The 57,671-nt window shown below is 40.7% G+C and carries 36 protein-coding genes and 1 tRNA gene (2 of these 37 cut by a window edge); 24 read left to right on the top strand and 13 right to left on the bottom strand.

Translation table 11 applies throughout. The features are described 5' to 3' along the window. The 4 genes from DBR40_RS22150 to DBR40_RS22135 all read right to left on the bottom strand — a co-directional run. Positions 1-43: transfer RNA gene (locus tag DBR40_RS22150), tRNA-Ser, on the bottom strand; it reaches 42 nt to the left of the window's first position. A gap of 171 nt (positions 44-214) precedes the next feature. After that, entirely contained in the window at positions 215-655 is a 441-nt protein-coding gene (locus tag DBR40_RS22145) for a DoxX family protein (RefSeq protein ID WP_233603958.1), read from the bottom strand. Between the two features lie 73 nt (positions 656-728). Continuing rightward, positions 729-1,544 carry a response regulator gene (locus tag DBR40_RS22140; protein WP_124561911.1) on the bottom strand — a complete coding sequence of 272 codons (816 nt, stop codon included), beginning with the start codon at positions 1,542-1,544 and terminating at the stop codon, positions 729-731. Next, on the bottom strand, positions 1,529-4,699 hold the full coding sequence (locus DBR40_RS22135) for a two-component regulator propeller domain-containing protein (RefSeq protein WP_158674113.1): 3,171 nt from the start codon (positions 4,697-4,699) through the stop codon (positions 1,529-1,531). Before DBR40_RS22135 ends, DBR40_RS22140 begins: the two co-directional genes overlap by 16 nt. Before the next feature lie 183 nt (positions 4,700-4,882). On the opposite strand from DBR40_RS22135, the gene DBR40_RS22130 reads away from it, so the two are divergent. The 11 genes from DBR40_RS22130 to DBR40_RS22080 all read left to right on the top strand — a co-directional run bounded on the left by DBR40_RS22130 (position 4,883) and on the right by DBR40_RS22080 (position 20,984). Beyond that, positions 4,883-5,995 carry a glycosyl hydrolase gene (locus DBR40_RS22130; protein ID WP_233603957.1) on the top strand — a complete coding sequence of 371 codons (1,113 nt, stop codon included), beginning with the start codon at positions 4,883-4,885 and terminating at the stop codon, positions 5,993-5,995. A 133-nt stretch (positions 5,996-6,128) separates the two neighbouring features. Beyond that, a complete protein-coding gene (locus tag DBR40_RS22125; RefSeq protein WP_124561909.1) occupies positions 6,129-9,332 on the top strand; it encodes a SusC/RagA family TonB-linked outer membrane protein in 3,204 nt (1,067 codons plus the stop codon). A 1-nt stretch (position 9,333) separates the two neighbouring features. After that, a complete protein-coding gene (locus tag DBR40_RS22120; protein WP_233603956.1) occupies positions 9,334-11,256 on the top strand; it encodes a RagB/SusD family nutrient uptake outer membrane protein in 1,923 nt (640 codons plus the stop codon). Between the two features lie 12 nt (positions 11,257-11,268). Next, a complete protein-coding gene (locus DBR40_RS22115; protein WP_124561908.1) occupies positions 11,269-11,970 on the top strand; it encodes a DUF3823 domain-containing protein in 702 nt (233 codons plus the stop codon). Between the two features lie 78 nt (positions 11,971-12,048). Then, on the top strand, positions 12,049-13,026 hold the full coding sequence (locus tag DBR40_RS22110; protein WP_233603955.1) for a glycoside hydrolase family 43 protein: 978 nt from the start codon (positions 12,049-12,051) through the stop codon (positions 13,024-13,026). Positions 13,027-13,137: 111 nt separating this feature from the next. After that, a complete protein-coding gene (locus DBR40_RS22105; RefSeq protein WP_199748412.1) occupies positions 13,138-14,163 on the top strand; it encodes a family 43 glycosylhydrolase in 1,026 nt (341 codons plus the stop codon). A gap of 20 nt (positions 14,164-14,183) precedes the next feature. After that, positions 14,184-15,263 carry a cellulase family glycosylhydrolase gene (locus DBR40_RS22100; RefSeq protein ID WP_124561907.1) on the top strand — a complete coding sequence of 360 codons (1,080 nt, stop codon included), beginning with the start codon at positions 14,184-14,186 and terminating at the stop codon, positions 15,261-15,263. 63 nt (positions 15,264-15,326) lie between these two features. Then, the gene (locus tag DBR40_RS22095; protein WP_124561906.1) at positions 15,327-17,174 is read left to right on the top strand and encodes a glycoside hydrolase family 2 protein; all 1,848 of its coding nucleotides are present in this window, start codon (positions 15,327-15,329) and stop codon (positions 17,172-17,174) included. A 308-nt stretch (positions 17,175-17,482) separates the two neighbouring features. Next, complete coding sequence (locus DBR40_RS22090; protein WP_158674112.1) at positions 17,483-18,949, top strand: WG repeat-containing protein; 1,467 nt, start codon at positions 17,483-17,485, stop codon at positions 18,947-18,949. Positions 18,950-18,974: 25 nt separating this feature from the next. Next, positions 18,975-20,291: a hypothetical protein gene (locus DBR40_RS22085; protein ID WP_124561904.1), complete on the top strand. Its 1,317-nt coding sequence runs from the start codon at positions 18,975-18,977 to the stop codon at positions 20,289-20,291. Positions 20,292-20,435: 144 nt separating this feature from the next. Further along, complete coding sequence (locus tag DBR40_RS22080) at positions 20,436-20,984, top strand: GNAT family N-acetyltransferase (protein ID WP_124561903.1); 549 nt, start codon at positions 20,436-20,438, stop codon at positions 20,982-20,984. 354 nt (positions 20,985-21,338) lie between these two features. Here DBR40_RS22080 and pepE read toward each other — a convergent pair whose 3' ends face one another. Then, positions 21,339-22,034, bottom strand: coding sequence for a dipeptidase PepE (gene pepE, locus DBR40_RS22075; protein ID WP_233603954.1), 696 nt, complete (start codon positions 22,032-22,034; stop codon positions 21,339-21,341). 301 nt (positions 22,035-22,335) lie between these two features. Here pepE and DBR40_RS22070 point away from each other — a divergent pair, with 301 nt between their 5' ends. The 8 genes from DBR40_RS22070 to DBR40_RS22035 all read left to right on the top strand — a co-directional run bounded on the left by DBR40_RS22070 (position 22,336) and on the right by DBR40_RS22035 (position 35,433). Next, on the top strand, positions 22,336-22,914 hold the full coding sequence (locus DBR40_RS22070) for an RNA polymerase sigma-70 factor (RefSeq protein WP_124561902.1): 579 nt from the start codon (positions 22,336-22,338) through the stop codon (positions 22,912-22,914). A gap of 101 nt (positions 22,915-23,015) precedes the next feature. Beyond that, entirely contained in the window at positions 23,016-24,185 is a 1,170-nt protein-coding gene (locus tag DBR40_RS22065) for a FecR family protein (RefSeq protein WP_124561901.1), read from the top strand. Positions 24,186-24,339: 154 nt separating this feature from the next. Further along, complete coding sequence (locus DBR40_RS22060) at positions 24,340-27,657, top strand: TonB-dependent receptor (protein ID WP_124561900.1); 3,318 nt, start codon at positions 24,340-24,342, stop codon at positions 27,655-27,657. Between the two features lie 23 nt (positions 27,658-27,680). Then, positions 27,681-29,324, top strand: coding sequence for a RagB/SusD family nutrient uptake outer membrane protein (locus DBR40_RS22055; RefSeq protein ID WP_124561899.1), 1,644 nt, complete (start codon positions 27,681-27,683; stop codon positions 29,322-29,324). A gap of 172 nt (positions 29,325-29,496) precedes the next feature. After that, positions 29,497-31,653 (top strand): alpha-N-acetylglucosaminidase, encoded by a 2,157-nt coding sequence (locus DBR40_RS22050; RefSeq protein WP_124561898.1) that lies wholly within the window; start codon positions 29,497-29,499, stop codon positions 31,651-31,653. A 288-nt stretch (positions 31,654-31,941) separates the two neighbouring features. Then, positions 31,942-33,120: a TlpA family protein disulfide reductase gene (locus DBR40_RS22045; protein ID WP_124561897.1), complete on the top strand. Its 1,179-nt coding sequence runs from the start codon at positions 31,942-31,944 to the stop codon at positions 33,118-33,120. A gap of 129 nt (positions 33,121-33,249) precedes the next feature. Then, on the top strand, positions 33,250-34,668 hold the full coding sequence (locus tag DBR40_RS22040; RefSeq protein WP_124561896.1) for a glycoside hydrolase family 28 protein: 1,419 nt from the start codon (positions 33,250-33,252) through the stop codon (positions 34,666-34,668). 354 nt (positions 34,669-35,022) lie between these two features. Then, a complete protein-coding gene (locus DBR40_RS22035) occupies positions 35,023-35,433 on the top strand; it encodes a cupin domain-containing protein (RefSeq protein WP_124561895.1) in 411 nt (136 codons plus the stop codon). A 59-nt stretch (positions 35,434-35,492) separates the two neighbouring features. Here the strand turns inward: DBR40_RS22035 and DBR40_RS22030 are convergent, their stop codons facing one another. The 3 genes from DBR40_RS22030 to DBR40_RS22020 form a co-directional block, all read right to left on the bottom strand. Continuing rightward, entirely contained in the window at positions 35,493-37,856 is a 2,364-nt protein-coding gene (locus tag DBR40_RS22030) for a mechanosensitive ion channel domain-containing protein (RefSeq protein ID WP_233603953.1), read from the bottom strand. Between the two features lie 100 nt (positions 37,857-37,956). Then, complete coding sequence (locus tag DBR40_RS22025; protein WP_124561894.1) at positions 37,957-40,776, bottom strand: carboxypeptidase regulatory-like domain-containing protein; 2,820 nt, start codon at positions 40,774-40,776, stop codon at positions 37,957-37,959. Between the two features lie 4 nt (positions 40,777-40,780). Beyond that, complete coding sequence (locus tag DBR40_RS22020) at positions 40,781-42,034, bottom strand: 6-bladed beta-propeller (RefSeq protein ID WP_124561893.1); 1,254 nt, start codon at positions 42,032-42,034, stop codon at positions 40,781-40,783. 466 nt (positions 42,035-42,500) lie between these two features. On the opposite strand from DBR40_RS22020, the gene DBR40_RS22015 reads away from it, so the two are divergent. Continuing rightward, positions 42,501-44,873, top strand: a complete 2,373-nt coding sequence (locus tag DBR40_RS22015) for a carboxypeptidase-like regulatory domain-containing protein (RefSeq protein ID WP_124561892.1) — start codon at positions 42,501-42,503, stop codon at positions 44,871-44,873. 83 nt (positions 44,874-44,956) lie between these two features. Here DBR40_RS22015 and DBR40_RS22010 read toward each other — a convergent pair whose 3' ends face one another. From DBR40_RS22010 to DBR40_RS21995, 4 genes are all read right to left on the bottom strand, one after another. Next, positions 44,957-46,039 carry a PepSY-associated TM helix domain-containing protein gene (locus tag DBR40_RS22010; protein WP_124561891.1) on the bottom strand — a complete coding sequence of 361 codons (1,083 nt, stop codon included), beginning with the start codon at positions 46,037-46,039 and terminating at the stop codon, positions 44,957-44,959. Continuing rightward, positions 46,020-48,701, bottom strand: a complete 2,682-nt coding sequence (locus DBR40_RS22005) for a TonB-dependent receptor (RefSeq protein WP_124561890.1) — start codon at positions 48,699-48,701, stop codon at positions 46,020-46,022. Before DBR40_RS22005 ends, DBR40_RS22010 begins: the two co-directional genes overlap by 20 nt. A gap of 72 nt (positions 48,702-48,773) precedes the next feature. Next, positions 48,774-49,694: a FecR family protein gene (locus DBR40_RS22000; protein WP_158674110.1), complete on the bottom strand. Its 921-nt coding sequence runs from the start codon at positions 49,692-49,694 to the stop codon at positions 48,774-48,776. A gap of 67 nt (positions 49,695-49,761) precedes the next feature. Continuing rightward, entirely contained in the window at positions 49,762-50,262 is a 501-nt protein-coding gene (locus DBR40_RS21995; RefSeq protein ID WP_158674109.1) for a sigma-70 family RNA polymerase sigma factor, read from the bottom strand. Positions 50,263-50,436: 174 nt separating this feature from the next. On the opposite strand from DBR40_RS21995, the gene DBR40_RS21990 reads away from it, so the two are divergent. Continuing rightward, positions 50,437-51,810, top strand: coding sequence for a YeiH family protein (locus DBR40_RS21990; RefSeq protein ID WP_124561887.1), 1,374 nt, complete (start codon positions 50,437-50,439; stop codon positions 51,808-51,810). A gap of 139 nt (positions 51,811-51,949) precedes the next feature. Here the strand turns inward: DBR40_RS21990 and DBR40_RS21985 are convergent, their stop codons facing one another. Further along, positions 51,950-52,189: a hypothetical protein gene (locus DBR40_RS21985; protein WP_124561886.1), complete on the bottom strand. Its 240-nt coding sequence runs from the start codon at positions 52,187-52,189 to the stop codon at positions 51,950-51,952. 292 nt (positions 52,190-52,481) lie between these two features. On the opposite strand from DBR40_RS21985, the gene DBR40_RS21980 reads away from it, so the two are divergent. The 3 genes from DBR40_RS21980 to DBR40_RS21970 all read left to right on the top strand — a co-directional run. Continuing rightward, positions 52,482-54,086 (top strand): tetratricopeptide repeat protein, encoded by a 1,605-nt coding sequence (locus DBR40_RS21980; protein WP_124561885.1) that lies wholly within the window; start codon positions 52,482-52,484, stop codon positions 54,084-54,086. Positions 54,087-54,347: 261 nt separating this feature from the next. Continuing rightward, entirely contained in the window at positions 54,348-57,122 is a 2,775-nt protein-coding gene (locus DBR40_RS21975) for a TonB-dependent receptor (RefSeq protein ID WP_124561884.1), read from the top strand. Positions 57,123-57,145: 23 nt separating this feature from the next. Continuing rightward, positions 57,146-57,671, top strand: the 5' portion of a protein-coding gene (locus tag DBR40_RS21970; RefSeq protein ID WP_124561883.1) for a right-handed parallel beta-helix repeat-containing protein. The gene runs 734 nt beyond the window's last position; 526 of the gene's 1,260 nt are visible here — the first part of the coding sequence; the start codon lies at positions 57,146-57,148; its stop codon lies off the right edge, out of view.

Below are 57,671 nucleotides of genomic sequence, written 5' to 3'. Positions count from 1 at the left end.
CAGTTTTCAAGACTGCCGCATTCGACCACTCTGCCAGCTCTCCGCTGCAAAAGTACGAAGTTGAAGCAAATCTGCAAACCTTTTATAATTTATTATTGATATTAATTTTTTATGTTCTGCTAATCATTTAGTTAGCTGCGATATTTTTTTAAAAAAAATGATTTAGAGGGCTAAAATGAGCTGTTTCGAGCAGGTTTTAACCGTAATTTTTATTTTAAATTGCCTTACTTGGGTAGGTTTTCTGCCTGTCGACAGATAAAATTCCATTTCCTTCGATCATAAAACAGACTAATCCGAAGAGTACGGCCGATGAAAACCAAAATTCGGAATAGGGTTTAAAAATACCTGCCGAAATGTTGATGAAGAATACCGCGCCGATAAGGATGGGTAAATTTAAGAGACAGAACAAGCGGGTGTAGGTACCTAAAGCAATGGCCATACCGCCGATGATGTGCATGAGAATAATTAAGTGCGCCAGTAAGCTGATGCTGATGGCTGTACCTAAAAAGGCACCGCGCATGAGGTTGCTAAAGGCCTGCATGTTGATGTAAAAATCAACACCTTTCCAAATTAAAACCAATCCGAGTAAAATTCTAAAGTAGTCTAACCATTTTGGGTGGTGGTGGTCACCCCAGTTTTGGATTTTCTTAAGCATGTTCATAACTTCTATATTTTGGTTAGAACAATTTACGTAAAAACTACCACAAAACAAATTGATAATGACTGGATTAAGATTTCTTTTTCTCGGCCAGTTTACTGTTCAGATAGTCGGTTGGCGACATGCCAAACTGTTTAGAAAAATTGCGGCCAAAGTGCGATTGTGAACTGTAGCCCACCATTTCAGAAATCTCGTATACTTTTAAATTTCCTTCATTTAAAAACTCTGCTGCCCTTTTTAAACGTGCCAGGTTAATCAGTTCGTTGGGGCTCAGGTTCGAAATCGATTTAATTTTACGGTATAAGGTTGGCCGGCTCATGTTCATTTTCTCGGCCAGGTGTTCCACATCCAAATCCTGGTTGTGGATGTTTTTATTGATGGTATCCTGTAGCTTCTCTAAAAACAGTTCATCGGCTTTCGAATAGGCAATGCTTTTAATGTGCAATAAGGGTGAGCTCGAGAAATATTCTTTGATTTTGTTCCTGTTTTTAATCAGGCTCGAAATCTGTACCTGTAAAAATTCGGGCGAGAACGGTTTTTCTACATAAGCATCGGCCCCAAGTTCTAAACCTTCAATTTTAGATTGCAGCGTGTTTTTGGCGGTAAGCAAAATCACGGGGATATGGCTAAACTCGAGGGTAGATTTAATTTTGGCGCAAAGTTCGAAACCATCCATTTCGGGCATCATTACATCGCTGATAATGAGCTGTACAATTTCGTTTTGTAAAATTGCTAAAGCTTCAACACCGTTGCGGGCCTGTAGTACCTGATATTTTTCTTCCAGGTCATCAGAAATGAAATCGAGGATATCTTCATTGTCATCGACCAGCAAAACCACCGATTTTTCTATTTCCTTTATAGCTGGCGCCGTTACAGTTTCTTCCATTTTCCGTTCAGGTTAAATTCAATGAGTTGATGGATGGGGAGCGCCAATACAAATATATTAAATTCGTTATGATTAAAATCAAAATACAGTTCGCCACTATGCAGCTGGGCCAGCGATTTGGAGATTGAAAGCCCGATACCTGTACCCGCTTTTATTTCGGTTTCTTTGGCCCTGAAAAATGGCTCAAATATTTTATCCTTAAGCTCTACCGGAACACGATTGCCATCGTTTTTTACCAGCACCCTAAACTTATCTTCGCCATCTGGCTGTTCTAAAACCAGTTCTACAGTAGTTTTTCCATATTTAATGGCATTATCGAGCAGGTTGCTGATGATTTTATAAAAAGCCTCTACATCGATATAGGCATGAAGCGGCATATCGGGCAGGTTGATGCTGTAGTTGATATTTTCTTGTTCTGCTGCGTGCTGAAATTGCAGGAACACATCTTTCAAAATCTCCTGGATATCGGCCTTTACAAAGTTGAGCGAGAAATCGCTGGTTTCGGTTTTTCTGAAATCGAGCAGCTGGTTGGTTAATTTAAGCAGCCTGTCGGTATTCCGCCCCATTATTTTAAGGTTCTTTTCGATTGTGGGCACCACATGCGCCTGTTTAATCAGTTTCTCCATCGGGCCAATAATCAGCGTAAGTGGCGTACGGATTTCGTGGGCTACATTAGTGAAAAATTCGATCTTGGCCTGGTACACTTCCTTTTGTTTTTCGTGTTCAAAAACTTCCATGCGGCGGCTGTTTTTGAGTGCAATTTTAAGGTGGTAACGGCGAACCAGATAAAAAATAATGGCCGCTGTACTAATCAGGTAAATAAAGTAAGCCAGCGGGCTCAGGTAAAAAGGTGGTTTTATCCTGATCAACAACTTGACATTTTTGTTGCTCCATTTGTTGCTACCCTCTACCATGGCTTTTACCTCGAAAGTATATTTGCCTGGCGCCAGTTTGGTAAAGTAAACCTTCCTGTTTGTTTTTAAATATTCCCAGTCTTTATAAAGCCCCGTCATTTTATAGGCATACTCGGTCATGGCTGGCGAGAGGTAGCTTAAAGCAGCAAAATCGATACTGAAAGATGACTGATCATAATTTAAATCGATGGTATCGGTATACACAATTGATTTGTTTAATACCGAATCGGCACCTTTTACGCCAATTTCGGTGCTGTTTACCTGAAAGCCTGTTAAAAAAACAGGCGTTTCGTAAGAATTAGGTTTAAAATTGGTTGGATTGAAGCTAACCAGTCCTTTTACGCTTCCAAAGTAAAGCCGGCCATCGGTATCCTGATAGGCCGAATTATAGTTAAACTGATCGGTAAGCAATCCGTTCGCCTTGGTATAGGTTTTACTCAAGCCTGTAGCCGGATCGAAGTGGATAAGCCCCCGTGTACTGCTGATCCAGAATTGATGGCTCGTATCTTCAGCAATGCGGAAAAGGTAATTACTCGGGAAACCGTTTTTGCTGCCATATCGTTTAAACAGTTGCGTTTTGGCATCAAACTTACAAACCCCTCCACCATCGGTAGTTATCCAGATGTTTTTATGGCTATCTTCGAAAACACTGTTTACGGTATTGTGGCTTAAACTGCCTGGATCGGTTGGTTTGTTGCGGTAATTTTTAAAACCCGGTTTTGATAAATTAAAGCAATATACGCCATCATTAAAACTGCCAGCCCAGATATTGCCTGCATAATCTTCGATAACCGAATCATAAAAAATAAAAGGTAAATCGGGTATGGGCTCAAAATCGTCTTTTTTGCGGTTGTAACGGTAAATGCCATTAATGGTGGCAACAATAATTTCGCCGGCACGGGTTCTGCAAAAAGTAACAATAAAATTGGTACGCAGCGCATTACCCACACCGGCCTGGTAATGTTTAATTACCTTTTCGCTTTTCAGGTCAAAGAGGTCCAGCCCATGCTCAAAAGTGCCAACCCAAAGTTTATCGCCATCTACCAGCAAGCCGTGGATATTGGAATAAGCAATGCTGCCTTTTTTTCCATCGGGAAGAAAATGCTTAAAGGTACCGGTTTGACTATCTAGTTTGTTTAAACCTGCATCTTCTGTTCCGATCCAGAAATTGCCGGCCCTATCTTTTGTAATTTCCCTTACATCACTTCCGCTGATAGCATTGCGGCCTTCCTGTGGAAAATACTTGGTAAAGAATGAGGTATGGCTCGAATAATAGTTGAGTCCACCAAAATAAGAGCCTGTCCATACGCCGCCCTCTCGATCGGCACAAATGGTGTAAATGGCATTATCACTTAGGGAATAATCATTGTTATACTGCTTGGTAATATGGGTAATCAGGCCGGTTTCATCGTTGTACACATAAATGCCCGATTCGGTACCGATCCAGAATTCGTGGCCGGCCACCTGCTTAATGTCGCGCACAAATATGGGCGTTTTATCGCTGTTCAGTCTCAGCAGATCTTTAGATTGCAGCGTAACCGGGTTAAACAGTTTGATACCCTGGTTGGTGGTGCCGATCAACAGCTCGCCTTTGGTGGTTTCGGCAATTTTGGCCACCCAGCCATATTCGGGCTTTTTATCTTTACCGTTAATGTTAAAACTTTGAAAATTGTTGAGTTGCGGGTTGTACTTTTCAACCGTACCACGACCGGTGCTGATCCAAATGCTGCCGTTTTTAAGTACAGCTACAGATGAGGCATCGAAAGGGGCATTGGTGGTAAAAGCGGTGGTGGTTTTATTTTTTTTGTTGTAAAGATAGATTTTGAAGGATGAGAGCACCCATAAATTTCCTTTGTTATCGCTGCCAAGGTCGATAATACGCATGCCTTTAGTAGCCTTAATGGAGCTAAAACTTTCTTTTAACGGATTGTACTGATAAACGCCATCGTTTGTCCCTACCCACAGGGTTTTATCGTCATGGTGCAATGCATAAATGAGATCGTTACCCAAACTGCCGGGCTGGTCGGCATCGTGCCGGTAGGTTTTAAAGCTATAGCCATCAAAACGGTTGAGGCCATCTTTTGTGCCAAACCACATAAATCCGTTTGCATCCTGTACGCTGCAAAATGCCGTGTTATTCGATAATCCGTTTTCTACCTGGTACCGTCTGAAATAGTAGGGCTGGGCCAGCAGTATATTGGCTGTAAATAGAAACAGAAAAAGGATGAAAAGTTTTTTCAAGTGAATTTTGGTCAGCAAGATCAAATATATTAAAGATATGCCTTGGTTTTTCAATTTGAGCAGATAAGTAGAAAGATTGAGACGTATCTGTTTTGTGCAGTGGGGCAAATGCTATTATTTGCAGTCTGCTAACCAAATCATTCCAGATTGAAAAATATTAAAGCTTTAAGCAGCTGTTTAAAAATGAATAAAAAATTCACAGGTCTATCAGGTGGCTGGGGACACCCACCTCTAGCGAGTGCTAATGGACGGTGTCTCCACCGCCTATTTGATATTTCGCAGAAATTTAAACAGTTTCTAAGTTTAGCTATCCTGCTCATTTTATCGCTTTCAGCCGCCGCACAACAGCTGCGCATTGCACCATCACCGCTATACCGCGATCCGGTTTATGATGGTGCTGCCGATCCGGTTATGGTGTATAACCATGCCGAAAAAAGCTGGTGGATACTTTATACCCAGCGCAGGGCCAATGCCCAAACCAGCGATGTGGCCTATTGTTACGGCACGAATATCGGCGTAGCCACAAGTATCGATAACGGGAAAACCTTTGTATATAAAGGTGCACTCGACCTGGATTTCGAACCGGGCGTAAATACCTTTTGGGCACCAGATGTAATTTATGAAAAAGGTGTGTACCACATGTACCTGGCTTATATTGAGGGGGTACGCAACCATTGGGGCGGTACCGCAAAAATAGCGCACTACACCAGTAAAAATCTGTGGAAATGGAAATACAAAGGCTTTATCTCCCTTAATTCTGACCATGTTATCGACCCTACTTTGTTAAAGATGCCTGATGGTAAGTGGCACATGTGGTATAAAGATAGTTCGAAAGGCAGCATTACCATGACTGCCGAAAGCAATGATTTACAACACTGGACTGCACAAACCGAGCCCGCTATTGGCGGGGCACCACACGAAGGCGCCAAAGCTTTCTTTTTTAAAAACTGGTACTGGATGATTACCGACGAGTGGCATGGACAGCGCGTTTACCGCTCAAAAGATGGCAAAAGCTGGGAAAAACAAGGATTGGTGCTTGATGTGCCTGGCCACAGGCTGGAGGATACCCCCACAGGTGCGCATGCCGATGTACAGGTAATCGGTAATAAGGCTTATATCTTTTATTTTACCCACCCCGGAAGAAAAGTACATTTCGAGGGCACGCTTGATGCTGATGGCGCATTTTCTTACTCGAACAAGCGTACATCGATACATGTAGCCGAACTCGAATTTAAAGATGGTACACTGGTTTGCGACCGCGATAAACCATTTGATTTCTATTTACCAGCTTACTAAATCGATAAAACGAGACAAATTGCAGAAAGATTGATACAAAGTGCTAGCCCACCCCGTGCATAAAAAGCCAACCTTTGAATAGGTAAACGGCGTACAAGCCTTTATCACAAACTAACCAAATTACTAAACCTTTATGAAAAGAAGTCTACTCTCTTCTGGCAGCATAGTCTGCCGCGATTGGTACTTGCTTCAAAAGTTGTTTTTGAAACGCAAAGTCCATGCAGTTATTTTCGCCTCATTTGCCCTGATTTTACTTTCATTGCAGCTCCGGGCACAGGAGACAGCTACCGTTACCGGTACCGTAACCGACGAGAAGGGCGAAACCGTTGTTGGCGCAAGTATAAAAATTAAGGGTACCAATACAGGCGCTACTACCGATGGCGATGGTAAGTATAAAATTCAGGTGGCGGATAAAAATGCAACACTGATTTTTATTTATGTGGGCTATGTTAACCAGGAAGTTGCCCTTGCCGGACGTTCGCAGGTTAACGTTAAACTGAAGCCTTCCAACAACGATCTTTCGGAAGTGATTGTGGTAGGTTACAACACGCAGAAGAAAGAAGCCATTACCGGTGCCATTTCCTCCATCAGCAGTAAAGATTTGGAAAAAGTACATGGCGGTTCTACCGTAAGCACAGGGCTTGCAGGTAAATTACCAGGAGTATCGTTCCGTATGCCGGATGGAAGACCGGGGGCATCGGCCAATATTCAGATCCGTAATATGGGTAACCCTTTGTATGTAATTGACGGGATTCAGCAGGATGCGGGCCAGTTCAATAACATTTCACCAAACGATATCGAATCGATCAGTGTATTAAAAGATGCATCGGCAGCTATTTATGGTAGCCGCGCAGCTAACGGGGTAATTTTAGTAACCACCAAAAGAGGTAAAAACGATACCCGCAATACTTTTAGTGTTGATGCCTACACCGGCTGGCAAAACTGGGTACGCTTTCCTGAAACCACAGATGCTTACCAGTGGATGCTGGGTAAAGCAACTGCCGAAATGAACCAAAACGGTTCAACTACAATTACCCAGGCCGAGCTCGATAAATGGAAAGCAGGTACTGAATATGGTTACCAAAGCCAGAATTGGAAAGATATTATTATTGCACCCAATGCACCACAAACTTCGGTTAATTTAAGTGCATCGGGTGGTACCGATAGGGTAAATTATTATTTCTCGGCTACCCGCTTAGATCAGAAAGGGGTGTACGGAACTGCGCGTGAATTCGAATTTAACCGTACCAATATCCAAAGTAATATTGAAGCTAAAATTACCAACCGCTTTAAAGTAGGGATGTTAATTAATGGTCGTATCGAAAGCCGCGATCAGCCTGGTGTACCCGGTGGCGATGATTACTGGGCAGCACGTTTTGCCCTATTGCGTAACCGCCCAACCGAGCAGGCTTATGCCAATGGTAACCCGAATTATCCGAATGATATTGGCCACAACACCGAGCAGTTTGCTGTACAAAGTAAAGCTTTAACCGGCTACTGGAAATCAGACTGGCGCGTATTGCAAACCAATTTATCGGCCACCTATGATACCCCGATAAAAGGACTGGAAATAAAAGGTTTATATTCTTACTACATTGCCGATAATATCATCAACGGACATGAGTACACCTATAATGTGTACACTTACCACCCTGAAAGTGGTGTTTACGAAGAAAAAGTAGGTAGTTCGAATCCTTACCGCGAGCGTAGGAATGAAAAAGTTTATACCAATACCTACCAGATTCAGGCCAATTATAACCGCACTTTTGGCAAGCATACCGTAGGAGGCGTGTTGGTAGCTGAGCGTTTAGATCGTTTCAGAACCTACACCTTCCAGCATGCGGTACCACAAACCAATGTTTTACCGGTATTGCAGTTTGCCGATATGGACGGACAGGATTTTGTAGACCTACAGGAAGAGCAGGCCCGGGTTGGTTACGTAGCCAGATTAAACTACAATTACGATAATAAATATTACCTGGAGCTATCTGGACGTAGAGATGCTTCCTGGAGGTTTGCACCAGACAGGCGCGTGGGGTATTTCCCTTCTGCATCAATCGGATGGAGAATTACGCAGGAAAAATTTATTAAATCCTTTTTGGGCGAAAGCAAGATCCTGAACGATTTGAAACTACGCGCTTCTTATGGTCAGCTTGGGGATGATGATACAGGTATTGATCCTTTTGCCTGGATTCCTGGTTATAGATATAATCAGGGTACTGTTATCCTCGATGGTAAAAACATCACTACCTCAAGATATAAGGGGCCTGTAATTAATAACATTAGCTGGTTTAAAAGCAAAATCACTGATATTGGGATAGATTTTCTGATGTTTAACAGCAAGCTATCCGGAACTGCAGATTATTTCTACAGAAAACGTACTGGTTTGCCAGATATAAAAAATGACGTTATAGTTCCTATCGAACTGGGTTATCCTCAAAATGCAGAAAATCTGAACAGTGATGCACAGTTTGGAGGTGAGTTCTCTCTAAATTACAGAGATAAAATCGGTGAATTTAATTATAATGTTGGCGGAAATTTTTCTATCAGCAGAAAAAAAATGGTGGATATATATAAGCCACGTTTTGGTAATTCATGGGAAAATTACAGAAGTAACAATACCAACAGATATACTGATATATTTTGGGGCTACGAAGTAACAGGGCAATTCCAAAGTATTGATGAGATCAATAACTATAAAGTGAATATTGACGGAAAAGGAAACCGTTCTTTATTGCCGGGCGATTTAATTTACAAAGATCAGAATGGTGATGGCATTATCGATGGACTTGATGAAAGGCCAATCGGTTATACTACTGCCGGACAACCCAATATTGGTTTTGGTTTCACCCTGGGTGGTTCTTACAAAAACTTCGATTTTACAGCAGATTTCTCGGGTGGCGCCATGTACTCTTGGAACCAGAACTGGGAGCAGCGCTGGGCTTTCCAGAACGGAGGAGCATTATTGCAGAACTTTGCTGATGACAGCTGGCACCGTACTGATCCTTTTAACCTGAACAGCCCTTGGGTAGCAGGTAAATATCCGGCACTTCGCTTCAACGATCGCGACCACAGCAACAATAACCGTAACTCAACTTTCTGGCTGCACAATGTACGCTACTTAAGGGCGCGTACACTGGAGCTGGGTTATACGCTTCCAAAAAGATGGGCCGAAAAAATCAAGATCCAGAATGCTCGGGTATATGTAAACGGATATAACCTTTTCTCTATCGATAACCTAAAAGATTATGGTGTAGACCCTGAAATTGCTGATGATAATGGATTGCAATACCCACAAAACAAGTTTTTTAACATCGGTATTAAATTAACGTTGTAACATGAAAAAGACCAGTCAGATGAAAAAATATATATACGCATTTGTGGCCATAGCCTGTTTAAGCTTTGGGCAGTCATGCAAAAAAGATTCAGAATTTTTAGATAAACAACCTACCAGTACCTTGTCGGTTGAAGCGATATGGAAAGACCCTAATCTGGTGCTTACAGTACTTGGCGATTTGTACGATCGTTATCCGGATTTTCAACGCATCGAATCGTGGTGGCTCTTTGCCGATTTCGACGAAGGCTTTGCCTCGGCTGGTGGCGATTATTTCCGTCACCAGAATTTAGAATATGGCTACGATGCCTGGAGATATTGGGATATAGAGGTTTATAAACTAATTAATAATCTGAACTTATTTATTAAGAGTGGTCAGGAAGCGGCAGCTTTGAAACCAGCAGACCGCGACCGTTTCCTTGCCGAAGCACGATTTATCAGGGCAGGGGTATACTTCGAAATGGTGAAACGTATGGGCGGGGTACCACTGATTACTGTTCCCCTGGAATACGATTATAGCGGCAACCCCGGCTATCTGCAATATCCAAGGGCAAAAGAAGCCGAAATTTATGATTTCGTAATTGCCGAACTGGAAGCCGTTAAAACGATACTACCTGATGATGCGACCGAAAAAAGCAGAGCTACCAAAGCTGCCGCCCTGGCTATGGAAACCAGAGCAGCACTCTATGCTGGCTCTATAGCCAAATACAGCAATTCGCAGTTAAGCTTGCCAGGTGGCGAAGTGGGTATTTCTTCAACCTTAGCCAATGGTTATTTTACCAAAGCATTAAATGCAGCCAAGCAAATTATCGATGGCGGTAAGTATTCGCTTTACCAAAAGAACCCGAACCTGTCTGATAATTTCGCGGCACTGTTTACCGATAAAGGCAGCAATCCTGAAGTAATATTTGCAAAAGATTTTAAATTGAAAACCAACAAAGTACACGGTTTTACGATCGATAACCAACCCCGCTCTTCAGCAGAAGAAGCTCAGGGCGGCAGATTAAATCCATCATTAAACCTGGTTCAGTCTTTCGAAAAGCTGGATAACAGCTATGCTTCACTGGCTTCGGTTGATGCAGGCGGAAATCCGGTTTACTATACCAATATCACTGATATTTTTGCAGGTCGCGATGCGCGTTTGGCAGGTACGGTAATCCTTCCCGGAACGCAGTTTAAAGGTAAAACAGTTGATATCTGGGCAGGTTACCAGTTAGCCAACGGAACCATCATTACCGGTGATAATTTCGGACAGATGAAGGATAAAGTTTTGCCTGATAACCCGGCATCGGTGCAGGTAGTGGGAAAAGACGGGCCTGTAGATGGTTTGGAATTCAGTGCACAATCAGGCTTTTATGTGCGTAAATATTTAGATCCGGCAACAGGTTCAGGGCAGATTGGTACCCGTAGCGATGTATGGTGGATCCGTTACCGTTATGCCGAAGTATTGTTAAATGCAGCAGAAGCCGCTTTTGAATTGGGGGATTTAGGTGCAGCAGCGGGTTATATTAAACCAGTAAGAGACCGTGCCGGATTAACCACCGCTTTAACCCCGGCGCAGATTACTTTTGATAGAATTGTGCACGAGCGTAAAGTAGAATTTGCTTTTGAAGGACAACAGCTTTGGGATATGAAACGCTGGAGACTGGCCGATAAAGTGTGGAACGGCAACAACATGTCGGCCGCCGATTTTACCAACGCCACCAATATTGGTAGTGTAACGCGTACCAGCACCCAGGTTTTTGGTTTATGGCCTTATAAATATTACAACCCGGGCAATGCCAACCACTTAAAGTATGTTTTTAAAGTAATTAAACCCAGCCGCGTTACAGCAGCACATCGTTTCCGCATTGGTAACTATTATTCTTCAATAGCGCAGGATGTATTAAACGGTAATCCAAAAATTATCAGAAACCCTAATCAATAATCAGATACAGATATGAAAAATAGATTTTATTTCATAGCAGGGGCAATTATAGCCGTATTATTCTCCGCTTGTAAAAAAGATAATTACGATGCACCTCAGGCCGATTTTACAGGCAGGATTGTGTACAAAGGAGAGCCCATTAATGTACAATATGGTCAGGTAAATTTCGAACTCTGGCAGTCGGGCTTTGGTAACTATTCAGCACTTAATGTAAATGTAAACCAGGAGGGAGGCTATTCGGCCAAACTATTTGATGGTAATTATAAACTTGTTTTTTCGGCAAACCAGGGACCTTTTTTATGGAAAAAGAATACTGCGGGCAAGCAAGATACCATTGCGGTGAACATTAGTGGCAGCAAAACCATGGATATTGAAGTAACGCCTTATTACATGATCCGTGGCGCAACCTTAACCGCTGCTTCGGGCAAGGTAAATGGTTTCTGCAAGCTCGAAAAAATTATTACCGATGCCAATGCAAAAGATGTAGAAAGCGTATCGCTTTACATCAATAAAACACAGTTTGTAGATGGTGGTAATAATATTGCCGTGCAGGAGCTTAGAGGTGCAGCCATTGCTGATTTGAATAACCTGAATACAAGTGTAACCATACCTGCAATTGTACCTGCACAAAACTATGTTTTTGCAAGAATTGGGGTAAAAATTGCAGGGGTAGACGATTTGATTTTCACACCGGTAGCTAAAATTACCTATTAATAACCATCAGCAGGCATATGGAACTAAAACCCTATGCCTGCCTTTATTCATTGTCTTAGTTAAACTAATTTAACCATTTTGAAATACCGCTCCATACTTTTTATGTTGTGCCTGTTTGTATGGGCTCAGCTGGCCCATGCCCAGCAAAAGCCGCTGGACGGGAAGCATATTTACCTGGCCGATCCCACTATCTTTTTCGATAATGGCACTTATTACCTGTACGGTACCAGTGGCGAAGAAGGTTTTTTGGTATACCAGTCAACCGATCTTAAAAACTGGACAGGCCCTGCGGGGAACAAAAATGGCTATGCCCTGAAAAAAGGCGATGCCTTTGGCACTAAAGGTTTTTGGGCGCCACAGGTTTTTAAGCGGAGCAATACCTATTACATGGCTTATACTGCCGATGAGCAGATCGCCATCGCACAAAGCAACAGCCCTTTGGGGCCTTTTAAACAAGCAATGTTAAAGGAAATTTCGGGTAACGGAAAACAGATCGATCCATTTTTGTTTACCGATAGTGATGGCAAAAATTACCTCTATCATGTTCGGTTAGACCGGGGTAACCGCATATTTGTAGCTGAAATGAAAGCCGATTTTTCGGATATTATTCCAGGTACACTTAAAGCATGTATATCGGGAACTGAAAACTGGGAGAATACGGCTAAAACAGACTGGCCGGTTACCGAAGGACCAACCGTGCTGAAAAAGAACAATCTCTATTACCTGTTTTACTCGGCAAATGATTTTAGGAATCCCGATTATGCAGTTGGTTATGCCACTTCAAAATCGCCGTTTGGCCCATGGACCAAATACAATGGAAACCCCATCATCAGCAAAGCGAATATTAAACAGAACGGTACCGGACATGGCGATTTTCTGGTCGATGCCAAAGGTAATTTACAGTATGTATTCCACATTCATTATGCTGATCAAAAAGTATCGCCACGGGCAACAGTTATTGTAGCCGCAAAATTTGTGAAAGGGAAAGATGGAAATGCGGCAATGCAGATCGATCCGAAAACTTTCAGGTGGTTAACGCTACAAGCCGGGCAGTAAAATGATCGGTTTTGTAGAAAAATTGAAACAATAAGGGGCATCCGGAAAAAAGAAAATCGCTTTTTTAGCGTCTGGGAATTTAACCGGAAAATGCCTAACCAAATATAGGGTATGATTAAAAAATATTACTTAGTTTTTGCAGGTCTGTTACTGGCATTAGCCACTCAGGCACAAAATTTTTCCAATCCATTATTGCCTTCCGGGGCCGACCCATATAATTTTTATAAGGACGGCTATTATTACTATACCCATACCTCGGGCAACCGTATTGATTTATGGAAAAGCAAAAGCATTGAAGGTTTAAAAGATGCTGAACGGAAAAACATTTGGAAAGCACCTGCCGGAACCCCGTACAGCAAAGAAATATGGGCACCCGAAGTGATGTTTTTAAGAGGGAAATGGTACGCCTATTTTGCTGCCGATGATGGCAAAAACGATAATCACCGCATGTACGTGCTCGAAAATGCTTCGGCCGATCCCATGCAGGGCGAATGGGTTTTTAAAGGAAAAATAGCCGATGCTACTGATAAATGGGCAATAGATGGCGATGTAATCGACTTTAAGGGCCAGCTGTATATGATTTGGTCGGGTTGGGAAGGCGATACCAACGGCAAACAGGAAATCTTTATTGCCAAACTAAAAAATCCCTGGACAGTAGATGGACCAAGGGTTAAAATATCGTCACCAAAATTTAGCTGGGAAAAAAATGGTGATTTAGGCGGAGGCGAACATGTAGATGTGAACGAGGGACCACAATTTTTGCCACACGGCGATAAACTATTTATCATTTACTCAGCCAGTGGCTGCTGGACGGATTTTTACGCCTTAGGCATGCTTACCGCATCGGCCAAAAGGAATTTGCTCGATCCGGCTTCCTGGAAAAAAACAGAAAAGGCAGTATTTGAGCGATCGGTAGAAAATGGTGTATATGCTCCCGGGCACAACTCTTTTTTCAAATCGCCCGATGGTAAACAAGATTGGATCCTGTACCATGCTAATGATAAACCGGGGCAAGGCTGTGGAGGTTTCCGCTCACCTAGGGCACAACAGTTTAGCTGGAATGTAGATGGTACACCGAATTTCGGCACACCTTTAAAAACAGGTGTGCAGCTGGCAGCACCCTCAGTTAAAAAGTAAAATAATCAGATATAATCCCAATGAACTTAAAAAACTATCTTCTTCCTTTTGCCTTTGCGCTTTGTTTAAGCACAGGCTATGCGCAGAAAGACAAAAAAGCGGCCGAACCCGCAAAAGTGTGGTCGGTTGAGAAAGCCAATGCCTGGTACAAAGAGCACAAATGGCTTACCGGCGCAAATTATATACCGGCCAATGCCATTAACCAGCTCGAAATGTGGCAGGCCGATACCTTTTCGCCAGCGGTAATTGATAAAGAGCTGGGCTGGGCCGAAAGCATAGGCTTTAACACCCTGCGCGTATTTTTATACAGCAAGGCCTGGAGCCAGGATCCTGAGGGTTTTAAAAAGCGGATGGATCAGTTTTTAACCATTACGCAAAAGCATGGCATTCAACCTATGTTTGTGTTTTTCGACGATTGCTGGAACAAAACTTCCGCTATTGGTAAACAATCCGAGCCAAAAACAGGTGTTCACAATTCAGGCTGGCTGCAAGATCCAGGAGATCCGGCTTTTAAAGAAGAAGCCAATTTTCCTCTGCTTGAAAAGTATGTGAAAGATGTACTAACGCATTTCGCTCACGACAAACGCATTTTGCTATGGGATTTGTATAACGAACCCGGAAATAGTGGTAAACTCGAGGCAACCATTCCGTTGTTAACCAAAACGATTGGCTGGGCACGCGAGGTAAATCCCGATCAGCCGATCAGCATCGGGCTATGGAGCTGGGGTTTCGAAAAACTAAACGAAATACAGCTGGCCAATTCAGATATCGTTACTTACCATAACTACGAAGCACCAGACTGGCACCAGAGAACCATCGATTTGTTAAAAGCAAGCGGCAGGCCCTTAATCTGTACCGAATACATGGCTCGCCCGCGTAACAGCCGTTTTTCGAACATTCTGCCTATGCTTAAAGCAGAAAACGTTGGCGCTATTAACTGGGGTTTTGCAGCCGGTAAAACCAATACCAAATATGCCTGGGATACCCCACTGGCCGATGGTTCAGATCCGGTTGAGTGGTTTCACGAAATTTTTCAGCCAGATGGCACGCCTTACCGCCTGGATGAAGTAAACCTGATTAAAAAATTAAACAACAAATAAACAGATCATACAGGGCTGAGAATCCAAATTGTTATCTGTAATAAACACCAATTGAAACCAAAAATGAAAAAAACGTCTATTTTATTTACACTGTTGGGGCTTTCGCTCTCACTTTCTGCGCAGCAGGCCAGTAAACCATGGTCTGCTGTTAAGGGAAAAATATCGTCGCCCTGGGCCGATGAGGTTAATCCTGCTGCCGTGCTTCCGGAGTATCCGCGTCCGCAGTTTGAGCGTAGCGGAAACTGGAAAAACCTAAACGGCTTATGGGATTATGCCATTGCCGAAAAATCGCAACGCCCTGCCATTAACCAGGGTAAAATTCTGGTTCCCTTTGCTGTAGAAGCTTCGCTTTCGGGCGTTGGTAAAACTGTTGGTAAAGATAGCTTGCTTTGGTATAAAACTTCTTTTACCATTCCATCGAACATGAAAGGGAAAGATATTTTACTGCATTTTGGTGCGGTAGACTGGCGTGCAACTGTAAGTGTTAATGGTAAAGAAGTAGGTAAACACGAAGGTGGTTTTGATCCTTTTAGCTTTAATATTACCCCTTTCTTAAATAAAAGCGGCAACCAAACGCTAACTGTTGAGGTATGGGACCCCACTGACGAAGGCCCACAGCCAAGAGGTAAACAGGTTAAACGGCCAGAAGGTATCTGGTACACCCCGGTTACCGGAATCTGGCAAACGGTATGGGTAGAAGCGGTAAACAAGGCGCATATCGATCACATTAAAATTACACCTAATATCGATCAAAAGGCTGTTGAAGTAAGTTCATTTGTAGAAAATGCAAATGCCGGCGATCAGGTTAAAATTTCGGCCTGGGATGGCAACAATAAAGTAGCCGAACAAACTACCGATGCCAAAGGAACAGTAAGCTTAAAGATCGAAAACCCCAAATTATGGAGCCCCGATAGTCCGTTTTTATATGATTTGAAAATCGAACTGCTTTCAAAAAACAAAAAGGTAGATGAGGTGAAAAGTTACTTCGCCATGCGTAAAATTTCGATGGGTAAAGATGCGAGTGGGATTGAACGTATGTTGTTAAACAATGCTTTCCTGTTTCAGTACGGTCCATTAGATCAGGGCTGGTGGCCGGATGGATTGTACACTGCCCCAACCGATAAAGCTTTGAAATTTGATGTTGATAAGACTAAGGAAATGGGCTTTAACATGATTAGAAAGCACATTAAGGTAGAGCCTGCACGTTGGTATTATTACTGCGATAAAGCAGGTATGCTGGTTTGGCAGGATATGCCAAGTGGCGATTTAGGCAACAGGTGGGAAAACCGCCCGGGGGTGTTAGATCATCAAACCGACCAGAAAAGAAGTCCCGAATCAGAAGGTTACTACAAAAAAGAATGGAATGCAATTATGGAAAAACTGCATAATGTACCTTCAATTGTAGTGTGGACACCATTTAACGAAGCCTGGGGACAATTTAAAACGGTAGAAATTGCCAAATGGACAAAAGAGAAAGATCCTTCGCGCCTGGTAAATACGGCCAGCGGTGGTAACTTTTTCCCGGTTGGCGATATCATCGACTTGCACAATTATCCACATCCGGCTATGCCTAGTCCCGATTATTTTGGAAAAGACTATGTACTGGTATTGGGCGAATTTGGTGGTTTGGGTTTACCAATTGATGGCCATGTTTGGCAACAAAAAAATAATTGGGGTTACCAGAGCTTTAAAAACAAAACCGATCTGTTTAAAAAGTATTCAGAATTTGTAAACCGCCTTGGCGAACTTATCAAAGTGGGTTTATCGGCAGGGGTTTATACCCAAACAACTGATGTGGAGGTAGAAACCAATGGTCTTATGACCTACGACCGTAAAGTGGTGAAGTTTCCGGAAGCAGAAATAAAAGCGCTGCACGATAAGTTGTATCAGATTAAGGTGCCGGTAAAATAACCTGCCTGTTTTAGCATAGTTAACCAGTTTAATGAGCCCGGTATTTTTATATCGGGCTTATTTTGTTTTAAGGTTTTTTAATATCATGGCAAGCTTTACAAATACCCTTAATTGGGGATATGAGATTTAAAAAGACAGCAGTATTTTTGGTTGATTTAAAAAAATGTAAGCTGGCTTGTTAAAAGGCAATCGTACTTATACTCGCATCGGTAAGCTTTACCGCTGTGGTTAAGAAATGTTCGTTAACCAGGCCAACTTGTTTGTAAAGAAATAACTGAATGAATTCCGCGATAAATCCCGCTCTTTTTATGAAAAACCTAATTACTGCTTTCCTTTTTTTGATTGCTACTTCTTTTTTTGCCCAGGCGCAGCAGCTTACACCTTTTAACGAGAAAGGATTAATCGGCTTTAAAGATATCACCGGCCGCGTGGTGGTTGCACCTAAATACGATTACTCCTCCGACTTTAGCGAAGGCCTGGCTTTGGTTGAGCTGAATAATACTAACGGATATATTAACAATAAAGGCCAGGAAGTGATTAAGCTTAAATACTATGGAGGGTATAGTTTTCAAAATGGCCTGGCAGTAGTATATAATTACCGCCTTAAATATGGAATTATCGACACAAAGGGAAACGAAATTGTTCCATTAAAATACGATCGGATAGGGGGAATTTCTGATGGGGTAAGGGTTTTTGAGCTGAATAAGAAGTTTGGGCTAATGGATAAAAACGGAAAAGAACTGTTTATAACCCCATACGATCGGATTTCTGGATTTGCAAATGGACTTGCCTTGATAACCCAGGATAAAAAAATGGGTTATATGGATAAATTTGGCAAGATCGTTATTCCGGCTGTTTACGATGATGCTACATTTTTCCTTGGCGCTAATGCCTTTGTAGAGAAGGAAAGTGAAATTTATATGATTGATACTAAGGGTAATATCATTAAAACCTTACCATACGATAAACTGGGGTTCATCGGAGAGAAAGCTGTAAATGTTAAATTAAACGGGAAAACAGGAAGATTGAACGCATCGGGGAAAGAAATTATTCCACCGGTGTACGATGGGATTGGAAGGTTTAATGCTAATGGACAAGCCACCTTTACTGCCAATAAAAAAAAGGGGCTTATTGATCTCAACGGAAGAATATTAATTCCTGCAGCGTATGACGAACTTTCTTCTTTCGGCCGGGCAAGATATCAGGCTGCCCAGGATGGGAAAGAGATGATCCTGGATACACTTGGCAACCAGGTTTCTCCAAACAAATACGAAAAAATAGGTTATGATAGCGAGGGGCTCTCCTTAATGGTAACCAATGGTAAATATGGTTTTTTGGATAGAGAAGGAAAGGAAGCAATAGCGCCCAAATATCAATTCGTAGGCGATTTTTATTACGGAATGGCCAGGGTTAAATTAAATAATTTATGGGGTTTTATCGATAAAAACGAAAGAGTAGTCATTCCTATCCAATATACCTTTGTTACAGGAATGATTTTGTATCATGCGAAAATAAGGGTTGGTGAAAAGTGGGGGATGATAAACGATAAAGGTAAAGTGGTTATTGAACCAGTTTATAGTGATCTCGGTATTTTTACAGAAGGAAGGGTAAAGGTTAAAATAGACGGAAAGTGGGGCTTTTTGGATGAAGAAGGAAAGTTAGTGGTTCAAAACCTATACGCTGAAGTAGAAGATTTTGACGAGGGAAGAGCCATTGTAACACTCGGTGATAAAAAAATTAAAATTGATAAAAACGGGAAACAAGTAGAAAACTAAGCCAATTACATTTAAGCCAAAAACCATGAATAGATGCCTTAAATATTCGATTAATTTATTACCTCTGGTAATGTTACTATGCAGCAGTATAGCCTCATATTCCCAATCGCGCACGCAAATTGCCGCACAGTTAAGCAAGCTAATTAACAATTCCACTTATTCAGACGAACTTCAGTATTACAATAATACTATCGATGCAAACTGCAATACCCTAACCCATAGTTTTGATACTTTTCAATCGGTAACTTTTACGCGTACCGAAAAGTTTGCCCGGGTGAGCAGTACTTACCGAAATATTCCCTGGAAAAATCTGCAGAGCATTACACATGAGAAAATCAGTACTTCGGCGGTATATCTGTTTTTTGCTGAGCCCATTGTGCAAAGTCGTAAGCTTACCTACGGAAACTATTTTAAAAACAAGTACACTGATGGTACTACCGAGCGTAGCGTAAGGAGTATTCAGCTGCATATCAAAAATACTGATCTGTTGGTATTTGAAACCCTTTGTTATAAATTAAAATTAGCAGATTCTGCACAAAATTTGCAGGCAGTAGCCCCGATAAAAACATTGCCACAGACACTGTTTAGCCAGAAAGTATTGCCCCCATCTAAAAATGAGGCACAGGGAATCATATTCGATTCTACAACTGGTTATAAATGTGGCCCACAGGAATGGCCTTCTTATTGGTGCAAATTTTTTAAACTTGGTGCAATAGACATTTCAAACATGGGATCGGATGAAATGAAGGCGAAATCGCTGGAAATGCAAGCCTATTGGAATAAATACTGCTATAGTTTTACCACAGGAGACTGGCGGGGAATTACTGGTGGAAGCATTACTACATTATTGGATATTAATAACGATACCGGCAGCAGTGATGCTTTCGGGCTCATCGCTTACAGGGTAAAAGGCAATGTAAATTTTTTAAATCCTTTTAATGGCAAAAACTATTTTGATAATTTATATGCCAGTTACGGTAAAAAAGAACATTATGTAGAGTATGAGAAAGAGGAAGTTCAGCGGGAGTGGGAATATTTGCAGAGCCGTGCAAAAAGGTGGGGTACCAAATCATCAGCTTACATGCTACAGCAATATAAATACAACGCCCAGGCGCATCAGGAACTGATTGAAGCCATTCTATGTAACACTCAAGGTGAAGGTGTTTTTGCGGGTTTAAAGAGCAATCCGGCACAGTACCTTTTACAAGTTTACAATGTAGGGATAAGAAATTTTGAAGAGGCTGTATTTTTATTCGAGTCTAGTTTTAAAACCCAAATATCATCGGCAGATAAAACTGCATTCCGTCAAAACCTTAAATACCAGCAGGTACTTTGGGATTAAGTTTTTCGGATTATTGTGATAATGTCCAGTGTTTTTAGAACCGCTCTGTTAGGTGCTTTGGTGTGAACGCGAATAGTGAAAAAATCCCTATCTTCATGCTCAATCATAATCTGGAATGCCGCAAGACTTCCAAAAATTAATTAGATGAAACCATTCGATTTTTCCACCTTCCCGATATTAGAAACGGATAGATTTACACTTCGCAGGCTCTTACTAACAGATGCGGCCGAAATTTACGAACTCCGTTCGGATGTGGAAGTAGCTGTCTTAACCGGAAAAGCACCCTATCAGAGTTTAAATGATGCCACTGCCTATATCAACAAGATCGACAACCTCGTTAATAACAACGAATCGATATACTGGGTTATTGCCGAGCAGGAAACCGGTCCAATGATTGGGGCGGTTTGCCTTTGGGATTTCAATCCTGAAACCAGGACTATTGAAATGGGTTACGAACTGCTTCGGGCGTTTCAGGGAAAAGGTATTATGTTGGAGGTAATCCCGCGTATACTTAACTATGCATTTGAAGTAATGGGGGTGCAAACCATTGTAGCCTTTCCATCCAGCGACAATCCCCCATCTATAAAACTGCTGGAAAGGCTTGGCTTTGATCTGGTTCAGGAAGATCATAAAAATACACATCAAGGCGTACCTGGAATGCTTACCTATACATTTTCTGCTCCTGAATCCTGATTTGATTGTTGTTACCACTTCGGTTGGTGAGGACATAAACCGATAGAATTACTCACCTAGGTTGATAAATCAATTGTTTGTCAGTCTGAGCGTTAATTTATTGGATAAAAATCAATATTAGTAACAGCCTCTCCGGGTTGTTATTTCGAACGTAGTGCAACGTAGTCGAGAACCACGCAGTGCTAAGCGAAGCTAAATCTGCCTCTTAGATTTCTCCCCGCCTGTAAGGGCAGGCATTCCGCTGCCAGTGAAAAACCGGCTTGCTCCAGTCGAAATGACGATTCTTTCTATAGGGTCTGTCAATGGTAGCGGAGTCGAAGACCTATTCGCTATTACTGCTGTGACACGACCAAATTATAACAAGCTACCTTCCGGCAGTTCGTACGGCAATTTACCTGGTTCAAAAATGCGGGTAAGCTGAGTGCCTTCAACCGTAATTTTATCGCCTTTTCTTCTAATCCAGTTCCCTTCTCTGAGGCCAACTACCTTAATGTTGTTTTGGGTTAAAAACTCTTTTATACGCGTTTCCCTAGTTTCGCCATTGTGTTTCAGTGTAGGGTCTGGGTCGAGGTAATGCGGATTAAGATTAAAAGGAACCAATCCCATACATTCGAATGAGGCTGGATAAACAATCGGCATATCGTTGGTAGTTTTCATATTTACGCCACCAATATTACTTCCTGCACTGCAGCCTAGGTAAGGTTTACCACTTTCTACATTCGATTTTAATGCTTGCATCAGACCTGCCTCGTGCAGGGTTTTCACCAACAGAAAAGTGTTGCCACCTCCGGTGAAAAATCCCTTCGCTGCATTAATAGCCTCTGCATGATCTTCAAATTCGTGTAATCCTTTAGCTTTAATGCCAATGGTTTCGAAAAAATCGATAGCTTTCTGGGTGTAATCATCGTGAGAAATACCACCCGGCCGGGCAAAGGGGATAAAAATGATTTCGTCGATACCTTGATATAAATCGATAATCTCTGCTTTTAAATAAGCCAGGTATTCACCACCAAATAGGGTAGAGGTTGAGGCAAGGATAATATTCATCATATACTTAAATGTAGAAAAGCACGATAAACTTCTCGTGTTTTTTGTCAAAATTAATTAATCATTCCTGTTTTGGTTAAAATAGGATGAAAATTAAATTATTCAAAACATTTAATCACCCTTTAGCGTGTATATGCTTTAACGCGCTACAGAGGTTAATTAATAATTGTGGTTGTTAATTAGAGAAATTATTTACCTTACCTGGCCTAAAGCTGTGGGTTTGCAAACCAGGCTAATAAAAATGGTGTAACATTTGGGTTATGTTTATTTGTAATTTTTATTAATTTAGTTTTAAGAATACCAAATGCCAGTCTATCCAACACCACATCAAGATGAGTTGATTTCCAGATTAAAATGTGGTGATGAGCTCGCATTCAATCAAATTTACAATAGCTACTGGAAACAGCTCTACTACACCGCCTTTACTATTTTACAAGATGAAGAAGGTGCGCTGGATGCCATACAGGAAGTGTTTGTGAGCTTATGGCAGCGTAAACATGACCTCAACATTGTAACCCTTAAAGCTTATCTCCACCAGGCGGTACGTTTTACCGTACTTAAGGCTATAAGGGCACAAAAAACTGATCAGGAATTTTATAAAAGACTGGCTAAAATCACTACTGAAATTATTATAGAACAGCCCATGCTTTTTAAGGAGCAAAAAAGCCTGATAGAAGGGTTGATTGATAGCCTCCCTGCCGATTGTAAAGCCATTTTTTTAATGAGCCGCGAAGAAGAAATGACCTATAAGCAAATTGCCGCTAAACTCGAAATTTCTGAAAAAACTGTCGAGAAAAAAATGTCCAAATCGCTTAAAATCATTCGCGAAGGCTTAAACCTCGAAATGTGTCTTTTTATAATTGCCGCTTATCATTTGTTTTGATTTTATAGTGCTGTTTTACAGTATTTTATCTTTTTTAGTCTCTCAATTATCCATTTTGCTGTAGGGTCTTCTTCACTTTTGGGTACTTATTAATTCGAGACATGGAAAAAGAACAATTTTTAATCCTGATAGATAAATATGTTAATGGGCAGGCTACCGAAAATGAAATACTTTTGGTTGAAGCATATTATTCGAAGTTGAAAGGAATATCAGAAGTTGGTGAACAGGAAATAGAAAATGAAAAATACCTTAAAGAAACGCTGTTTAAACAGATTATCGAGCAGATCGGAACCGGATCTATCGATACAGCAACAGGCATTAAAAGGGGTAGACGGATAAGCCTCTGGTGGCTCAGTGCTGCGGCTTTAATCCTGGTTATATTCAGCATTGGTATTATGCTTTACAAGGCTAATAAAACTACTCAGGCAGTAGCTGTTGATTATGCAGCGTTGATTGAACCTGGTGGAAATAAAGCCGTTTTAACTTTGGCCAACGGTAAAAAAGTTATTCTGGATAATGTTTCAAGCGGAGCAATAGCCGAACAAAACGGCATTCAAATCAAAAAGAAAGAGAACGGAACCCTGGAGTATGTTCAGCTTGCAGTTACTTCTTCCAATAACCCATTGCAAAATGTATTCAATACCATTGAAACGCCGAGGGGGGGGCAGTATAAAATTATATTAGACGATGGTACCACTGTTTGGCTCAATGCAGCATCTTCTTTAAGGTATCCCTTACATTTTAACGGCAACGAGAGAAGGGTTGAGTTAACAGGAGAAGGTTACTTTGAAGTGGCGCACTTAAAAACTAAACCATTTATTGTAGTAACCGGCAAGCAGGAAGTAGAAGTTTTGGGTACCCATTTCAATATTAATGCCTATCCGGATGAAGAGGATGTTAAAACCACCTTGTTGGAGGGCAGCGTAAAGGTAAAAAGCCTGCAGGATAAAAGCCAGTCGAAATACCTTAAACCAGGCGAACAGTCGGTGTTGAACAACAACAATTGGCTGGTAAAACCGGTTGATGCCGCTACACAGGTAGACTGGAAAAACGGCCGTTTCATTTTTAAGGATGAAGAGCTTAAAAGTGTAATGCGCAAATTGGCCCGATGGTATGATATTGAAGTGGACTATACACAGCCGGTAGAAAATTTGAATTTTAGCGGTAAAATTTCGAGATCGAAAACCTTAAAAGATGTACTCAGGATATTAACACGCACAAATGATGTAACCTTTAAAGTAAAAGAAAGGAGGGTTACAGTTATGCCATAATTTACGATATGGACAAGCTGTAAAAAGCCGGAAGTGCTGAAGACACTCCCGGTTAGCATTCAGTTTGTCTGCTCCAAAATATTTTTCAGAATACTATCAACCAAACACAATGGTCCGGAAACGGAGCATTTAACAACTTAAACTAATCAAATGTATGAAATTTTACGATCTTAATTCGTACTGGAATTCCTGTGCGAAAAATAAAGTTCTGCTAACCATGAAACTTACTGTTTTACTTCTCTTTGGCCTGGTTTTTCAGGTGTGTGCAAATGGCTACGCGCAAAACAAGATTACCCTTGCAGAAAAGAATATTTCTTTAGAAGAGGTATTAGACAAGATCAGTCAGCAAAGCGGATTGGATATCTTTTACAACGCCAACAGGATAAAAAGGATAAACAATATCTCCATTAATGTTAAAGAGGCTTCCTTAGCCGCCGTTTTAGATAAATGTTTTATCGGTTTGCCCTTAACCTATACCATTGAAGCCTCAACCATTGTAATCCGCGATCGCAGCGAGTTAAAGTATACAACCTTTAACCGTCAGTTTGCCGATGTGCGGGGCCGTGTAGTAGATGAAGCTGGCCAGGGTTTGCCCGGCGCAACCATAAAAGTAAAAGAGAGTTCTACTGCGGTAGTGAGTGGCAACAATGGCGAGTTCGTGCTGAAAAATGTTCAGGATGGAGCCATTTTGCAGGTGTCGTTTGTAAGTTACCAGACACAGGAAATAAAGGCCAATCTGAAAGCCGAAATGTTGATTCAGCTCATTGCCGAGTCGGGAAGCCTGAACGAGGTAGTCGTTACCGGTTTTGGGCAAACCCAAAAAAAAGTAAGCGTAACCGCAGCCATATCTACCGTTCAAACCAGGGAATTAAAGCAAAGCCCGGTTTCAAATTTAAGTAATGCCTTAGCTGGCCGTTTACCCGGATTAACAACTATTCAGTCATCAGGTACTCCGGGTTCAGACGGATCGGCTATTTACATCCGTGGTATTGGTACCTACGGCGCTAGCAGAAGCCCCTTAATTGTAATTGATGGTTTACCACGCGGAGATGCCAACTTTGGCGATATTGATGTGAATGAAGTTGCTTCAATTAGTATATTAAAAGATGCTGCGGCAACCTCATTATACGGTATACAAGGTGCCAACGGTGTAATTCTGGTAACCACTAAACGCGGAAAAATTGGCAAAACCAATATTCAGTTTAATGGACAGTATGGTTTGCAGACACCGCAACGCTTGCCCGAACGTTTCAGCAGTTTACAAAAAGCAACTTTAGATAATCAGGGCTCCGTTAACGATGGTAGTAACCCTATCTGGACAGATAAAGAGATTGAACTTTTTAGAAGCAAAGCTGACCCCTACACCTATCCTGATGTAAACTGGTACGATGTAATTTTCGAACCCAATACCCCTCAGCAACAATACAACGCCAACATGAGTGGCGGTAACAGTAGCGTAAAATATTTTGTTTCATTAGGCTACCTTAATCAGGGTACGCTTTTTAAAGGGGCGAATGATAATAAATATAGTGTGTCTCAAAAATACGACCGCTATAATTTTCGCTCTAATATTGATATTACGGCAACGGATATGATGAATGTACGGCTTGACCTGGCTTCGAGAATTGAGCAACGAACCGGACCCGGGCCAGGTTATGGTACTGTATTTAGCTGGGTAAACCTGATGCAAAACTATACCACACCTGTTTTTAACCCCAATGGTACTTATGGTGCAGGGCGGATTACCGCACCTGATGTATGGAACCCACTGGGTGCCATAAAAGAAAGCGGTTATTATGATAATTTCTGGAACAGCACCAACGGTACCATTGAAATAAACCATAGACTCGATTTTATTACAAAAGGGTTAAATGCCAAAGGTTTGTATACTTTCGAAAATTATGGCGCCATCAATTACGGTCAAAACCAGCAATTTACGGCTTTCCGCTATCGTAAAGATCCCGTAAGCGGAGCAGAAACCTATACACCATTTACCCAACAAACCTCACTTTCAAAATCATCGGGCACTTCGGCTACCCGTTATTACTACTATAACCTGCAGCTCAACTACGATCGCTCGTTTGGTAAACACACATTTTCTGGTCTGGCTTTATTTAATCGCAACTATACTTCTGTTACAGGCGATTTACCCCGGGCTTATGAAGGTTTTGTAGGCAGGGCAGCATATAATTACGATGCAAAATATTTTGCAGAATTTAATATGGGCTATAATGGTTCTGAAAATTTCCCCAAAGGTAAACGTTACGGCTTTTTTCCAGCGGTTTCTGCAGGTTGGGTAATTTCTGCCGAATCCTGGTACAATATCAAAGCCATGAATTACCTTAAGCTTCGGGGATCATTCGGTTACGTGGGTAACGATAACATTGGTGGATCGAGATGGCTCTTCATTTCCGATTACAGCAGGGGCGGAGGCTTCGATTTTGGAACTTCTCCAACCACATCAGGAGGTTACAATGTAAACCGTACAGGTAACCCCAATATTACCTGGGAAAAAGCGCAAAAATCGAACATCGGTTTAGAAACAGGTTTCTTTAATAATGCGCTTAAGCTGGATGTAGATGTATTTAGGGAAAATAGAACCAATATCCTCACTACGCCACAAACTATCCCAACTTATTTGGGTATTGCAGGTCTTTCGGCCATTAATGTGGGTAAAGTATTAAACCAGGGTTTCGAGGCTTCTTTAAACTTTAACACCAATGTAGATAAGGTTAATATTTTCGGATACATCAACTGGACTTACAATAAAAACAAAATACTTGCCCGAGATGAGCCCAATTTAGCTTATCCATACCAAGCTTTAACCGGGCTTCCTGTAGGCTATCAGTTAGGTTATATTGCCGAAGGTTTGTTTAAAGATCAGGGCGAAATAGATGCATCGCCGAAACAGAGCTTTGCAGGTAGGGTTATTCCGGGTGATATCCGTTACCGCGATATGAATGGCGACCGTGTAATCAATGAAAACGATCGTGTAGCCATTCAGGTAAGTAATTTTCCAAACAATACTTTCGGGGCTTCGCTAGGGGCATCGTGGAAAGGAATCGATTTAAGTGTTTTGATGCAGGGCGCTTTAAGCGGTAAAACCAATGTACCTTATCTTGGGCCGGCAAGGCTTGATGATGTTTGGACACCAGCAACAGCCAGTACAGCAACTTACCCTACGGTGCATTACAGCTTAGCGGGTGGACAAAATAATTCGCAGCTAAGTACTTTCTTTATTTACAGTTCCGATTACCTAAAACTTAAAAATTTAGAACTAGGCTACACATTTCCTACCCGAACACTTGCAAAAATTAAAATAAGCTCGCTACGGATATTTGCCAACGGATTAAACCTGGCCACCTGGGATAAACTGCCTTACAAGGATTACGATCCGGAACAAACTGCAAACGGAACCGCATTGTACCCAACCATGAAAGTATACAATGTGGGTGTATCGATGAATTTCTAATCACTGACTTAAAATCTTTAACAATGAAAAAATATAATTATGCTTTACTGGTAGTTTTGTTCCTTTTAGGGATAAGCTCTTGTAAGAAAAGTTTTTTAGACCGGGTTCCGAGTGATTATATCAATGAGGCAGAGGTTTTTGGCGATATCAATAATGCCGAAGGCTTTCTGAATAATATATATACTGCTATTCCATCATGGAATTATGGAGCAGGAAACTCTTATGTAACTGCGGCCATGACCGATGAAGCTAAACAACGTTGGGCAAATGGAGCTATTTTGTTTAATACCGGGGCATGGAATCCAAGTAACTTTTCTCCGCTTGGCGATGACTGGACAAATGCATATGCTAAGGTGAGGGCCTGTAATATTTTCTTAACCAATTTTGATCAGATTCCGGAAGACCCTAATGTTCCGGGCCGGAAAACTCGTTTAAAGGGCGAAGCTTTAATGCTGCGTGCATTTTATCATTTTGTACTTTTTAGGGGATGGGGTAAAATTCCGATTATGAATAAACCACTTTCGCCGGCAACAGATGGAGATGCGGTATTCTTAAAACGGAGCGAATACGCAGAAGTAGTGGGGTTTATTGAGAGTGATTTAAACGCGGCAATGCAAAACCTGCCAGCCAAGCAAGATGCGGGTTTGTGGGGCAGGGCTACCAAAACAATATGCCAGGCCATAAAATCCAGGCTGTTTCTCTACTATGCCAGCACCTTATTCAATCCGGCTAACGATGCCGCAAGATGGCAGAAAGCTGCTGCACTTTCTAAAGAAGCGATGGATGCAGCACTGGCACAAGGTTATACTTTAGAACCAAAATTTGTCGATGCCTTTTTGAAATATGCCAATACCGAATGCATTTGGGGACGTAACATTGGAACCGGAGGAGGTTCAGGTATTGATCAGGTAATGCAGCCCTTAGGTTATAGCGGCTGGACCAATTGCGGCCCGATACAGGATTTTGTGGATGCCTTTGAAATGAAAAATGGTTTGCCTATTCAGGATGCAGCTTCGGGCTGGGATCCTAAGCATCCTTATAAAGACCGCGATCCACGGTTTTATGCAACAGTTTTATACCCCGGGGCGAAATGGAAAAACAGAACGATCAATATTTACACTAACGATAAAGACAATGCCAACGAGCCCGGAACCAATTATTGGTGGCGAAAATACATTACAGAAAGTTTAAACTTAGCCAACAATTCAGGTGGGGTAAACAAATCGTTCTCTATTTTTAGAACGGCAGAGCTGATGTTAAACTATGCTGAGGCACAAAATGAAGTTGCCGGAGCAGATGTAAACGTTTACAATGCCATTAATCCTATCCGCAAAAGAGCAGGTATGCCCGATATTCCTGCCGGCTTAACCAAAGAACAAATGCGCGAGGTAATCAGGCATGAGCGCCGGGTTGAACTGGCTTTCGAAGGGCTCCGTTTCTGGGATGTTAGGAGATGGAAAATTGCAGAGGTGGTAGATAACAAGCCTGTTTTTGGGGTAAATTATACCATTTCATCAAGCAATGCTACCGATACCACTTTTACTTATTTTGAAGCTCAAAAACGGGTGTTCGATAAAACCAAGCATTACTTTCTGCCTATTCCACAAAGTGAGATAGATAAACTGAATGGTAAAAACCCCGATTTTAAACAAACCGAAGGCTGGTAGTCGAATTTAATTAAATAACAACGCTCTTGTAAGGTAGGCCATATTTGGGCCTGCCTTATTAATTTTATATTAGCAAAAAGAAGAAAGTATACCTTTACAATTAATAACCCTATCATAAAAATAAGAGTAGGAGGTAAAAGCCCCTCTCGCTAAATTTAGTCTACTATAGAAAATGAACTGTTTAAAAGGCAAAAAGTATATCCTGTTGTGCATTATCGTCGCTTGGTTAAACCCTGCCAAGGCACAGGTTTATCAGGCGGTAAAAGAAATAGCGGCCAGAAGAACCCCTTGGTTGGCTTCATCACTTACATTTAGTAGTATACCAGCCCAGGATGGAAAAGATGTTTTCGAACTTTCGACCGAAAACAATAAGGTTAAAATTGCCGCATCTAATGCCAATGCCGCAGCCGAAGGCTTAGGCTGGTACCTGAAATATTATTGCAAAAGAAGTCTCTCGCATTTGGGCGATAACCTTGAGCCTGTAAAAACCTTACCGCAAATTGCTGGCAAAGTGAAGGTGGTTTCACCATATCCATACCGTTATGCTTTAAACTATTGTACCATCAGTTATTCGATGAGTTTTTACAAGTGGAAAGACTGGGAGCGCGAACTAGACTGGATGGCCTTAAATGGGGTAAATCTCATTCTGGCGCCGGTTGGCATGGAAGCGGTATGGCAAAATACACTTAAGAAAATTGGTTATAGCGATGAAGAAACGAAGGCCTTTATACCCGGGCCTGCATTTGATGCCTGGTGGTTAATGGGGAATTTAGAAGGCTGGGGCGGACCGGTAAGCCAAACATTGATTAACCAGCAGGTAAAGTTAGAACAGCAGATCATTAAACGGATGAAAGATTTAAAGATCGAGCCGGTTATGCAGGGCTTTTATGGCATGGTACCTACAAGTTTAAAAAACAAAATGAAGGTTACTGTTGCCGATCAGGGCAAATGGGCAGGTGGTTTTACCCGTCCTGATTTTTTGGTGCCTACCGACCCTGCTTTTGAGAAGATTGCAGACATTTACTATGCCGAAATGAAAAAAATATACGGTGCGGGCTTACATTTTTTTGGGGGAGACCCTTTTCACGAAGGTGGAAATTCGAAAGGAGTGGATGTAGGTGCAGCAGCCACCGCAATACAAAAGCGTATGCAACAACATTTTCCTGGCAGTACCTGGGTATTGCAGGGCTGGCAATCTAATCCTTCGGCTGCTTTATTGAGTGGTTTAGATAAAAAGAAAACACTGGTAATCGAATTATTTGGCGAAAACACCAACAACTGGGAGAAACGAAAGGCTTATGATGGTACCCCTTTTGTTTGGAGCAATGTGAGTAATTTTGGTGAGAAAAACGGACTTTACGGCAAGCTTCAACGGTTTTCTGATGAAGTAAACAGGGCAAAAAGCAGTGCTTACGGTCAGTTTTTGGCTGGGGTGGGTATTATACCCGAAGGAATAAATAATAATCCGGTAGCTTACGATTTAATGCTGGAACTTGGTTGGCACCGGGATCTTGTAAAAGTAAATGATTGGATAAAAGGTTATCAGGATTACCGTTATGGAAAAAGTAATACTAAACTTAATGAGGCCTGGCAACTTTTATTGGAAACGGCTTACAGCAGTCCGGAAATATACCAGGAGGGGCCTTCAGAATCGATTTTTTGCGCAAGACCGGGAATGGCTATTAAAACAGTTTCATCATGGGGAACCCGCAAAAGAAATTATGATCCCGAACGCTTTGCCGAAGCCGTTAAGCTATTTGTAGCAGCTGGAGCTGACTTTAAGTCGGTAGAAACTTACCAAACCGATAAAATTGATTTTGTTAGGCAAGTGCTGGCCAATAAGGGTGATATTACCTACCAGAAAATGATATCGGCTATTGCTGCTAAAGATGCTGTTGTTTTTAAAAAAGAAAGTGCCCGGTTTGAAGAACTGATTTTACAGCAAGATTCGCTTTTAAGTGCCAGCAAATACTTTTCTTTAAACAGGTGGTTACAGCAGTCCATTGATTTTGGTAAAACCCCTGAAGATAAAGCCAATGCTTTAAAAAATGCAAAAACACAGATTACTTACTGGGGGCCAGATAATAATCCGAAAACCGACCTCCGCGATTATGCACACAAAGAATGGGCAGGCTTGCTTAAATCTTTATACCTTTCGCGTTGGCAGGCATTTACTGCAGATCAGCTGGCTAAAATAAATGGTGAACAACATGAGCCGCCCGATTATTTTGCAATGGAGTTAGCCTGGACTCAAAAACCTGATTTGTATGAGCTAAAACCACTCACGGCCGGGCAACTTGATCAGCTGATTGAGCAGATCTTGAAATAGTGAATACTCAGGCCAGTTGAAAAACTGGCCTGAGTATTTTACTCAATTGTGTGGTATGATAATCAGTACAATCTTTGCACAAACGTTTGTGTTTGTTAAAGCGTGTGTTATGCTATGTTTTTTAGAAGGTGTGTTGCTTAGTAAAGAAAAAGGCCACTAACAGAACCAGGTCTTTCCCTGCAATTTAACTTTCTGATAGTAAAAACAAATCAAACGTTTGTGCTTAATTTATAAATAGAAATAGACCGTTTCGGGCTAACTTAGGGGCAACGCTAACCAAAGTCAACTATGCTGCCATCCGAAAAAGTAAAACAACTCTTATTCATTCTTTTGCTGTTTGTAATCAGTTTTTATTCATCAGCACAAAATAAAACAGCTAAGTCAAATCATATCCGCATCAACTTTAGCGGAAAAAAGTTTGATCAGCTAAACCTAGTCACAACTGTTGAAGGAAATATAAAACGTTCATTTTCAGGTTATTCAAAAGATGGAATGGCCTGGGATTTTGCCTATCCTGATAGTCTTTATGAGCAAATCAGGTACTTTGATATCAATAATAAAAATGATGCAGATACTTCAGCCAATACGATAACATTATCAACTACTATCGGGGCTGATACTGTGTTATGTGGAAGTTGCCATTTCAGCAGAGGAGATGTAGCGCTTAATGCTTCATTTTTGAACATCAATACCTATACCGGGATGAGGTTTTTGAAAAAAAATGGAACTGAGGGATCGCGAACAGAATTAGAAAATCAGTTTTTTATTGGCCAGGTAAAGGATAGACAATTGCTTAGTTCGATGGAGGGCATAAAAATACGTTATAGTTTTTTTTACAAGGTAAGCGGTACTTATGAAGAGTCGTTAAAACAGTATATCACGCTTACTCAAAAATATCCCGATTCTTATGGCTTAGTGGCCGGTTTGGCTGGCAGGTTAAATTATTACAAATCGACCGACGATGTAGCAGCTGTTTTCAATCTCTTTTCGCCCAAAATTAAAGCCAGTTACTACGGCAAAGAAATTGCCCGGAATTTAGCATTTAACCATTTTGATAATGCAATGCTTAAACCCTGGAATAGCAATACACCCGAGGCAATTGTAACCGACCCGAATAAACCATCGCTTGTTGTTTTTTCGGCTTCCTGGTGCGTGCCTTGCCATAAGCAGTTGCCGATAGTTAAAGAACTTAAACAAAAGCTGGGCGATCAGTTGGATGTTGTTTACATCTCCATCGATGATAAAAATACGCTGGCCAATTGGAAAAAGATGACTGAAGCAGCAGAAATTCCCGGCAGAAGCTTACTTGCAATTGATCAGATGGAGCAGATACGGAAAAAATACTTTGTTCAAACCATTCCTTATTCATTTCTGGTATATCCCGGTGGCAAGCTGGAAGTGATAAATGTGAGCATTGAAGCAGATAAACAAAAGATTTATAAATTTATTAATAAGGGGAGTAAATAACGCGCTATTTTTAATCTACAGGATGCGACAGGATGGTTACGCCATTCATATTCTATATATTAACCACAAAATAAACAGCACGATTTGAATGTGCAGTTTAAGGTTAACCAAATATATTTGAAGTAATTTATGAAAAGCATCCCTATATTAATACTCACGGCCTTTATATTAATTACCAGTGCGGTTTCTGCGCAATTTAAAACACCCGATTGGGTAAGTAAGGCAGGCGCCAGAAAATTTAGTTTCAAGCAAAAAAAATACCTGGTTAACCAGTATGGAGCTTTAAATGACGGAAAAACCTTATCTACCAAAGCGATTCAGAAAGCCATAGATGATTGTGCAGCAAAAGGGGGAGGTACGGTTTCTTTTCAACCAGGCAAGTATTTAACCGGTTCTTTGTTCATTAAAACAGGTGTTAATTTCGAAGTGGCTAAAGGTGTGGAGTTGTTGGGTAGTCAGGATATTAAAGATTACCCCGAGATTGATACCCGTGTGGCAGGCATTGAAATGAAATGGCCGGCAGCACTGATCAATATCCTCAAACAGCACAAAGCAGCTATTTCGGGATCGGGATTGATTAATGCTCAGGGTAAACCTTTTTGGGATTACTACTGGAACCTGAGAAAAGATTATGATGCTAAAGGCTTACGCTGGATTGTAGATTATGATGCGAAACGCCCCCGAACCGTACTAATCGAATCGGCCAGCGATGTGATTGTGAGAGATGTAAATTTACAACAAGCAGGTTTCTGGACGGTACAAATCCTTTATTCGAGCTATGTAACTATTGATAAAATTACCATCAGAAACAATGTAGACGGGCATGGCCCCAGCACCGATGGTATTGACGTAGATTCATCGCTGTGGACTTTGATCCAGAATTGTGATATTGATTGTAACGACGATAATTTCTGCCTTAAAGCTGGTCGCGATTGGGATGGCCTGCGGGTAAACCGGCCAACTGAGTATGTGGTTATCCGCAATTGCATTGCCCGCAAAGGTGCTGGTTTACTTACTCTGGGCAGCGAAACCTCGGGCAGCATCCGTCACGTGTGGGCTACTGATTTAATCGGTTATGGTACAGGCAATGCATTAAATATCAAATCGGCTAAAACCAGGGGTGGTACTGTAGAAGATGTTTACTTCGGTAATATCACCATGGAAGGTGGCGGCAATGTAATTCAGGTTAATCCTAACTGGAATCCGGCTTACAGTTACTCAACCTTGCCTGCCGGGTATAATCCTGATTCAATCCCTTTGCATTGGACCAAGCTTTTAACCCATGTTGAACCGGCGAGTAAAGGCATACCAAAAATACAGAACATCAATGTTTTCAACGTGAATGCAAAAGATGTTAAAAAAGCCATCAATGCTGTTGGCTTCAGCGAAACCGTATTAAAAAATTTCAACTTTAAAAATTTGAACATTGCTACAGCAACTGCTGGCAACATCGAATTTGCCCAAAACTGGACTTTCGATCAGGTGAAGATTAATGCAGCAGATGCATCTACTTTAAAAGTATTGAATGCAATAGGTGTAAAGCCTTAAGCGAGAGCTGTTTCAGTTAAAACGATATGCGTTATAAATAAAAAAAGGTACAACAATCGCTGTTGTACCTTTTTATCTAAATTAACGCTCTCAATCTATGATTGATGCAGGGCTCTCACCCCCTGCAAGGGCAAAGGTATTAATTATTTGTTTTTTTGCAAATTCTAAATTGATTTTCTGATTATTTCTTGAAAAAAATGATGCTTTATAAAAAAGCTAAGGCTAAAAATGCCTTGTTCAGCAGGCTATTTGCCAAATTGAACCTCAATCAAATTCCTCCATATTCATCGCATAGCTATCTTTAAACCATCACAAGGATAGCGAATTGAATTGCTCCTTTATAAAATTAGTATCATGGAAAAATACAGGAAAATTATTTTTAGTGCCACTTTGGCTTTCGTATTAACAGCTTTTATAGCTCCCTTTAGCATTTTTGCCCAAAAAACAGGCATTATACGCACCAATCACCAAAGACACAATATTAGTGTCCCAGGATACGAAACCATACAGGCAAGTATTGCTTTTGAGCCCGGGGTTCAGTTTGGTATGCATTCGCATCCTGGTGAAGAAGTAATTTACGTGCTTAAAGGGACATTTGAATATCAGATCGAGGGGGAAAAACCAGTCCGGCTTAAAGCTGGTGAGGTGCTTTTTATTCCGGCAGGTAAAAATCACCGGGCTAAGAATGTGGGTAAAAATAAGGCTGTAGAATTGGCAACCTATATTGTAGAAAAGGGGAAAACCCTGGTGGTAATGAAACCTTAAATAATAAATTTACCGAAAGGGATGATAAAAACAGCCCTTTCGGTAATGGTTTAATGAATTTATAAAATCTCGATTCCTTTTTCCTCGAGCGCTTCAAAAATATGTGCGTTTACCATGCTTTTGGTTAGTTCGGCCTGCGAGATATCCTTACACCAGAAAAATATCCGTACATCACTGCTGGCTCTGCTCACCGGACTGATCATAATTACAGGTTCTTTATTCACAAATACATTGGTGTTTTCGATAATTACATTGCGGATCAGGCTGGTTACTTCTGATGAGTTGAAAGGCTTAGCGATGGAAAGTACAATATCAACACGCATCTGGTTGTTGCTCAATGTCCAGTTGATGATGTTGTTGGATAGGATAGAACCATTTGGGATAATGATTTCGGCACCTTCATCACTTAACAAGGTACTAGACCTTACACCGATTTCTTTTACCCTTCCTTTTTTATTGCTCAGCTCTACCACGTCGCCAATGCGGATGGTTTTATCAAAAATAAGGATGATACCCGAAACAAAATTGCTTACAATGTTTTGTAAGCCCAATCCAATACCTACACCCAAAGCGCCCAATATCACTGTTATTTTATCAATAGGCAAGCCAGAGGCTGCAACAGCAATTAAAAAGCCACTAATGAGTAAAACCAGGCGGGTGACCAATAGCTTGGAGCGTTCGCCTTTATTGTCATCCAGTGCATCATCGCCCACATCGCCAAAGAAATAGGCAATGTATTTTTGTAAGAAATTGGCGAGCCAGATAATGGCCAGAAACAGCACCACACCTCCCAGTGTGAAAGAGAAGCTGCCAACAATCCTTCTTTGGGTAAGTTCGTCGGTAATGGCCGAATAAATACTGTTGAAAATATTTAAGTTGGTTGTAAAAATAACAGCCCAGATGATAATGGCACCTGTTGAGGCAATGCGTTTTAAGCCGGCGGTAACAGGTATCCAGTCAAAAAACTCTGGGTAGCCTTTTCTAATCCTGCTGCTTTTCATTTGAAGTAAAAAGGCCTCGACAAACATTTTAGCAAGTACAATTAGTGAAGTGGCATTCAGAAAAGCGCTTACACCTGTGTTGTAAAAAATCTGCGTTAGCGTAAAACGGCCAAAAAGGTTACAAAATGTAGCAATAAAGGCAAATACGATGTAAATAAAGCCTGTTGATATCAGTAGTTTATACTTCTTGTATTGTTCTTCGAGTGTGCGCCAAACGATAATGCCATAGGTGGTAGCCCCCGTGCTTAGTGCTAAAAGTAGCCAGCGCTGATAGCGTGGCGGCATACCCAAGATGCGGAGGATTACTGGTGCAAAAAGAAACAGTACAAATACACACCATTGGAAGAATAATTTTTTAGGTAGTTTTTTCCGGAATAAAAAGGTAAGACAAATAGCCAGCAGTATGTGTACCGATTCGATATACAAGGCGGGGGCGCGCAAATCGAATACTGGTGCGAGCGCAAAAAGCATAATTAAGGTAACCAGGTATGGTTTTGGCGAAAGCATGGTAAAGTTAAAATCTTCCACTGCTTCGAGCCTGTCGCGTTGTTTTAGACTCCTGAAATTAAAAAATACCCAGCAGAAGAAAACCAGGCAGGTAAACAAAAGCAAAGCACGACTGCTTCTGGTGTAAACGAAATAATAAGCAGATATCTGCTGCTCGCTATTCATAAACTTTCTGAAACCCATGCCTTTGTTGGCGCGCTTGTTAACCGATTCCCACAGGTAGCGCCTTTCTTTGCCAAATGCTTTTATGCTAACGGCACTAAGCTGGCTATCGGTAAGGTACATCAGCTCTTTAATGTTAATCAGGTTGGCCGAGGTGCGTGCCTGCTGGTTGTTAATGGTTAAGGAGGCGTTTTTAATCAGGCTATCCATTACCACCCGCTTTTTCTTCAGTTCGGAAAACTGTATCTTAAACATTTCGCGCAAGGCGGGCGTGGTAAATATTTTAACCAGTACTGAATCTTTACGCAGGTTAAGTATTTCTGTTTTTAACTTGCGGAGTTCTTTTTCGTACGCGTCAAGATCGGCCAAACAATCGCGGTTATTGCTTTGAAGTTCTTCCAGCAGGGTTTCGTCCATTTGCAGGTTCTGCAGGTTAAGGTTCCGGTCTGCGTTGGTTAGGCGGCTTTTTAAAAGTGCAAGAGCAGCTTCATCCTGCGTGAGGTGCGCATCAATTGGTTTAAGCTTGGTAAACGAATTAACAGTAACGGGCACCTTGTTTACCACCTCAAAAACTTTTTCTAATCGAAAGAGATAATCACTTTTGGTTAGTATAGCAGAATCGGCCAGAAAAGCAGTTTCGGGGTTCTTGTCAGCTGGTTTGCCGGTTTGAGCAAAAGCAGAAAAGAAAGAAAGGGCAATGCAGGCCATTACCAGGAAAACAGTGCGCAAATGGGAAGAACTTTTTATAATCATTTTCTTTTAACGAAAGATTTTGTAGCCAAAAGTAAATAATAGAAAATAAAAAAGCGTTCTCCTTTTCGGGGAGAACGCCTGAGTACTAAATTTTAACATCTTACTTTTTAGGCGCGTTGGTACCAAACTTTCTAGGATAATAAGAAAGCGTCACCATAAAATATTGTTGCAATACATTTTTTGTACTTGTAGTGAAGCTGTTTACGCTTGCATAGTTAAATACGCTTTTGTTTTGGCGCAATAAATCAAGAGCCGAAAATTTCACTTCCGCATTATTGCCTTTGGTAAAACGGTACGTGGCATTTGCATTCCAGATCGCAAAATTAATGGTTTCGCCAACCGACGGATTGTTGTTGTTGAAATTGATGTTACTGCTGAGTGAAAACTTTTTGGTGAAATTATAATTTCCGCTGAAAGAAGTAGTTAGCGTAATGTTTTTATAGGTCGTACCCAAGGCACTTTGTTTAGCTACACTGGTAACAATGCCTTGTGTGGCTTCGAAGGCTAATTTATCCTTATAGGTGTAAGTGGTTTGCAGGCTGTTGTTAGTAGAGAAGTTGTTAGAAAAATTAAACAAAGTATTGGTATAAGTTGGGTTTTTACTAAAATTAAAGGAAGTATTAAAACCCAGTTGCAATTCACTGGTTTTTAGTTTAAACGACTTACGGATATTTCCACTCAAGTTGGCATACCTATTACCATTCGCATTGGTTAAGTAAACTGTTCTGCGATTCTGTTGATCGATAAAAGTGCTATCTACAATATCATTATCAACTATGCCCGCCGAGCCATTGATATTAAAGTTCAATGTATTTTTACTTTTCATATCATAATGATAAAAATTGATATTGATCGAACGGTTTAATTCCTCTTTCAGGTTCAGGTTACCCCTTTGTAAATTATATAAGTTGGTACTGTCGGTTAAGGGTGCGAGTTGGTGAAGGGTAGGGATATTTACCTGGGTACGATAGCTGAGGTTTAAGCTCTCCTGATAGGTGCCGATTTGATAGTTTGAGGCGCTTACCGAAACAACAGGTACAAAATTTCGATAGGTTCGCCTTAGGTTTTGAAAAGAGCGGTCAGAAGTATTGTTTTGATTAATGACTTGTTGTGCAGCGGTAATTTTAATGCTTAATGATTTATAATAACGATTACTTAGGTTTTTAGAAAACGATTTGCTTAATGAAATTCCGGGAGTAAAATCGGTAACATTGGTTTTTAGGTTATTGGAAAGGTAATTATTCTGCTTGTAATTCCCGTTTACAAAATCTTCAATAAAATTATGTTCTTCGCTATTGGTCAAAGCCAGTTTGCCAGTAATTTCAGCATCAAATCCACTTAGGTTAGCATTGCCAAAAAAGATCGATTTCAAATTGGGCAAACCTAATATCATGGTTTGTGATAAATTCTTGCTATCCGTTTGGTATTTTCGGTTAAAGTCGCGGTTGTTGGCGCTATTTAATAAATCTCTAAATTCCGTTATTTCTGTTCTGTCGTTATTACGGTTGTTTATGCTAACATCATAGCTGGCATTAAGTGATTTAAACCGCTGTTTCCAATTGTTGTAGTTTTGGTAGTTGTAACTTGCCCTGAAAGTGAAATCGGTATTGGTATAGTTACTTTGCCCCATGCTGTTGTTGGTACTGGTAAGCTGCCGGGCATTATTCTGTGCACTTCTGATATTTGAATTACTATTATCCCCTTTTTCTGTATTGAATGATTCGCTCAAATCTAAGCGATGACTTTTTTGGTAATAATTGTAGATTGAATTAAAGCGGTGCCTATCGCTGGTATTGGATGAAGTGGTATTGCTGTTCGCGTAAAGCTGGTTATTATCGGCAATGGTGGTGATGGTTTGCGCATCGCCTATGTTTGATGATTCGAGATTTCTAAAATAATAATCGGCCGTTATCGAACTTTTATTGTTCCAATCTTTACTATCGGGCTTAAAATTGTAGGTCATCTGCGCTCCGGCTACATTACCTTTATTCAATCCGCTTTGCCTGAAATCCGATTGGTATTCAACCGAGGTGCCAACACCTTTGTAAGTACTGTTTCTGATCAGCGTATTAATATCATTGGGAATCTTATTGATATCGTTTGATGCCCCGATGACGGATAGCTGGAGCTTGGGGGTACTAAAGTTTAAATTGCCATCAAACTGGTAATGCTTGTCCGTCCCATAGCCGGCACTTATTTTGCCGAAGTAGGATCGGTCTTTCCCTTTCTTTAATTTTAAGTTGGCCACTAGGTTGCTGTCTAGTGGTTTATCTCTATCAGCGGTATTGAAAATCTGTATCTTCTCTAAAGCATTTTTTGGGATGTTTTGCAAAGCGATTTTATTGTCGCCACCAAAAAATTGTTTTCCATTAACGGTAAGTTGCTTCACCTCACGGCCATTAACCGTAATAATACCATCACCCCAAACGGTGATGTTCGGTACTTTTTTCAAAAGGTCTTCTACCGTAGCATTGGTATCGAGCTTAAATGCAATGGCATTAATTTCTAAAGTATCGTTATTGTACGAGATAGGAGGCACAGTAACGGTTACCTCTTGCAAGTTCACATCCTGCGGGTTAATGATAACGTTTTTAAGGTCGAGCACAGTTTGTCCCTTGGGAATAGTAATGTTTTTTTGGATAGTTTGGTAACCAACGTTGCTAATATCCAGTCGTAATGGCTTATCGATTGGCAGGTTACTAAATTTGAACTCGCCATAATTGTTACTTAGCTGATAATTGATTACGGTATTATCGGCCTTGTAAATAGAAACTGTAGCAGCTTTAAGCACATAATTGTGCACCGTATCTCTTACTATACCTTTAATAGTGCCCGTGGGCGCTGGGGTTGCGGTTTGGGCAAAAGAATAACCTGTTCCTAAGCAAAAAATGCTTAAAAGGAATAAAAAATGAGCGCGCATGATTTTAGATTTGCTTCGGTTTTAAGATGATAATTACAGGATTGCTTTTTCGGTCGCCGGTTTTAAAATATTTTTCGAGCAGGGGCGGATACTGGGTTGTTTTACCGGCACTACGCTCTTTAAAAGTAAACATGGCCAATGCAGAGTAACTGGTATAAAACCTTTTATCTTCATAGGCTAAGAATCCACGGTTTTCGAAATCGTAGGTAAAACCTGAATCAGTTACTGGTAGGAAACTCGAAAGACTATCTGGCTCTAAATCCTGGAAAGATAACAACTCAGTTGTTTTGGTGTTATAAATCAGGCTTTTCTTCTGGTCTTTATCCCAAAAAATGTTTGATAGTTTCAGGTAAAGCTGATCGCCAATTAAATAACTGCTGCCAATACCATGAATCATTTTCTTGTTTTTTTCGAAGTATTCGAACCTTTTTTTAACATAAGCGGGATTGGTGATAAAATCTTTAGGCAGGGTGTTTATGGCCGGAAAAATAAATTTATAAGCCAGTTCCATTTTTTTTGCATTGAGCTTGTACAACCGGTAATCGTAATATCTGGTGTAAAAGGCCTCGTTGTCATTGTATTTGGTTATTGGATTGTCGCCATACCAATCGTCTCTTTCGAAAAACTTATCGTCGATTTTAAAGTAGCCCACGGTATCTTTCTTTTTTTTGTCGATGGTAACAAGCGAATATCGGGTACTGTCTTTACCTTTTTTGATATAGGTATAAGGCCTGAGCACAACATCGCTATTGGCGAAAGATAATTTTGGTGAGTAATAATTGAAGTTTTTAACTTTTTTTACAAAGTTGCCTTCCAGGGTAAAATACTGTACATTGTTTGGGGTGTAAACGGCAATGTATTCGGTATTTCCTTCTGTTACCATTGTAAAACCATGTGTTACCGCTTTTTCCTTATCGGCCTTTTCTGTTTGCAGCTTGGAGGCATCGATTTTTGTGAGGTATTTTCCTTCATTGGTAAAAACCAGGACTGCGCGGGTGTCATAATCGTAAATTAAAAATTTATTGCCGGCAATTTTAAGTTCAGCAATATTGCCGAACAAACTTTCTTTGGTGGTTTCCAGCGGAACAAATTTAACTTCGTCGAAAATCTGCGAAACTGCGGCTCCGCGTGCACTTTGCGGGTCGATTCGTAAGGTTACAACATGCGAGCTGTCAATTACTCCTTCTTGCGAAAAAGCTGTGAGGGAAGAAAGGCAGGTTAATGCCAGTAAGCATAAGTTATGCTTGAAGCGTTTCATAAGTGTGTTTAGATTTGGTGTGCCGCAATTGCGGTTAACAATAATAACTATAAAATAAGTTTGCTACAACTCAGGAGTTTAGATTTAACATTTTTTAAGGGTTAAAAAATGCAGATTAATAATATAGTTTGTTTTTTAGTTTGCTAATTGTTAGTGTATTATAGACTTGGTGTAAATAATCACGCAAACGTTTGCCTGAATTTAAGTGCCAGAGGCATTGGTTTTATTGGCTGATTATTTGATTTTGTATTTTACCAAACGATTTTTGTTAAAAAAGCATTATACTGGATTATATTGCAGGGAGTTTACTAAGCGATTAATAAAAATGTTTTTGTTTGAGTAGCACTGACATTAAAATTTATTCGTCTCGTTGCCAAATCAATCGTTTGTGCATTGTTTTGAAGAAATGAGCGTACTTTATTTAATAGATTCAAAAAAGTATTCCGTAAAAATTAACCCTCTCCACATGCCAGCAAAATTTACTAGTATTCTTTACCTGTTGTTTTTTTGTTTAACGGGTTGCTTGGCTCAAAACGCTAATGCACAAAGCGTTGCTGCACAGTCAGGCACGACCAATTTTCAGGAGCGGGTACATCTACATATGGATAAATCATTTTACTTACCTGGTGATACCATATGGTTTAAGGCTTATGTGGTTGATGAAGCCAATCTCCCTTCGAAAGCCAGCGGAACGCTTTATGTTGACCTGATTAATGAAAAGGATTCACTCCTTAACGGATTTACACTTCCTTTACTCAATGGGGTATCCTTTGGTAATGCTCCAATCGATATTAAAAGTAGCAAAGGCCTATATCGCCTTCGTGCCTATACCAGAATTATGGATAATATTACACCTGTTTCGTTTTTCGATCAGGTAATTAAAATAGGTGATGTTGAGCAAATTAAAAACCAAATAACTGCTATACAAGATATTGATGTTCGTTTCCTGCCTGAAGGAGGAAACCTTTTAATGGGGCTGCCTTCAAGGATTGCCTATAAGGCAGTAAGCAGAAATGGCCGTGGAGTAAACATAACAGGGAGAGTGCTAAACAGTAAAGAAACTGAAATGTGCCTGATTCAGGATACTTATCAGGGGATGGGGTCTTTTTTCTTTACTGCTGAAGAAGGAATTACCTATAAAGCGATTGTTAAAGTTAACGGAGCTGAAAGAGCAATTGATTTACCACTCGCTCAATCCAGCGGCTATACACTTGCTGTTTCACAGCGCGATACGAGCGAGCTGGTTATTAAATCGATGTGTACCAAAGATTTGATAGGTAAGGGAGAATTAAAGTTAAGTGTACATAAGAACGGAGTTGAATTACTGAGTATTCCTTTTGTTATGGATAGCCAGATGGCAAGAATAACCGTTCCGGCGGCGAAATTACCCCAAGGAATTGTGCAAATTTCGTTGTTGGCAGCTAAGGGGCAGCCGCTGTGTGAGCGGCTAGCCTTTATTGGCCAGGGGAGAAATAATGATGTTATAAAGCAGAACGGGCTTGCTATCGAATATCCAAAAAGAGGCGAAACCAAACTCGAATTGCAAACTATGGTTGATGGTGGGCCTGTAACAAATGGTTCATTTTCAGTTGCCGTTACCAATAGTGAGGTAAGTATACCAAACCTCGATAATGAGAGCCATATCTTAGCAGATTTATTACTTTCTCCGGATCTTAAAGGGCATATCGAAAACCCAAACCGCTATTTTATGGATAGCTCCGATTCGACAAGGATGCATTTAGATAACCTGATGTTGACCCAGGGCTGGCGAAAAATAAGCTGGCAGAAAAAATATAACCCTGAAAAAACGATTCAGATTACAGGTAAGGTAACTGATAAGAAAGGGGGAGTATTAGCCGCCAATGTTACCCTAATGCGTACCGGTAAAGAGTTAGGGCTAGAGCAGACGGTTACCGACAGTTTGGGGAGGTTCTCATTCGATTTGGTGTACATGGGGTTGGGGAATTTCGTAGTTCAGGCTAAAAGTGATAAATCCAAATGGTTAGCAGTTAAACTCGATTCGCTGCCAGCAATACCCATTTCGCCAAATAGCTTTACCAAAAACTATTTTAAGGATACTTTATCTTTTTTATCAAAAGAAGTAATGCAGAAAAATACCCAGAAATACCTGAAACAAGAAGGCATAAAACTGAAAGAAGTAGAAATAAAAGGAAGTAGAAAGTTAGACTACAACCCCTCAAGAGAACCAATTAATTCTGGGCATGTTTTTCAGGTAATTTTACAAAAGGACCTGATTCATGTTGAAGATATTATGGATTACCTGGCGCGGCACCTGAGAGGTAATGGTGTTATTGCTATGAATGATTATGGGGTAATGAAACCCATGTACCCACTCTACATTAAAGGAATGAATACAATTAAAATGATGCCAATATCAGTCAGCATAAATGACTTTCCTGTAGATGAATATTTTGACCTTTCAGCATTACCTGTTAAGGAGATAGAAAAAATACAGGTGTATTTGCTTGGTTCTCCGCCACATCCATCCATAATGACCATTTCGATGAAGGACAAAAACATCCTATATCAGAATTTTAGAAAAGGAACACCACCTGGTACGGCTTATTTGAAACAGGAGGGCTATACCATAAGCAAGGCATTTTATGAGGTAAAGTATCCATTGAAAAAGCAAAGTAATGAGGAGGATTTGAGAACAACACTATACTGGGCACCTAACCTAATTCCCGATAAAAATGGTAAAATAAGTGTAAGTTATTTTAATGGAGATTTAACTGGCAAGCACCGGGTTGTACTTGAAGGCTTTGATGGGCAGGGAAACCTTTTCAGGAAAGAATGGAATTATAATGTTGTAGAATAATTTAAACCGTTATTGAATAATTCATGTCACATTTTTTGATGTTCTTTAGGTTAAGGTGATTTTGCTTCTTTATAAACCGATTTTTAGTGTTGTTTTTTACCTCTCCACAACCACATTAAAAAGCCGGTTACGGGCAGTGAGGCGGCAATTAGTCCCGCAATAAAAGCAATTATTTTCCCCAAAATTCCCATTACGCTTCCGGTGTGCAAATCATAGTTTAAGCTTTTAATCTGATCGCTTAGCGACAGGGTTTCAAAGGTTTTTCCTTGTAAGAGCAGCTTGCCGCTATAACGGTCGAAACGATACTGTATGCGCTGGTGTATTTTGTCGGGATCGAGGTAAGCCGATACATTTACAGTACCACTTTTGACTGCGGGAATATTGATGAGGTAATACGCGGCCCTGGTGTTAAAAGAAACAACTTTCGATAAGATCTGGTTATTTGATGCTGCTACCAAGGTTCGCGTGGTATCAGAGGTCAATTTTGTTTTCTTTTCTACAACCAGATCAAATGACCACATCAGGCCGGTAAGGGCAATAATCAACAGGGCAATAAAGGCATAAAAGCCGAAAACCTGATGCAAATCGTAGTTCAAACGTTTCTTTTTGGCATTCCATTTAACTTTAAACTTTGCCTTTAGCACGTTTGCTTTCCATTTGGTTGGCCACCAAAGTACTATGCCCGATAATAATAGGAAAACAAAACAGATAACCGACCAGCGGATAATAAAATGGCCAACCTTATCGCCCAGTAAAAGCGTGCGGTGCAGCGATAAAACAACGTTGAAAAACTCGCGGTTGGCATCCTCATGAAAAACCACACGCGCAGTGTAAGGATCTACATAAACTTTCTCGAAATATACGCCAGATTTTAACGACCTGAACATATAGCTGCGGTTCGGAGCAGTCTGGATTTCTACCCTCGAGATTTTTTTCTTGCTCCCCAGTTTAGCCTGAGCTACATTAAGTAACTCATCAAAAGATTTTGGTTTTGCACCAGCAGGCACTTCAACGTACAAACGGTCGCGGTAAAGCACTGCTTTAAGCTCATCAGCGAAAGCGTATATAGAACCGGTAATGCCCAATATAAACACCACCAGCCCGGAGCAGAGTCCGAGCCAGAGATGTAATTGATAGAGCGCTTTTTTAAAATTTATACGAAACATTGGCTACAAAAGCTCGTGGCATTTGGGCAGTTAAGGTACCCTGGCCTGTAAAATATAATTGATTGCTCAGGTTATCAACCTTGATTCCTAAACGATATTTCCCCGTATCATAGAAAGCCGTAGCATTAATCATTACATAAGACGGAAGCGTGAATATGCCGGTTGCCAACGCATTTGAAGTAAGGTGATCGCCTACATAATTGGTGCCCAGGCCAAGCCCAAGGCCTTTAAGGTTACCAACTGGTAGTTTATAGCTAATCCAGCTATTGATCAGTGTTGCTGGCCCTGCCGAGGCTGGTCTTCTTCCTTCAAGGGCAGCCGTAGCTTTGGTAAGCTTACTGTCGTTGTAGCTATAACCGGCAATAATGTTTAAACCTGGCAGCGGGTTGGTAATCAGTTCGAGTTCTACACCTTTACTGCGCTGGGTTCCGTTTTGTACGGTAATGTTATAATTAACCCCGTTAACCATTAAATCTTCTGGTCGGGTCAGGTTTTCAACCTTGATGTGGTATACACTAGCGGTAAAGCTCAGTTTTCCGTTAAAAAGATCGGCTTTTACACCACCTTCAAACTGGTTGGCATGTTGTGGTTTAAAAGTACCCGAAACACCAGCACCTTCAGGCTGGGTTACCGGGGCAACATTGGCAAAGCCATTCATGTAATTTCCAAATACCGACACCTGATCTTTAATGATGTGATATACCAACCCCAGCTTTGGCGAAACAGCTGTTTGCATATACTGGCTGTTTACTACAATGGTGTTGGTCGCCTGGTTTAGGGTTCCTTTATTTTGAAAACGATCCACACGTAAACTTAACATGGCCAGTAAACGGTCGGTAATGTTCAGTACATCAGAAGCATAAACGCTATAAATGTAGCTTTTGGTGGTGTTTTTAGTCGGCGCTGCGGTACTTGCTGCAAGTCTGGCTTCAACGGCCGATTTAGAAATTTTAACATAATTGGCATCTGATGGATTCAGTCCGCTTACATTATCGAACACAATATAGGGCGAATTGTCGTTGTTAATGGTTTGACTCAGGTAATCGAGACCAACTACCAACCTGTTTCTTAATCCTAACACTTTAAAGTCGCCAATAAAGTTCTGCTGGATATCGCTTGCAGTATTCGTTGAATTTTGAAGACTAATATTACGTTCGAGCATCTCATCGCTGGTTGCGCCTCTAATAAACTGGTATTGATAGAACCCGTCTGATTTTCGGGAGTTGTTGGAGTAAATAGTTTGCGAACGCCAGTTTTCAGAAATTTTATAATTGGCCTGAGCTTTAATATTTACTGTTGGGTTTTTCATAGTCAGATCGTTAGATGAATAAGATCTTTTCCAGTCAAAATTTAGTTCTTGTGGGGTTGTAGCTATAAATTTTCTTACCCGGTTTAAAAAGATTACAGATGGGCTGGTAGCCTCGGTTTGTAAAAAGCCGGCATTCAGGCTAAGGGTTAACCTGTCATTTGCACGGTATTCAACCGATGGAGCGAAAAATGTTGATCTTCTGAAACCTGCATCCTGAAAACTGCCTTGATATTGGTATGCGGCATTCATTCTAAACAAAAGTTTAGAACTTTTTTTGGCTGGGCCGTAAACATCGGCGGTTAATCTGTTTAATCCGAAACTACCGGTTAAGTAATTAATTTCGCCACCTGCCGTATCAATAGGTTTTTTGGTTACAATGTTAATCAACCCGCCGAAAGAAATAACAGCTCCGCCAAAAAGAGTTCCTGATGGGCCTTTAATCAGCTCTACCCGCTCAATGTTAGAAGGATCGATTTCGCCATTGGTTTGCGCTGGGAGTCCATCTACCAAAGCTGCTTCGGTTCTAAAACCGCGCATGCTGTAATAAGAAGCACCATCAGTATTGATACCACGCGATCCCTGGATTTTATACACGCCCGGCGAGTTTTTAAGTGCGTAACTAAAATCGGTAATCATTTGTTCGTTTAACAAGGTTTTTGGAATGGTAGTATAAACCTGTGGATTATCGAGATTAGCTAAAGGCATTTTAGCTGCTGTGGTGGTCTTTTTTACCGAAAAACGGTTGGTTTCACCACCATTAATTACCACTTCATCCAGTTGCGAATTACTTTCTCTTAGGGTAAAGTTTTCTCTTAGGTTGGCATCGCCCTCTACAGTAATTTCTTTCGATTGACTTTCCAGGCCAATATAACTTACTGATAGGGTATGCCTGCCGGCAGGAACATCCTTAATGCGGTAATTTCCATCTGCATCTACAACGGTGTTGCGCGTACGATCGATACTAACGGTTACGAACTGTGCGGGCTTGCCTTCGGCTGTAGTTACTTTTCCCCTCACTTCTCCTCTAAGCTGGATTTTAATGGTAACATCTTTCCCGCTGGCAGTAAAAGCCAAACCGCTTTTTTTAGAAAGTTCGGTTAACACTTCACTAACGGTATTGGCCGATGGACTTAAAGTAATGGTTTTATCAAGCTCGGCGCTTAATCCGCTATAAATAAAGTTGAGTCCAGCTTTTTTTTCCAGTTGCTCCATCACCGCCTTAACTTTTAAGGTTCGTGGACTAATGGTAACCGGTGTATTTTGAGCGTAACCTGTATTAAAGAGTAAACAACACAGTAAAAGGACACAGCCTACTAGAATAGGCTTAAAATTCATAAATTTGTAATTGATCATTGATTGTGAGAATTGATGGTAATATTAACTATCGGGGTGTTGGCGCACTTCCGGTAGTTTGTTGTTTTAATTTTATTTATAGATTTCAATATATTTTCCTGCATTTCTGAAGCGGTAATCTGAGGCCCGTTGTATCAGTTGTAAAACCTGGCTAACGCTTTGTTTTTCGAATTTTCCGCTAATCGGATCATTGAGTGTGCAGCTCACTTTAAAACGTAAACCATATCTGTTTTCGAGAGTTTCCAATACCTGTGGCATAGGCGTGTCACTGAATTTAATTAGTCCTGATTTCCAGGCTGTAACGGCATTTGTATCTACTTTGGTAACCTCGCCAGTGCGTTGCTGCGTTTTGTTAAAAAAAAGACGTTCTCCTGGCAAAAGGATAGTTTCTGGGCTGTTTTTAGCCTTGAAACTAATTTTTCCCTGAGTAAGGGTAACCTCCATTAATGTTGCAGATTTTAGATTGCGTACATTGAAACGTGTACCCAGCACTTTAATTTCGCTATTGGCACTTTTTACCAAAAAGGGTTTTGAGGCATCGTGCTTAACCACAAAAAATACTTCGCCAGAAAGCAGGGTTACAGGACGGGTTTTTCCGGTAAACTTGCTGGGATAGGCAATGCGGCTTCCGGGTTGAAGCTCGATCTTGCTACTATCGGGTAAGGTAATTAAGGTGGGCTGCCCGTATGGCGCATTAAAAACAATGTTTTGCGGAGGGGGTTGTGTTCTGTTCAATAGCAGGAAACCTAGTGCAAGTACTGTAGCTGCAGCAATAGAACTGTATACCCTCCAGGTTAGCCGGAACTTTTTTGGGCGAGGTTGCATTTTTTCTTGTAGAGCAGAAAGGATTTCTGGTTTTACTTGCTCCTGTTCAACGGCTAGGAATGCAGGGAAATCTTCCAGTTCAAGCCAGGCCTCTACCTGCATGCGCTCTAAGGGAGTACATTTTGCTTGTGCATATCTTTCCAGTAGCTCGCCATTAATATCTTCCATATTAATAACTACCATGAAAGGCACAGTACCCTACGCAAAAAGCAAAAAATATTTTATTAGTAAAAAATCAGGCAGGATGAAGTGAGCTTTTTAGCTCTTTTAAGGCTCTTGAAATGTGTTTTTCGACTGTTTTTACGGCGATGCCCATTTCGTCGGCAATTTGTTTATAAGTGAGGTTCTGCTCACGGCTGAGCATAAAAATGCTTTTCGAAGGTTCTTCAAGCCTGGCAATCACCATTTCGAATTGTAAAGAAAGTTCCTTATCCAGTAAGATCGATTCAGGATTATACCTGCTAATTTCTATAAAATCGTTATAGTTGATGTCGGTAACATCTTCCTGATTCTTTTTGTTTCGGAAGTGATTTAATATCTGGTATTTGGTAGATCGGGCCAGGTATTTTGATGCTTCCAGCTCATTGTCAAAAATTAAACCCCTGGTCCAGATAGAAAGAAATATATCCTGACATATATCTTTTGCTGCTGCTTGGTTACCACACATGGAAAGCGCGAGGCCATACACTTTGGCCCAGTGGAGATTAAAGAAACCTACAAATTCGCGATTTTTCATGTCAAAATAAGGATATGTTGCAAATATAATCTTATTTAGACTTGTTACAAATAACGAGTTGAATTTGTTGTGGGAAAAATCATGTATTAAGAAATTTGCAAAGCAGATCACTATAAAAAAACTATAAATCATATATTTAAAATTTTAATCAGATATTTCAGCGTAAACCTATTTATGTCGACAGAAAACAGCGCTTCAGTCATTACCGGAGCTTTAACGGATGCGGAGATCACACCAAACAAAAAAACATTTTTAAAGGCTTTAACCGAAGATTGGTGGGCCGTAATTTTAGGGTCGGCTATTATTGCTGCAGTACTTTATTTAACTACTGCAGGTACAGCCATTACTTTACCCGTATTTAAATGGGCAAGTACCGACGATCTGTTGAACAAAATTTTATCAGCAGGCAATTTATTGTTGATTATCGAAACCGGTCTGGTATTTCTGGCTCTTGCAGGTATTGCCATTGCGCTTTCAGGAGGTAATGTGGTTAGGTTTGCTACCGGATTTTCGCTGATTTACTTTTTAGCCATTATTTCTTTTATTATTGGCGGTAACAAGAACGTATCCTATTATGGCTTAGAATATGTGGTTTTTGCCCTGCTGATTGGCATATTAATGGGTAACCTGATTAAACTGCCAAGCTGGTTGAAAGAAGCCGTACGCTCTGAATTTTATATCAAAACAGGATTGGTAATATTGGGTACAACTATTTTATCGGCCGATTTAGTTAAGGCGGGCCTGCCCGGTATTGTACAAGCCATTATAGTAGTGAGCGCGGTATGGTTTTTTTCTTTGTGGCTAAGCCGCAGGTTAAAAGTAGACGATGAATTCGGAATTATATTGGCTTCGGCAGTGTCTATTTGCGGCGTTTCGGCAGCTATTGTTGCTGCTGGTGCAATCAATGGTGATAAACGTAAATTATCTTATGTAACTACCCTGGTACTTATTATGGCTATCCCTATGATGGTAATCCAGCCCTGGGCAGTAAAATATTTTCATATTCCTGAAGTAATAGGAGGGGCCTGGTTGGGCGGAACGCTCGATACAACGGCTACAGTAACAGCAGCTGGAGATTTGGTGGGGCCAATTGCCGTCAAAGCAGGAGTAATTGCTAAATTCTCGCAAAATGTATTTATTGGAGTAGCCGCATTTTTTATCGCCATATGGTGGGCTTATAAAAAGCCGAAAGATGAGGCAGGCAGTGTACAAATTAAGGTCGAAAGCCCTGGGCTTAAAATTGTGTGGGAACGTTTCCCGAAATTTGTATTGGGTTTTATTGCGGCCTCGCTCATATTTTCTTTTCTACTTTCGCCTGCTACAGCAAAAAGTGTAGCACCTACGTTAAATGGTTTACGCACAATTTGGTTTGCAGTAGCGTTTATCTCTATCGGTATGGAAGCTAAATTTTCTTCACTGGTGAAACTACAGGGTGGAAGACCAGCTATGACTTTTGTTGTGGCGCAGCTGTTTAATATATTCTGGACTTTGTTATGGGCTTATATTTTGTTTGGAGGCTATATATTTCCAGTGCCGGATTTTAAGTAGAAAGAGTTTAGAATTTATTTCAAAATAGATACAGAAAAAGCGACCAAGGTCGCTTTTTCTGTATCTAAATTTTTCGATCTATTTTGATATGGGCTGAAACGAAGTTTATTTATTGCCTGAAATTGATCTTCTATTGCCATTATATAAACTTTACATCATAATCAAAACCTCTGGTTCTAATTTTGTGAAGCCATCTTTTATAAAGGTTTTTTCCAATCACAACTTTTCCATCGATAACAGTTAATGTCTCTCCTACAATAAAATTACTCAAATCCTGACGGTACTCCTTCTTAATATCTGTCATAAAGATTACATCTTTTTTTTCTGGTAATTGAATTAATGTATTTATTCTTCTGGAAATACGATCTATCGGGTTCATAAGACACTATACAATAAAATGTAGTTCAAGAATACCGAAATTATGTCTTTATTACAAGGATAGAACCTTATGCGGTTCTTTGAATTAAAAAATACAGTTTCGCGTATAAATCTCCGCCTCGTTTCACTGTAAAAAATCGCAAGCGAGAATTGTCAGATATCTAGTTTTGCTAAAGCCTTAAGCGAAAATTACTTTCATATTAATAATTAATAAAGAAATCATAAGTTTTGTTTCTCTGCTTAACATTAACTTAATCTTTACGCTCTTTCTTTGCTGAAAATTATTTTTAGGCATGATGAGATATGTTTGTGCAATCCTGATATTCTTCCAGTTATGTTTTACTGCCACTGCGCAGGAAAAGGAACTGGAGCTATTTTTTGACCATCAATCGAAAAAGCCAATCGAATCGCTTATTGAACTCAAGAAGATTTATGCCCAGTCTATAGAAAACAACGATGCGATTTTAGAAGGGAAATGTTTACAGCAAATGGGTAAGGTCTGTTACCGGCAGGGACATTTCAGGCAGGCACTCGATTTTTTTTTAAAGGCCGAAAAAATATTCAACAGTAATGATAAACCTTTATTGCTGGCTGCAAACCTGAGCGATATTGGCGTATTATACTACTACATTAAGCAGCCCGACAAAGCCATGAAGAATTATTTGCTGGCTTTAAGCATTTATAAAAAAGAGCACAATGTAAAAGGACAGGCAGCTATTTTTGGTCAGATTGGTCAGCTTTACGAAAAACGTACCCGGTATGACAGTGCTTTTTATTACCAGAACCTGGCTTTAAAAGCTAATGAGCGAACAAGCGATATTAGTGGCGCTGCTAAAATTTACGAAAACTTAGGTAGTATTTACGAAGACCTTGAAAAATACGATCTGGCTTATCAGCATTTCAAAAAATCGCTGGATTTATATCAAAAAGATCATAACGAACTTGGCAGCATAGAGGTAATTAATAACCTGGGCGATATTTTGCGTAAAACAGGCAAATATCAGGCAAGTGTTGCAGAAACACAAAAAGCCATGAAACTTGCCGATAAACTGGGCAATATCTATCAGCTGGCATCTTGTTGTAGGGATTTGGGCAAAGCATACGAGTTAATGAATCAGATGGATAGTGCCTACCATTATGTTAAGCTGGGCTATAAATATACCATCGATTTATACTCGGAAGATGGTGCTCGTCAGGTTGCTTTTCTGCAGGTGCTGTACGATATCAATAAAAAATCGGATGAGATTACCAGGCTGCAGAACGATAAAAAAATAAACCGGATTATTGCATTTTCAGCCACCATTGTGGTGCTGTTAACCGTCGTTTTAGCTTTTGTTATTTTTAGCAGGCAACGTTTAAAGTTAAAAGACCAGCAAATGCTGGCCAAACAGAAAGATATTCAGCACGATTTAACTAGTTTAGAACTTAAAAACCTGCAGCTCGAAGAGCAGCACCTTAAACAACAGCTAGAAGTGAAGAGTCGAGAGCTCTCTACGCATACTTTAAACCTGATTAAGCACAATCAATTCCTCGAAAACCTGCGCAATACCTTGCAGGCTATGGTAAAAGACGATAAACGCGATCAGAAAAGGCAAATGAATCAGATCCTTACCGAAATTAACCAAAGTTTTAACCACGAACGCAACTGGAAAGAATTTACGCAGGCTTTTGAGCAGGTGCACCATCAGTTTCTCGAGCAGCTTAAAAAGTTCAGCATTGAACTTACCTCAGCTGATATGCGCCTAATTGCTTTACTTAAAATGAATCTCGACTCAGCCGATATTGCCACTTTACTGGGAATTTCTACCGATAGCCTGAGGGTTTCCAGGTATAGGTTAAGAAAGAAGTTAAACTTAGCCCAGGGCGATAATTTATCGGCTTTTATACAGGCCCTTTAGCCGTTACATCATAAGGCTAAAAAACAAACTTTAGCGCGCAGTTACCTGCTTAACAATTTGTTAATGTAACGGTAATAAAAGCATAATGGCGTTTCTGTTAGTGTTTAATGTCTTCATTACTAGTTTTTTGTGTGTTTGTGTTGCTTTTTGGTTTATGCCTTTTGTAACGGTGTTGCCTTTATGTAACCCACATAATTTTGGGGTATAATTTGGCGTATACATCTTTGCCCCGTCGATAAAAAAAAGACAATACCAAACAAAATGAACAAACTTTTACAAATTCTGTTTTTTCTTGTTTTTTGTGCAGGCACAGCCAATGCTACAAAAATAAAAGGGCACGTTTACGATAAGCAAACCGGTGAGGCTATAGTTGGCGCAACGGTGGTGCTCGAAAACCCTAAACGGGTAACCAACACCGGACTCGATGGTACTTTTGAGTTCAAAGGTGTATCAACCGGTTCTGCTAAAATCAGTGTAAGTTACATTACTTACAAAACCATCACCAAAACCATCGCGGTAGAAAAAGAAGACAATGAACACTTAAAGTTTTATATGGAAAGTGATTCAAAAAGTCTTGATGAGATCACAATCAAAACCAATGCTGTAGCTTCTACAGATCAGGGCGCGCGCCGTTTGGAGAAAAATTCTACCCAAATCATGAACATCGTATCAGGAAGAGCTATAGAAATTTCTCCTGATTTAACAGTGGCCAACATCACCCAGCGCGTTTCTGGAGTCTCTATCGAACGCAATAGCAATGGCGACGGTCAGTACGCCATATTACGTGGAATGGATAAAAGGTACAACTATACCCTGGTTAACGGGGTAAAAATTCCAAGTCCGGATAATAAATACCGTTACGTACCGCTCGATTTATTCCCGGCCGATTTATTAGACCGTTTAGAAGTTTACAAAACCCTAACGCCAAACCTGGAAGGTGATGCCATTGGTGGTGCCATTAACATGGTAATGAAAAACGCACCCGGTAAGTTTCAGGTAAATACCAATATTTCATCGGGCTATAGTCAACTGTTTATAGACCGGAAATTTGCCAGTTTCAATTCATCAGATATTCAGTATAAATCACCTTATGAGTTAAACGGGAAAAACTATAATGCTACACAAAACGATTTTACCAAAGGAACTCTTGATTATAAATACAAAAGCCCTGCGCCTAATTTAATTGGAAGTTTATCAATAAGCCAAAGGTTTTTAGATAATAAACTTGGCGTCGTTCTGGCCGGAAGTTATCAAAATACTTATCGCGGTAGTAACAGTACATTTTACAATAATGCAGTAGCGGGAACAGATGCTTATGCGGTAATTACAAGCAAAAGCTACCGTGAGTTTTCGGAACAACAGCAGCGTACAGGTTTACATGGAAAGGTTGATTATTCGTTTAACAAAAACCATCAGTTAAGCCTTTACAATGTGTATGTTAATTTAAAAAATCAGCAACTTAGAGATGCAGTGAGCACAACATACAATGGCGTTTACAACCCTACAGCGGGTAATGCAGAGCTAGTTTATGATACTCGTAGCCGTTTAACAGAGCAGCAAATTTACAACAGTACCCTGCACGGAGATCATAAGTTTTTTGATGATAAATTCAAGGTACAATGGTCGGCAGTTTATTCATCCGCTAAAAACGACGTGCCCGAAAATACCAGTATTAGCTTAAATGGAGTAGAACAAAATTTTCAGCGCAAGCGTACAAGTTTGGTGAATACCAATCCGGTTACGCGCCGTTGGGAACGCAATACCGATGAGGATTTAGCTGGTTATCTTGATCTTACTTACCGCTTTACATTGGGTGAAAATAAACTCGATATCATGGCTGGCGGTTTATACCGCGATAAACAGAGAAGCAGTTTCTTTAATAATTATAATCTGGCACCAAATGCCAATGATGCTAAGAAATTGTACGGTGTAGATTTTCAGAGTTATACAGATTTAAGTTTGATAGTAAGCAATCCAGCAGGTGCTGTGGCCAACTCCCTTACTTACGATGCATCTGAAAAAATTGCTGCAGGTTACGGTATGTTTAAATATAGCTCGGCTAAACTTGAACTCATTGGAGGTGCCCGTGTAGAGCATACTAATCAAGGCTATAATCTGCTTTTCCCGGCGGGAGAAACTTATCCGAAAGGAAAACAGGTTTACACCGATGTTTTACCAAGTTTAACTGCTAAGTATTTTTTAAGTGATAAGGCACAGTTGCACGCCTCATACTACAAAGCTTTGAACCGCCCGGGTTTTTACGAAATTGTTCCTGGTAAAGTGATCAACGAGGAGTTTCAGGAACGTGGCAATCCAAACTTACAACGCGCCCTGGCCGATAACTTTGATTTACGTTACGAACTTTTTCCAGGTGCATCTGAACAGCTGTTAATCGGTGCTTTCTATAAGCGGATCAAAAATCCAATCGAATACACTTTCCAGGCAGATGCCGTTCGTGGACAGGATATATACTACACACCAGGCAATTTTGGTACAGCCAATAACTATGGTGCAGAAGTAGATTATATCAAGTATTTCAGTAAAATCGGTATTAAGGCAAATTACACCTATACGCACTCTCGTATTGTAACACCAAAAACAACAAGGACAATCAACTCAACTGGCGACATTCAGGCACTTTCTGTTGATCAGGAACGTCCGCTTTACGGGCAGTCAGAGCATATAGCCAACTTATCAGTATTATTTAAAGACACCAAAAAAGGCTGGGATGCACAGCTTGCAGCTGCTTACACCGGTTCACGTATTAACACCGTTTCGCAATTCTTAAATAACGATTTGTGGCAGAAAGGTTTCATTCAAATGGATGCTTCGGTTGAGAAAAGATTTAAAGGTGGTATCAGCGTTTTTGTGAAAGCCAATAATATCTTAAATACGCCAACAAAATTATTCATCAAAGGCACCAATCCGAAGAACGACAATATCAACGAAGATTTGGTGAAAGATGGTAACACCTTAATTCGAAGCGATTATTATGGCCAGAACTATTTAGTTGGCTTCAGATATAAGTTTAATTAATTGAATTTTAAAAAGATAAAGACATGAAATCAAATCAGATTTTTAAACTACTTGTGCTTGCCTTGCTGGCTCTGGCAGGATGTGAAAAAGCCAATATTGATGTTGATGCTACTGCCGTAGACGGTTCGGCCATTGGAGAAGTATCGGGCATTTGGGCAAAGGGGAGTACCCAGGTAATTAAAGGCGATATCATTATTCCCGAAGGGAAATCGCTTACCATTGAAGAAGGCGTTACGGTTTTAATGGATACCATTGCTAAACCCGAAATTATTGTAAAAGGTAATTTATACGCATTAGGAACGGCAGAGAATCCAATCAAGTTTACCGTAAATGAGTTTTATAAAACGGCTCAAAAGAAATTCGGCAAACTTTGGGGGGGGATTTTGGCTGGGCCAACCTGCGATGAGCTGGTGCTCGATCACGCCATTATTGAATATGGTGGCTCTACCACTTCCGATGCTTCAACTTCGGTAAAAATGGGACTTTACAAAGCTGTAGCAGGCGAAAACCTTCCGGCACTCTGGTTCGCCAATGCAAAAGGAAGATTGG

This window comes from Pedobacter sp. KBW01 (assembly GCF_003852395.1).
Lineage (GTDB): Bacteria > Bacteroidota > Bacteroidia > Sphingobacteriales > Sphingobacteriaceae > Pedobacter.
The sequence above is the reverse complement of the archived record's forward strand: the minus strand, read 5'-3'. Positions and strand labels throughout refer to the sequence as shown.

Excerpts from the sequence above, each read along its gene's own strand:
- DBR40_RS22145 (WP_233603958.1), bottom strand. The coding sequence starts at position 655 with ATGCTTAAGAAAATCCAAAACTGGGGTGACCACCACCACCCAAAATGG.
- DBR40_RS22140 (WP_124561911.1), bottom strand. The coding sequence starts at position 1,544 with ATGGAAGAAACTGTAACGGCGCCAGCTATAAAGGAAATAGAAAAATCG.
- DBR40_RS22130 (WP_233603957.1), top strand. The coding sequence starts at position 4,883 with ATGAATAAAAAATTCACAGGTCTATCAGGTGGCTGGGGACACCCACCT.
- DBR40_RS22125 (WP_124561909.1), top strand. The coding sequence starts at position 6,129 with ATGAAAAGAAGTCTACTCTCTTCTGGCAGCATAGTCTGCCGCGATTGG.
- DBR40_RS22120 (WP_233603956.1), top strand. The coding sequence starts at position 9,334 with ATGAAAAAGACCAGTCAGATGAAAAAATATATATACGCATTTGTGGCC.
- DBR40_RS22115 (WP_124561908.1), top strand. The coding sequence starts at position 11,269 with ATGAAAAATAGATTTTATTTCATAGCAGGGGCAATTATAGCCGTATTA.
- DBR40_RS22105 (WP_199748412.1), top strand. The coding sequence starts at position 13,138 with ATGATTAAAAAATATTACTTAGTTTTTGCAGGTCTGTTACTGGCATTA.
- DBR40_RS22100 (WP_124561907.1), top strand. The coding sequence starts at position 14,184 with ATGAACTTAAAAAACTATCTTCTTCCTTTTGCCTTTGCGCTTTGTTTA.
- DBR40_RS22095 (WP_124561906.1), top strand. The coding sequence starts at position 15,327 with ATGAAAAAAACGTCTATTTTATTTACACTGTTGGGGCTTTCGCTCTCA.
- DBR40_RS22090 (WP_158674112.1), top strand. The coding sequence starts at position 17,483 with ATGAAAAACCTAATTACTGCTTTCCTTTTTTTGATTGCTACTTCTTTT.
- DBR40_RS22085 (WP_124561904.1), top strand. The coding sequence starts at position 18,975 with ATGAATAGATGCCTTAAATATTCGATTAATTTATTACCTCTGGTAATG.
- DBR40_RS22080 (WP_124561903.1), top strand. The coding sequence starts at position 20,436 with ATGAAACCATTCGATTTTTCCACCTTCCCGATATTAGAAACGGATAGA.
- pepE (WP_233603954.1), bottom strand. The coding sequence starts at position 22,034 with ATGATGAATATTATCCTTGCCTCAACCTCTACCCTATTTGGTGGTGAA.
- DBR40_RS22070 (WP_124561902.1), top strand. The coding sequence starts at position 22,336 with ATGCCAGTCTATCCAACACCACATCAAGATGAGTTGATTTCCAGATTA.
- DBR40_RS22065 (WP_124561901.1), top strand. The coding sequence starts at position 23,016 with ATGGAAAAAGAACAATTTTTAATCCTGATAGATAAATATGTTAATGGG.
- DBR40_RS22060 (WP_124561900.1), top strand. The coding sequence starts at position 24,340 with ATGAAATTTTACGATCTTAATTCGTACTGGAATTCCTGTGCGAAAAAT.
- DBR40_RS22055 (WP_124561899.1), top strand. The coding sequence starts at position 27,681 with ATGAAAAAATATAATTATGCTTTACTGGTAGTTTTGTTCCTTTTAGGG.
- DBR40_RS22050 (WP_124561898.1), top strand. The coding sequence starts at position 29,497 with ATGAACTGTTTAAAAGGCAAAAAGTATATCCTGTTGTGCATTATCGTC.
- DBR40_RS22045 (WP_124561897.1), top strand. The coding sequence starts at position 31,942 with ATGCTGCCATCCGAAAAAGTAAAACAACTCTTATTCATTCTTTTGCTG.
- DBR40_RS22040 (WP_124561896.1), top strand. The coding sequence starts at position 33,250 with ATGAAAAGCATCCCTATATTAATACTCACGGCCTTTATATTAATTACC.
- DBR40_RS22035 (WP_124561895.1), top strand. The coding sequence starts at position 35,023 with ATGGAAAAATACAGGAAAATTATTTTTAGTGCCACTTTGGCTTTCGTA.
- DBR40_RS22030 (WP_233603953.1), bottom strand. The coding sequence starts at position 37,856 with ATGATTATAAAAAGTTCTTCCCATTTGCGCACTGTTTTCCTGGTAATG.
- DBR40_RS22025 (WP_124561894.1), bottom strand. The coding sequence starts at position 40,776 with ATGCGCGCTCATTTTTTATTCCTTTTAAGCATTTTTTGCTTAGGAACA.
- DBR40_RS22020 (WP_124561893.1), bottom strand. The coding sequence starts at position 42,034 with ATGAAACGCTTCAAGCATAACTTATGCTTACTGGCATTAACCTGCCTT.
- DBR40_RS22015 (WP_124561892.1), top strand. The coding sequence starts at position 42,501 with ATGCCAGCAAAATTTACTAGTATTCTTTACCTGTTGTTTTTTTGTTTA.
- DBR40_RS22010 (WP_124561891.1), bottom strand. The coding sequence starts at position 46,039 with ATGTTTCGTATAAATTTTAAAAAAGCGCTCTATCAATTACATCTCTGG.
- DBR40_RS22005 (WP_124561890.1), bottom strand. The coding sequence starts at position 48,701 with ATGATCAATTACAAATTTATGAATTTTAAGCCTATTCTAGTAGGCTGT.
- DBR40_RS22000 (WP_158674110.1), bottom strand. The coding sequence starts at position 49,694 with ATGGAAGATATTAATGGCGAGCTACTGGAAAGATATGCACAAGCAAAA.
- DBR40_RS21995 (WP_158674109.1), bottom strand. The coding sequence starts at position 50,262 with ATGAAAAATCGCGAATTTGTAGGTTTCTTTAATCTCCACTGGGCCAAA.
- DBR40_RS21990 (WP_124561887.1), top strand. The coding sequence starts at position 50,437 with ATGTCGACAGAAAACAGCGCTTCAGTCATTACCGGAGCTTTAACGGAT.
- DBR40_RS21985 (WP_124561886.1), bottom strand. The coding sequence starts at position 52,189 with ATGAACCCGATAGATCGTATTTCCAGAAGAATAAATACATTAATTCAA.
- DBR40_RS21980 (WP_124561885.1), top strand. The coding sequence starts at position 52,482 with ATGATGAGATATGTTTGTGCAATCCTGATATTCTTCCAGTTATGTTTT.
- DBR40_RS21975 (WP_124561884.1), top strand. The coding sequence starts at position 54,348 with ATGAACAAACTTTTACAAATTCTGTTTTTTCTTGTTTTTTGTGCAGGC.